We start from the raw sequence: 51,847 nt of genomic DNA on the forward strand, positions 1-51,847 counted from the left end.
CGGCCAGGCCGTACTCGGTGTCGTTGGCCAGGGCCACGGCCTCGTCCTCGGTGCGGAAGGTCTCCACCGTCACAACCGGTCCGAAGACCTCCTCGCGCACCACGCGCATCGTGCGGTCGCAGCGGTCCAGGACGGTCGGCCGGTAGAAGTAGCCGGTGGCCGGGAGGGTGTCGGAGGGCCCCGGGCGCTCTCCGCCGCAGCGCACGACGGCGCCCTCGGCGACCGCGGAGGCGACGTACTCCTCGGCCTTGTCGAGTTGCCGCTGGGAGACGAGCGGGCCGCACTCGACGCCGGGCTCGGTGCCGCGGCCGAGCCGGATGCGGCGGGCGCGGCGGGCGAGTTCGGTGACGAAGCGGTCGTGGACGGACTCCTCCAGGATGAGGCGCCCGCCGGCCGAGCAGACCTGGCCGCTGTGAATGAAGGCGGCGTTGAGGGCCTGGTCGACGGCGGTGTCGAAGCCCTCCTCGGTGGCGCAGGCGTCGGCGAAGACGACGTTGGGGTTCTTGCCGCCGAGCTCCAGGGCGACCTTCTTGACCGTCGCGGCCGCGGCGGCGGCCACCTTGGTGCCGCTGGCCAGGCCGCCGGTGAAGGAGACCAGGTCCACGCCGGGGTGCTCCGACAGGCGGGCGCCGACGGGGTCGCCCGCGCCGGTGACCAGGCCCGCGACGCCCGCGGGCAGGCCCGCCTCGGTCAGCAGCCGGATCAGGTGGACGGTGGACAGCGGGGTGATCTCGCTGGGCTTGACGACGAAGGTGTTGCCCGCGGCCAGCGCCGGGGCGATCTTCCAGCTCGCCTGGAGCAGCGGGTAGTTCCAGGGGGTGATCAGCGCGCAGACGCCGACCGGTTCGTGGACGACGACGCTGTGCACGTCCGGGCTGCCCGCGTCCACCACGCGTCCGCCGGATGTGTTCACGGCCTGGTCGGCGAAGTAGCGGAAGGCGGCGGTGACGTCGTCGACGTCGACACGGCCCTCCTCGATGGTCTTGCCGGTGTCCATGGACTCGGTGAGCGCGATCTGCTCGCGGTCCCGCTGGAGGAGGTCGGCGGTGCGCCGCAGCAGCGCCGCCCGCTCGGCGACGGGGGTGCTCGGCCAGACGCCGGTGTCGAAGGCGCGGCGGGCGGCCTCGACGGCGGCGTCGACGTCCTCGGCGCCGCCCTCGGAGACGACCGCGAGCACCGTCGCGTCGGCGGGGTCGAGGACCTCCCTGGTTCTTCCGGAGAGGGCGGGGCGCCACTCCCCGCCGATGTGCATGGTCTCGATTGCCGCCACGTTCCGTACTGCCTTCCTCGCATGGTGCTCTTGCCGCCCGGCGGGCCGAGCGACCCGGTCCCATGCCCCGCACCGAGGAATTCAATCTTTTAATCCATGTCAAGTGGCATGGTTCACACAGGAAACCATGATCATCAAGGATCTATGTGAATCAATTTAAGGCGATGAACGGATATGGAGGACATTGCGGGCACTACGCGAAGCACCTGTCCGAGCACGGTGAGCGGCCCGGTGCCGGAACGCCGTAGGCCCCGGCTCGAAGGAGCCGGGGCCTACGGTGCGCGGGCACTCCGGAGCGGGGCCGGAGCGGGACCGGCGCGGGCCGGATCAGATGAGGCCGAGACCGCGGACGGCCTCGCGCTCCTCCTCCAGCTCCTTCACGGAGGCGTCGATGCGCGTGCGCGAGAACTCGTTGATCTCCAGGCCCTGGACGATCTCGTACTTCCCGCCGGAGCAGGTGACCGGGAAGGAGGAGATCAGGCCCTCGGGGACGCCGTAGGAGCCGTCCGAGGGGATGCCCATGGAGGTCCAGTCGCCCTCCGGGGTGCCGTTGACCCAGGTGTGGATGTGGTCGACGGCGGCGTTGGCTGCGGAGGCTGCCGAGGAGGCGCCCCGGGCCTCGATGATGGCGGCGCCGCGCTTGGCGACGGTCGGGATGAACTCCTCGGCCAGCCACTTCTCGTCGTTCACGGCCTCGGCGGCGTTCTTGCCCGCGACCTCGGCGTGGAAGACGTCCGGGTACTGGGTGGCCGAGTGGTTGCCCCAGATGGTGAGGCGGCGGATCTCCGACACCGGGGTGCCGGTCTTCTTCGCGAGCTGCGACAGGGCCCGGTTGTGGTCCAGGCGGGTCATGGCGGTGAAGCGCTCGGCCGGTACGTCCGGGGCGGCGGCCTGGGCGATCAGGGCGTTGGTGTTGGCCGGGTTGCCCACGACCAGGACCTTGACGTCGTCCGCGGCGTGGTCGTTGATGGCCTTGCCCTGCGGCTTGAAGATGCCGCCGTTGGCCTCCAGCAGGTCGCCGCGCTCCATGCCCTTGGTACGCGGGCGGGCGCCGACCAGGAGCGCGACGCTGGCGCCGTCGAACGCCTTGTTCGGGTCGTCGGTGATCTCGATGCCGCTGAGCAGCGGGAAGGCGCAGTCGTCCAGCTCCATCGCGGTGCCCTCGGCGGCCTTGAGACCCTGCGGGATCTCCAGGAGGCGCAGCGCGACCGGCACGTCCGGGCCCAGCAGCTGGCCGGAGGCGATGCGGAACAGCAGCGCGTAGCCGATCTGGCCGGCGGCGCCGGTGACGGTGACATTGACGGGAGTGCGGGTCATGGCGGTCTCCGTTTACCTGACAGTGGCGGCTGGGTCTCCAACGTATCTCTACATCAAGAGACCCGGCGTCAGGCTATCCGACGGCCCCTCCCCGGAGGCAGCCGCCCGCCGGAGGGGGGGACGGCGGGCGGCTGCGGGGGGACGTACCGCACCCGTGGGGGGTACGGGATTCGCCTGCCCCGGATTCCCGTCGTCATACCGTCCGGAATCGGCCAACTTCCGCCGTGCGCGGGCGTCCGTGTCCGTGTCCGTGTCCGCGTCCGGAGACGGCGCCGTAGCGGCGAGGCGGCGGTTCCGGCCCGGTCAGCGGATCGTGAAGTGGACGATGTCCTCCAGGAAGGGGATCTCCAGCACGGGTGCGGGCTGCGCCATCAGCGCCAGCAGCACGATCGCCGTGCCCAGCACCCCGTAGGTCACCACGTCCGTGAAGCGGGAGCGCACCGCGAGCATCCCCACCGACGGCACGGTCCAGCGCAGCACGGCGCCGGTGAGCAGGGACAGGCCGACGGTCAGCGGGCCCGCGCGGAAGTGGCCGAGCGTCACCAGCAGGCCGGCGGCCGCACCGGCCAGCACGCACAGCAGCGGCCACTGCCGCGCGGGCGCGGGGGCGTCCCCGGGGGCCGCCCGCCCGCCGCCCTCGGGGCGGGCGGTGTCACGGGTGATCAGCGGGAACCGCCGGGACGGGCGCCGGCCGGTGCCGGCGCTCCCCCCGTCGTCCCCGGTCCCCCCGGCCTCTCCCGCCCCTCCGGTCGGCCCGTCCCCCGTCTCAGCCGACACGGTCCGCACCCGCGGCGCGCTCGGCCGCCTCCACCACGTTGGCCAGCAGCATCGCCCGCGTCATCGGGCCGACGCCGCCCGGGTTCGGCGAGAGCCACCCGGCGACCTCCGCGACGTCCGGGTGCACGTCGCCGGCGATCCTCCCCGTCGCCGCGTCCCGGCTGACGCCCACGTCCAGCACCGCCGCGCCCGGCTTGATGTACTCGGGGCGGACCAGGTGCGCCGCGCCGGCCGCCGCCACCACGATGTCCGCCCGGCGCAGGTGCTCGCCCAGGTCACGGGTGCCGGTGTGGCACAGGGTCACCGTCGCGTTCTCCGAGCGGCGGGTCAGCAGCAGTCCGATGGAGCGGCCGACGGTGATGCCGCGGCCGACGACGGCCACGTCCGCCCCGTCGATCTCCACCTTGTGGCGGCGCAGCAGCTCGACGATGCCGTTGGGGGTGCACGGCAGCGGGGCCCGCTCGTTGAGCACCAGGCGGCCGAGGTTCGTCGGGTGGAGGCCGTCGGCGTCCTTGGCCGGGTCCATCAGCTCCAGGACGCGGTTGGTGTCGATCCCGCGCGGCAGCGGGAGCTGCACGATGTAGCCGGTGCAGGCCGGGTCCTCGTTGAGTTCGCGGACGACCGCCTCGATGTCCTCCTGGGAGGCGGTAACGGGCAGCTCGCGCTGGATGGAGGCGATGCCCACCTGGGCGCAGTCGCGGTGCTTGCCCGCCACGTACTTCTGGCTGCCGACGTCGTCGCCGACCAGGAGCGTGCCCAGGCCGGGCTGGATGCCGCGCGCCTTCAGGGCTTCTACGCGGGTGGCGAGTTCTGTCTTGATCGCGGCTGCGGTGGCCTTGCCGTCGAGAATCTGGGCGGTCATGGGGCCATCCTCCCGGATACGGGGGCCCGGTCTCCAATCGCGTCCGCACCGGGCGGCGCCTTCGGCACGGAGAGTGAGAGGGGCGTCGCGGAACGCCTAGCCTCCCCGGCCGGCCGGCCGGACCGGTGCGTTGCGGATTCGCCACAGCTCACCGTCTTGTCTGGACAGCATCACCCTCCCCCACCAGCATGGTCGCGGTGCCGTGCCCGCGGGGGCCGACGGGTGCGGCGCACGGGGGAGGCACGTTCTCGTACGAACCGTTCCTCGCGCAGCGGAGCTGCGGGGGCGCCTCGGTGTTCCTCCGGACGTCCCCCTGGACACTCCCTCGGCCCCGGCAGTCCCCGTTTCCCGTCCGCTCCGTAAGGAAGAGTTCATGAGCCACCCGCAGGACCCGTACGGCCAGCCGCCGCAGTCCGGTTACGGCCACCCGCAGCAGGGGGTCCCGCCGCAGGGCGCGTATCCCCAGCACCCGCAGTACCCCCAGCAGCCCCAGCAGCCCGGCGGGGCGTACGCCTCCTACTACCCCCAGCAGCCCCACGGCGGCGGCATGCCGCCGTACGCGGGCTGGGGCGCCCGGGTCGGCGCGACCCTGCTGGACGGCCTGATCATCGGCCTGATCCCCGGGATCCTGATGGCCGTCGGATACGGGCAGTTCCTCGGCGCGATCATCGACGCGGCCGAGAACTGCCCGATCGGTGACACGATCTGCGCGCAGAACGCGGCCGATGTGCCCGGCAGCGCCTGGCCGCTGATCGCCGTCGGCGCCCTGCTCTCCCTGGCCGGCCATCTGTGGCTGATCCACCAGGAGGGCAAGACCGGGCAGACCCCGGGCAAGAAGGCCCTGAAGATCAGCGTGCTGCGGGAGGCCGACGGGCAGCCGCTCGGCTTCGGCATGGCCTTCGTACGCAAGCTGGCGCACTTCCTGGACGGCGCGGCCTGCTACATCGGCTATCTGTGGCCGCTGTGGGACGACAAGAAGCAGACCTTCGCCGACAAGGTGATCAAGAGCGTCGTCGTGAAGCAGCGGTCGTGAAGCAGTAGTCCCGTCCGCCGGTTCCTCCCCCGTTCCGGCGCGTCCCCGCATCCGCCGGGGATGCGCGGGCCGGTACTGGGAAGGGTGCTCCCTGAGGGAGTGGCGCGGCCCGCCCGGCGGGCGCCGCGCAAGGGCGCGGACATCGGGGGCCGTACCGCGGGGGACCGGGGTACGGCCCCCCGGCGTCCGGTCACCGCACAGACCGCCCGGACGAACCGGAGGAACCGGAGGAGAACGCCATGAGCAGCTCCGACCCGAACACCCCGAACGACCCCTACCGGAAGAACCCGTACGACCGGCCTCCCGGAGGGCAGCCGCCGCCCGCAGGACAGCCGGGCGGGTATCAGGGCCCCTACGGCGGCCCCGGGGACCAGCCGCTGGCTCCGCCGCCCGGCCCGATGGGCTCCCCGGGCGGACCTCCCGGCGGGCCGCCCGGGGCGATGCCGGGCAAGGTCAACTCGTCCCGGATGATCTTCTTCATCACCGGCGGGCTCCAGGCCCTCTTCTCACTGCTGGCGATCGTCACCTTCGCCGCGGCCGAGGACGACCTGGAGGAGGCTTACGGCGACCTGGGCGTGGGCACCGGGATCTACTACACGCTGTTCGTCCTCTTCCTGCTCCACGCGATCGCCGGCATCGTGCTGGCCGCGAAGTTCCCGCAGGGGGGCAACGGGCTGCGGATCGCGGGCGTCGCCTGGTCGGCCGTCCTGGTACTGATCGGCCTGGCCACGCTGCCGCTCGGGCTGCTGTGGCTGGTGCTCGGCATCGTCTGCATCGTGCTGCTGTCCTCCGCCGAGTCGGCGGCCTGGTTCAACCGCCCGCGGGCCTGAAGCCCCGCGGGCCCGGGGCCGCTACGGCGGCCCGGGCACACCGCAGGCCGCGCCCCCGCCGGGGCGCGGCCTGACCTGCGTCCACCTCAGTGGAAGAAGTGCCGGGTGCCCGTGAGGTACATCGTCACACCCGCCGCCTTCGCCGCCTCGACCACCTGCTCGTCGCGGACCGAGCCGCCCGGCTGGACGACCGCCCGCACGCCCGCGTCCGCCAGGACCTGGAAGCCGTCGGGGAAGGGGAAGAAGGCGTCGGAGGCCGCGTAGGAGCCGCGGGCGCGCTCCTCGCCGGCGCGCTGGACGGCGAGCTTGGCGGAGTCCACCCGGTTGACCTGGCCCATGCCGACGCCGACGGTGGCACCGCCCTTGGCCAGCAGGATCGCGTTGGACTTCACCGCCCGGCAGGCGCGCCAGGCGAAGGCCAGCTCCGCCAGCTCCGCCTCGCCCAGCGCCTCGCCGGTGGCGAGCGTCCAGGCGGCGGGGTCGTCGCCGTCGGCCTGGAGGCGGTCGGCGACCTGGAGCAGCGCGCCGCCGTCGACCGGTTTGTGCTCCAGGCGTGCGGCCGGGGCCTGGAGGCAGCGCAGCACGCGGATGTTCTTCTTGCGGGCCAGCACCTCGACGGCGCCGTCCTCGTAGTCCGGGGCCACGATGACCTCGGTGAAGATCTCGGCGACCTGCTCGGCCATGGCCACGGAGACCGGGCGGTTGACGGCGATCACACCGCCGAAGGCGGACAGCGGGTCGCAGGCGTGGGCCTTGCGGTGGGCCTCGGCGACGTCCGCGCCGACGGCGATGCCGCAGGGGTTGGCGTGCTTGATGATCGCCACGCACGGCTCGGCGTGGTCGTGTGCGGCCCGGCGCGCGGCCTCGGTGTCCGTATAGTTGTTGTAGGACATCTCCTTGCCGTGCAGCTGCTCGGCACCGGCCAGGCCGCCGGTGCCGTCGCTGTAGAGGGCGGCGGCCTGGTGCGGGTTCTCGCCGTAGCGCAGCACGTTCGAGCGCTGGTAGGCGGTGCCCAGGAACTCGGGGAAGCCGGAGTCGTCGGCCGGGGCGTGGTCGGTCGCGAACCAGGAGGCGACGGCCACGTCGTAGGCCGCGGTGTGCGCGAACGCCTCGGCGGCCAGCCGCCTGCGGGTGGCGAGGTCGAAGCCGCCGCCCGTGACGGCCTCCAGCACCTCGCCGTAGCGGCCGGGGTTGACGACGACCGCGACGGACGGGTGGTTCTTGGCCGCGGCGCGGACCATCGACGGACCGCCGATGTCGATCTGCTCCACGCACTCGTCCGGGGAGGCGCCGGAGGCGACGGTCTCCCGGAAGGGGTAGAGGTTGACGACGACGAGGTCGAAGGGCTCCACGTCCAACTCGTCGAGCTGCCGGCGGTGGTCCTCCAGGCGCAGGTCGGCCAGGATGCCGGCGTGCACGCGCGGGTGGAGGGTCTTCACCCGGCCGTCCAGGCACTCGGGGAAGCCGGTCAGCTCCTCGACCCGGGTGACCTCCACGCCCGCGGCGGCGATCCGCGCGGCCGTCGAGCCGGTCGAGACGAGCTTGACGCCCGCCGCGTCCAGGCCGCGGGCCAGCTCCTCCAGGCCCGTCTTGTCGTAGACGCTGACCAGCGCGCGGCGGACGGGCCGCCTGGTGGCCTCGGGGGCCTCGGTGGTGGTCTCGGAGCCTTCAGTCATGACCGAGAATGACCTTTCTTGCCTCGATGCGGTAGCCGTGGCGGGCGATGCGTCGCACCGTGTCGACGAGCAGCCGCCGCTCGACTTCCTTGATCCGCTCGTGGAGCGTGGATTCGTCGTCCTCCTCCCGCACCTCGACCACGCCCTGGGCGATGATCGGGCCGGTGTCGACGCCGTCGTCGACGAAGTGGACGGTGCACCCGGTGACCTTCACGCCGTACGCGAGCGCGTCGCGCACGCCGTGGGCGCCGGGAAAGCTGGGGAGCAGGGCGGGGTGGGTGTTGATCAAGCGTCCGCCGAACCGGGCGAGGAACTCCTTGCCCACGATCCTCATGAAGCCGGCGGAGACCACCAGATCGGGCTCGTGGACCGCCACCGCCTCGGCCAGGGCTCGGTCCCAGGCGTCCCGGCCGGCGTGGTCGCGCACGCGGCAGACGAAGGTGGGCAGCCCGGCGCGCTCGGCGCGCTCCAGTCCGGCGATGCCGTCGCGATCGGCCCCGACGGCGACGATCTCGGCGCCGAAGGCGTCCGGCCGCTCCTCGGCGATGGCGTCGAGGAGTGCCTGGAGGTTCGTGCCCGAACCCGATACGAGGACCACGACGCGGGCCGGGGAGTGGGAGGCGAAGGAACGGGAAGCGGAAGCCACGACGAGGCTCTTCTCGGATCTCTCGGTGGGACGGTGCGGCTTTGTACGGTCGTACGAATCCGTGGGGCGGACGAATCCGGGGAACCCTACGAAGCGGCCGACCGTCAGCAACGATACCGGCACACCGGAAGGCCCCCTCGGCACGGGGGGACGGCCGCCCGGTAGCGTCAGGGCCACACATCGGCGAACGGCCCGGGGCCGGGACGACATCTAGGGGAAGACACAGAGCACATGACGGACCGACGACGCCGCGCGGCCCCTGAGACCTCGACCGGGATCCCGACCGGTACCGCCCCGGGCCCGCTCCGGCCGCGGTGCCCCGCCGGCCCGTCCCCGTCCGGTCCGCCTCTCCCCGGCCTGCCTCTCCCCGGCTCGCTCCCCGGCGGCCGGCTCGTCCGCGACCGGGAGGACGACAACCCCTTCGCCGCACCGCCCGAGGGCCGCCCCGAGCAGCCCTGGCGCCCGCGCGGGTCCCGGGGGTCCGACGCGTCCGGCTCCTCCGGCTCGCCGGACTCCCCGCGAGGCGACGGCGACAGGGGCGGCGACGGTGACGGGGACGGTGACGGGGACGGCCGGAGCGGCGACCGGCCGGAGGGCTCCTCTCCCGACTGGGGCAGCAGGTGGAGCAGCCGCCAGCCGGGCCGCCAGAGCGGCGGCTTCGGCAGTGGCGGCCGGCCGGAGCGGAGCGGCGGGCAGGGCGGTGCTCCCGGCGGTATGCGCTGGGATCCGACCGACCCCGTCCAGCGCCGGGCCCGTTACGCCCTGGTCATCGGCGGCTGGGGACTGATCTTCGCCTTCTTCGGCTTCCCCTGGCTGGCGGTTCCGCTGGGCGCGCTGGCCGTGTACTGGGGCGTCGGCGCCGTCCGCGGCAAGCCGGGCACGGACGGCGGTACGGACGGCGGCGCCGGGGGCACCGGTTCCGGCGCGGAGACCGGCCGGGCGGCCGCCCGGCCCGAGGACGTGGCCGGCACCGACCGCTCCGCCGCGCCGGAGCCCGGCGCGGACCGGGCGCCCGCCCCCGCCGGCCCGGAGGCCGGCCGCTCGGGCCGGCCGCAGCTGGCGGCGGCGGTGACCGGGCTGGTCACCGGGATCCTCGCGCTGATGGTCATCGCCGCGCAGTTCACCGTCCAGCTCGTCTACCGCGACTACTTCGTCTGTGTCGAGGACGCGCTCACCAACTCCTCGCGCCAGGCGTGCGAGCGGCATCTGCCCGAGCAACTGCGCCCGCTGTTCGGTGATCCCGAACGCGAGGAGTGAGGCCGGGCGCGGTCACGGACGCCGCGGCGTCCGCGGGGGGCCTCCGGGGGCCTCGCGGCCGCCGGGCGTCAGCGCCCGCGGGCCGGGCGCAGCCGCCAGGCCCGTATGGCCAGGGCCGCAGGCGTCCCCAGGCCGGCCGTCCAGCCCAGCGCCGCGGCCCCGGTGAGCCGCCAGTCCGGGCCGAGACGGGCCAGCGCCCCCGTGCCCAGCGGGCCGCCCGCACAGGCGGCCAGCACCGCCATCGCCGCGCCGCAGCCGCAGGCGGCCAGCGCGACCGCACAGGCGGTCGCCCGTCCGTCCAGTGCCGCGGGGCCTCCCGCGGCGGGCACGGCCGCGCGCGCCACGCACCACGCCGCGAACCCTCCGCCCGCCAGCGGGACCACGAGCGCCGCGGCCCAGGTCACGGGGGCGCCCGGTCCTTCGGCCGGTACGGCCGCCAGCAGCGGGAAGTCCGGCAGCGGCGGCAGGCCGGTCACGGCCGCGGGGCGCACCGCGCTGCCTCCCCCGAGCGTGAACCCGGGGCCGAGGCCGTACGCCGCGCCCCAGACGGCCGCGTTGGGTGTCAGGGCCAGGGCCAACAGCAGGACCGCGACCAGGCCCGGCCATGTCGGGGCCCACTGTTCCGGTGCGGGAAAAGCGGCCCGCCGGTCTGTGGCCACATGCCAGAGCAGGGCGCCCGCCGCCAGCAGTGCGCCCCCGGCGCACAGTGCCGCGGCCGACGCGGCGGCGCCGCGCAGGGCGGCCGACGCGGCGGCACGGGTGAGCACCGGCCGCTCCGTCCGCCGCATACGGCGCATACAGCGCATACGGTGCGGGAGCCGCGGCGGGGCCTCGGGCAGCGGGCGCCCCAGGCCCGTCCACGTCCCCGCCGCCGCGGCCGCGGCCACCACCGCGGGCAGGCGCAGCGCGGCACCCAGCGGATCGACCCGGATGGGGCCGGACGCCGCGTAGACGGTGACGGCCGCCGCGACCAGCAGGTATCCGGTGACGATCCAGCACGTGGCACGCCATGTCGCGCCCGTGTCCCCCGCACCGGAACCCGCACCGGCTCCCCGGCCGGGGGCACAGCCGGGAACACCGCCGGGGACAGCTCCGGGGACTCGTGCGGAGGCAGGCACCCGGACCGCGCCCCGGGCCGTGCGGTGGAGCAGCCACACCGGCACGGCGCACAGCATCAGGGGCACCAGCCCGACCGGCGCGGGGGAACCGCTGAGGGTTTCGGTACGCACGAGGGGGGCACCGTGTGCCACCAGCCAGAGGTCGGCGGCGACGCGCAGCGCACCGCCGGGGCCGTCGTCGGGGTGGGGTGAGGTGATCCACAGCAGCATGACGAGGACCGCGATTCCGCCCAGACCCAGGCCCGCGGCCATCACACCGTCCAGAAGACGGTCGCGGGGAGGGACCGGCGCATGAGGGACGAGCGCGAGGGCATGCGGGGGCGGTGGGGAGGGCGACGCGTCGCGGCGGGTCATGGGATACACGCCGACATGCTGCCAACAACGCCCGATTCGCCCGGGCAACAGGGAAAAAGTCGATGTGTCGCACACAGTACGCTATGAAGTTTTTTCATACAGTGCGGCGGTATGGCGTCCATACCGCCGCAATCATGACGACCCGTAGGGGGCGGCCAGCATGACCGAGACACTCTCCCTCCCCGCGCCCGCCGAGGAGGCGGCCCCGGAGGCCGCCGAGCACGAGGAGCCCGCCGCCGGGCCGTCGTCCGGGCTCGCGGAGACCGCGGACCTCCCCCACCCGAAGGCGGCGGACGGACCGGCCGAGGCGTTCGATCTGCTGTACGCGCGCCTGGCCCGGCCGCTGCTGCGCCAGACGTATCTGCTCACCGGCGACAGGGAACCGGCCGTACGGGCCGTAGGCCATGCCTTCCGGCAGGCGTGGGAGCGGTGGCCCGAGGTCGCCGTGGACCGGGATCCGGCCGGCTGGGTGCGGACGGCCGCCTACGACCACGCCCTCTCGCCCTGGCACCGGCTGGACCCCCGCCGCCGCGCGGCCCGGAGGGACGGGGCGGGGAACGAGCCGGGGAGCGGAAGTCTGCCACCGGAGGCGCTGCTGGACCTGCCGCCCTCCTACCGCCGCACGCTGCTGCTGCACGACGGCCTGGGGCTCGGCCTGTCGGAGACGGCCGCCGAGAGCGAGGCGAGCACCGCCGCCACGGCCGCACGGCTGATGCACGCGCGCGAGGCGCTGGCCGAGTACGTGCCCGGCCTGCGCCGTGTCGCACCGGACCGGCGCAGGGAGATCATCCGCTCGATGCTGGAGGATCTGGCGGACGCCGGCTCCCTGCCCGGACTCCCGTCCGCCCGTACGGCGCGCACCGGCAGCGAGCGGACGGTGCGGCTGCGGACGGGCGCCTCGTTCGGGGCGACCGCGCTGGTGGCCGCGGCCGCGGTGCTGGCGTCCCTGGCCGGGCCGCAGGCGCACGACTCCGCCCGGCAGGCGCCGCGGGAGGCAAAGGCCCCGTCCGCCTCCGAGCCGTCCCCGGGCGGGCAGCGGGACCGGGCGGCCGGCTGAGTGCGGACTTCAGGGCCTTCGCGGGACCGCCCGAGGCCCCGCGAAGGCCTCGCGAAGGCCCTGGGAAGGCCCCGGGAACGGCGCGGGCCCGCACCCCCTGAGGGGGTGCGGGCCCGCGCCGTGCTGGGCACGGCCGTGCCGGCCGTGTCAGCCGGCGAGCAGCTCGCGCGCCAGGCGGGCGGTCTCGGACGGCGTCTTGCCGACCTTCACACCCGCGGCCTCCAGGGCCTCCTTCTTCGCCTGGGCGGTGCCGGAGGAGCCGGAGACGATGGCGCCGGCGTGGCCCATGGTCTTGCCCTCGGGGGCGGTGAAGCCCGCGACGTAGCCGACGACCGGCTTGGTGACGTTGGCCTTGATGAAGTCCGCGGCCCGCTCCTCGGCGTCGCCGCCGATCTCGCCGATCATCACGATCAGGTCGGTGTCGGGGTCGGCCTCGAACGCCTTGAGGGCGTCGATGTGGGTGGTGCCGATGATCGGGTCGCCGCCGATGCCGACGCAGGTCGAGAAGCCGAGGTCGCGCAGCTCGTACATCATCTGGTACGTCAGCGTGCCGGACTTCGAGACCAGACCGATGCGGCCCGGCTTGGTGATGTCGGCCGGGATGATGCCCGCGTTGGACTGGCCGGGGGTGATCAGACCGGGGCAGTTCGGGCCGACGATGCGGGTCTTGTCGCCCTTGGAGCCCGCGTAGGCCCAGAACTCGGCGGTGTCGTGGACGGCGATGCCCTCGGTGATCACCACGGCGAGCGGGATCTCGGCGTCGATGGCCTCGATGACCGCGCTCTTGGTGAACTTCTCCGGGACGAAGACGACGGTGACGTCGGCGCCGGTGGCCTCCATGGCCTCCTTGACCGTGCCGAAGACGGGCACCTCGGTCCCGTCGAAGTCGACGGTCGTGCCCGCCTTGCGCGGGTTGACGCCGCCGACGATGTTGGTGCCGGAGGCCAGCATGCGCCGGGTGTGCTTCTGGCCCTCGGAGCCGGTCATCCCCTGGACGATGACCTTGCTTTCCTTGGTGAGGAAGATAGCCATTGTTGTCGGTGTCCTCGTCCTTCGTTACTTCGCGGCCAGCTCGGCGGCACGCTCGGCCGCGCCGTCCATGGTGTCCACCTGCTGCACCAGCGGGTGGTCGGCGTCGTTCAGGATCTTGCGGCCCAGCTCCGCGTTGTTGCCGTCGAGGCGCACCACCAGCGGCTTGGAGACGTCCTCGCCCTTGGACTTCAGCAGCTCCAGGGCCTGCACGATGCCGTTTGCGACGGCGTCGCAGGCGGTGATGCCGCCGAAGACGTTGACGAAGACGGACTTGACGTCCGGGTCGCCGAGGATGATCTCCAGGCCGTTGGCCATGACCTCGGCGGAGGCGCCGCCGCCGATGTCGAGGAAGTTGGCGGGCTTGACGCCGCCGTGGTTCTCACCGGCGTAGGCCACGACGTCCAGGGTGCTCATGACCAGGCCCGCGCCGTTGCCGATGATGCCGACCTGGCCGTCGAGCTTGACGTAGTTCAGGCCCTTGGCCTTGGCTGCGGCCTCCAGCGGGTTGGCCGCGGCCTTGTCCTCCAGGGCGGCGTGGTCCGGCTGGCGGAACTCGGCGCCTGCGTCCAGGGACACCTTGCCGTCCAGCGCGATGATCCGGCCGTCGCCGGTCTTGACCAGCGGGTTCACCTCGACGAGGAGGGCGTCCTCCTTGACGAAGACGGTCCACAGCTTCCGCACGGCGTCGACGATTCCGTCGGCGACGTCGGCCGGGAACTTCGCGGCCTCGACGATCTCGCGGGCCTTGGCCTCGGTGACGCCCTCGACGGCGTCCACCGGGATCTTGGCCAGGGCCTCGGGCTTGGTGGCCGCGACCTCCTCGATGTCCATGCCGCCCTCGACGGACGCCATCGCGAGGAAGGTGCGGTTGGCGCGGTCCAGCAGGAAGGAGACGTAGTACTCCTCCGCGATGTCCGCGGTCTGGGCCAGCATCACCTTGTGAACGGTGTGGCCCTTGATGTCCATGCCCAGGATCTGGCCGGCCTTCTCGACGGCGTCGTCCGGGTCGGAGGCCAGCTTCACACCGCCGGCCTTGCCCCGGCCGCCGGTCTTGACCTGCGCCTTGACGACCGCGCGACCGCCGAGTCGCTCGGTCACCTCGCGCGCCGCCTCGGGCGTGTCGATGACTTCACCGGCCAGCACCGGTACGTCATGCTTGGCGAAGAGATCCCTCGCCTGGTACTCGAACAGGTCCACGCGCGTCCGTCCCTAGTTGTGGTGTCGCGGTTCGTTGTCAGCGTGGGCGTGCCGCGTGGCCGCGGCGTCTGCGGAGCGCGCGGCATGTCCGCCTTGCAGGTTAGTCCTGTCGGTGTGCCCGGCATAAATCGCAGCTCACACCCGTGCGGTGACAACCGTCACAGACACCGCCCTCCCGACCTGGGTATGAGGCGCCGCGGCGGTACGGGATCCGGCCGGCCGCCGGGGCCGTCCGGACGGGTTTCCGGACGGGTTTCCGGACGGATCCCCCGGCAGGGGCCGACCCGGGGACCGGCACGGTGGCCGGTCAGCCGAGCTGGCGGCGGACCAGCTCGTGGAAGAGGCCGCCGGTGTCGGCGAGCAGGTCCGCGGGAGCCCCCTGCCGCACCACCCGGCCGTCCGACATGACGATCACCCGGTCGGCGTCCATGACGGTCGACAGCCGGTGGGCGATGACGACGCGGGTGCAGCGCAGGGCGCGGGTGGAGGCCATGACCACGCTCTGGGCCTCGTTGTCCAGCGCGCTGGTGGCCTCGTCCAGGAAGAGGATGCGCGGTCTGCGGATCAGCGCCTGGGCGATCATCAGCCGCTGGCGCTGGCCGCCGGAGACGGTGCCGCCACCGTCCGACAGCATGGTGTGCATGCCCATGGGCATGGCCTTGATGTCCTCGGCCAGACCGGCCATCGCGGCCGCCTCCCACGCCTCCTCGGGGGAGAACGGCTCGGCGCCGCGGATGCACTCCAGGATCGAGCCGGTCAGCGGCTGGGCGTTCTGCAGGACGACGCCGCACTGGCGGCGCACGGCCGTCCGGTCCAGGGCCGCCAGGTCCTGGCCGTCGTAGAGCACGCTGCCGGAGACCGGCCGGTCGAAGCCGATGAGCAGCCGCAGCAGCGTCGACTTGCCGCAGCCGCTGGCCCCGACGATCGCGACGAACTCGCCCGGTCCGATCCTCAGGTCCACGCCGTCCAGGGCCGGCGGGCCGTCGTCGCCGTAGCGGTAGGTCAGCCGCCGGGCCTCGACGGCGCCGCTCAGCTCGCCCGGCGGCACACTGCCGCCGTCCACCTCGGGCAGCTCGTTCAGGATCGGCCTGACCTGCTCGAACATCGGCAGCACCGCGGCGGCCGAGATCAGCGCGCCGGTCAGCTGGGTGGCCGAGGACAGCATCAGCGTCACGGCGGTGTTGAAGGTGAGGAACTCGGCGGCGGACATGCTGCCGCGGGCCGGTCCGGCCAGCAGCATGAACATCGCCAGTGTGCACAGCGGCAGGTAGACCGCGTTGAGGACGGAGACGGCGTTCCTGACCCGGCCGATGCGCCGCTGGAGCCCTCGGGTGCGGGCGAACTCCCGCGCCCAGGCGGCGTAGGCGAAGCTCTCGGCCGCGGCGACGCGCAGCTTGGGCAGTCCGCGCAGGGTCTGGAAGGCGCGGTTGTCCAGCTTGAGCCCGAGCCCGACCAGCTGCCGCTGGTAGCGCAGCTGCCACAGCCCCAGCACCAGGAAGACCGCGGCGACGGCCAGCAGCAGGGCGATCGCCGCCAGCGCCAGCGGCACGCTGTGGACCAGCAGCAGGACGAGGTTGACCGCGCCCACGGTGGTCGCCTGGAGGGCCACCGTGCTGATGCCGGAGAGCACCCGGCGGATGGCGCCGACGCCCATGGCCGCGCCGGCCAGCTCGCCGGTGGAGCGGCCCGCGAAGAACGTCGTCGGTAGCCGCAGCAGCCGGTCCCACACGGCGGGCTGGAGCGTCGCCTCGATACGGCCCTCCAGGCGCAGGACGGCGGTGTTCTGCATCAGCATGAAGGCGGCCGAGACGGCGCCGGCGGCGATGAGCGCCAGGGCCGTCTGCACGATGAGCCCGGTCTCGCCGCCGGGCACGTACTCGCCGAGCACCTTGCCGGTGGCGATGGGCACCAGCGCGCCCAGGCCGACGGCGACCAGGCCGCTCAGGGCCAGGCCGCGCAGCTCGGCGCGGGTGCCGCGCAGGCCGAAGCGCAGCAGTCCGGGCAGGCCCAGCGGACGGTCGGGCAGCGGGCGGTAGAACATCACGGCGCGCGGCTCGAAGCGGGCCGCGCCAAAGGCGCCGACGCGTTCGCGTTCGCCGGTGGCCGGGTCCACCGCCTCGTAGCCGCCGCGCCGCCACAGCAGCGCCACGGGCGCGCCCTCCCCGGCCTCCGGCCCGGCCGGGCCCCGGGTGCGGCGGCCGACCGGGGGGCCGCTGTCCTCGCGCCACCAGCGTCCGGTGAGCCTGACGGTGCGGGTGCGCACGCCGGAGGCGATCGCGATGCGCTCGACCGGGTCCGTGCGCTCGGGGACCGTGCCCCCGCCGCCCGCGCCGCCCGGCTCGGTCAGGGTGATGCCGGCCCGCCCGGCCACCAGTCGGCAGACGGCGAGGACCGCGTCGTCGCCCGCGCCGCGCCGGGGGGCGCGGGCGGGGCGGCCGATGGAGGCCAGCAACACCCGGTCCGCCTGGGTGCGGGCGGCCTCGCCGGCCTCGATGCCGGCCGCGGTGCGGTCCTCGTGGGTGCGTTCCAGCTCCTCGATCCAGCGGTCCAGGGCGTACAGCAGCCGGTACTGCTGGTCGACCATGCCCTGCCACATCGCCGTGTCGACCAGCAGCGTGCCCGCGGCCTCAGCCCGGTAGGCGGCGCCGTACAGCACGCTGCCGGGGACGACGTGCATCCACAGCACGTCGTCGTCGGCCGGGCTCCCGTGCCCGTCGGCGGGGGCGGGCCCGGGCGGGGTGGGGCATCTCCCGCAGCTCGACACGGTGCAGCCGGCAGCCCTCCAGGGGGCGGCCGGCCAGGGTGTGCTCGGGGCCCTCGACCGGGCCCAGCAACAGCGTGCCGGCCTCCAGCCGGCCCAGGAAGTGCCAGTGACCCGAGCTCGCCGAGCCGACGGCGAACAGGTCCAGGGCCCCGTCCACCACGAGCCACAGCACATGCGGGCCCTCCAGGGACAGGCTGCGCGCCCCGGCGCAGTCGACCGCCGTACCCAGCCCGCCCAGGGCCGCGACGACGGGATCGGTGTGCCGGACGTGGGGGGCGTGGGGGGCGTACGGGACGTGGGGGATCGTCAACTCAGCGCTCCCTGACCAGTTCGGCGTACGGCCCGCGAGCCGCGACCAGGTCCTCGTGGCGTCCGCGCTCCACGACCGCGCCCCGGTCGAGCACCATGATCTCGTCGCTGTCGCGCACCGTGCTCAGGCGGTGGGCGATCACCACGCAGGCGCAGCCGCGCCGCCGCAGGTTGTCGATGATGGTCTGCTCGGTCACCGCGTCCAGCGCGCTGGTCACCTCGTCCAGGACCAGGACGCTGGGGCGGCGCACCAGTGCCCGGGCGATCTCCAGCCGCTGGCGCTGACCGCCGGAGAGGTTGCGGCCGCCCTGCTCTACCCGGCTGTGGATACCGCCGGGGCGGCGGGCGACCACGTCGTACACGGCGGCGTCCCTCAGTGCCGCGACGACGGCCTCGTCCGGAATGGAGGGGTCCCACAGCGCGACGTTGTCGCGGACGGTGCCCTCGAAGAGGAAGACATCCTGGTCGACGAAGGACACCGACGCCGCCAGCGCGCCGCGCGGGATGTCCTCCAGCCGCATCCCGTCGATGCGGACGGCCCCCTCCCAGGGGGTGTGCAGGCCGGAGATCAGCCGGGAGACGGTGGACTTGCCGCTGCCGGAGCCGCCGACGAGCGCGACCTGGCGGCCGGGGCCGACGGTGAGCGAGAAGCCCTTCAGCAGCGGCGGATCCAGGGGGCTGTAGCCGAAGGTGATGTCCTCCAGCTCCACATGGCCCGTCAGGCGCCGGGTGCTGGGGACCGGCTCGCGCCGCGTGTAGAGCGGGTCGACCGGGAAGTTCTCCACGTCCCGCAGGCGGGCGACGTCGGCCGCGAAGTCCTGGATCCGGCCCGCCACCCCGTTGAGGCGGGTGATCGGCGCGGTGAAGCTGGTCATCAGGGTCTGGAAGGCGACGAGCAGACCGACCGTCAGATGCCCCTCGACCGCCCGCAGACCGCCGATCATCAGGATCAGCGCGCTGTTGAGCGTGGCCAGCACGGGTGCGGCGACCGCCAGCCACGCGCTGGGCACGCCCAGCCGCTGCTGCACGTCGAGGGTGACCGCGTGCTGACCGGCCCAGCGGCGGAAGAAGCCCTGCTCACCGCCGGTGGCCTTCATGGTCTCGATGAGCTGGAGGCCGCTGTAGGAGGTGTTGGTCAGCCGGGCGAGGTCGGCGCGCAGCTTCTGGGTGCCGGTGGAGCGCAGATGGAGCACGACGCGCATGGCCACCACGTTGAGCAGTGCCACGCCGACCCCGACGACGGTCAGCTGCGGATCGTAGGCCCACAGCAGCGCCGCGTAGAGCACGACCACCACGGCGTCCACGCCCGCGGCGGCCAGGTCGCGGGCGAGGGTCTCGGCGACCGTGTCGTTGGACTGCAGCCGCTGGACGAGGTCGGCCGGGTTCCGCTGGGTGAAGAAGGAGACCGGCAGGCGCAGCAGGTGCCGGAAGAAGCGGGCACTGGCCAGGGTGGAGGAGATGATGTGCCCGCGCAGCAGATTGGCCTGCTGGACCCCGGTGAGGACGGCGGTGAGCACCAGGGCGGCCGCCATCGACGCGAAGAGCACGCCCAGCAGCGAGGACTGCCCCCCGATGAGGAACATGTCGATGTAGGTGCGGCTCAGCGCGGTCACCGTCGCGCCGACGGCCACCAGCAGCAGGCTGGCGAGCACGGCCGCCAGCAGGGTGCCGCGGGTGCCGCGCAGCCGGGCGGGCATGGCGCCCAGGACTCCGGGCCTGCGGCCGCCGCCGCGGAAGCCCGCCTCGGGCTCGAAGGTGAGGACGACGCCGGTGAAGCTGGTGTCGAACTCCTCCAGGGGGACGAACCGCCGCCCCTTGCCGGGGTCGTTGACGTACACGCCGCGGCGGCCCAGGCGGCGGCCCATGCCGTCGTAGACGACGTAGTGGTTGAACTCCCAGAACAGGATGGCCGGTCCGCGCAGTTCGGCGAGTGCCGCGAGGTCCATCTGCATGCCCTTGGCCCGCAGCCCGTAGCCGCGGGCGGCCTTGAGGATGTTGCCGGCCCGGGAGCCGTCGCGGGAGACGCCGCAGGCGATGCGCAGCTCCTCCAGGGGGACGAAGCGGCCGTGGTGGCCGAGCACCATGGCCAGCGCGGCGGCGCCGCACTCGACCGCCTCCATCTGGAGCACGGTGGGGGTGCGTACGGCCCTGGGGGTCCTGCCGCGTACGGCCGCCCCCGGCGAGGCGGCCCGGCCGCGCGGGGCACGGCGGGAGCCGCCCCTGCCGCGGGCGTTCCCGCCGCCACGGCCGTTGCCCCGGCGGCCGCCGCTTCCGCGGCGGTGGCCGGGAGGCGGGAGCCGGCCGGGCTGCCGTGCCAGCCGGGCGAGGTGATCCCGGCTCCGTAGCCGCTGCGCCGTGCCAGCCGCTCGTTGGTCCACGGCACCCAGGTGATCTCCGTCCGAACCTTCGGCAGGCCCTTCAGCAGTCGCCGGTCGGCGGTGGCGGTCGTCCCGGCGGTGAGGGCCGGTACGTGCCAGGCGCCGCAGACCACGGCGACCCGGTCGTCGCCGAACCGGCCGCACGCCTCCCGCAGCCGCAGCCGCATATGGGCCTCGCGCACCGCCTCGCGCCGGTGGCCCGCGCCTCCTCCGGAGGAGGCGCCCGCGGCAGTGCCGGAGGCGCCCTCGTGCGCCTCGCGCAGGGCGGTCATGGCGTCGGCGAGAGCGGTGAAGGGCGCGTACGGATCGGCGGGTCGGGCCCCGGCGGTACGGGCCGGCGGCACTCCGCGGTGCTCGACGACGTCCTCCCACCAGTGCTCGGGGTCGTCGTGGCCGGCCGTCTCGGCGAGCACCCGCAGCGGATCCAGGCGCAGCTCCCCGGCCGGCCCCTTCTCCTCCCCGCCCTCGTCCCCCAGGGCCAGGGTGTGGGCCGCGGGCAGGTCGAAGAACCGAACCGGCACCCCGTGCTCCAGCGCCCAGCGGAGGGCGACCCACTCCGGGGAGAATCCGGCCATCGGCCAGAACGCGGCGCGGCCCGGGTCGTCCGCCGCATGGGCCAGCAGCGCGACCGGCGGGCGCATCCCCTGGTGCGCCGCGAGCCCCACCACCGCGTCGGCCTCCGGCGGTCCCTCCACCAGCAGCACCGCCGGCCGGTGGGCGTCCAGCGCCGCCAGGACGGCCCGCGCCGAGCCGGGGCCGTGGTGGCGCACACCCAGCAGCAGCGGCCCCGGCGGCGCGGCACCCGTGGCGCCCGTGCTTCCGCCGGGGGCGGCGACCGCCGCCCCCGTACCGGGCACGCTCATGCGCCCGCCTCCCGGCAGGCCCGGTAGAAGTCCTTCCAGTCCTCCCTCTCCCGGACGACCGTCTCCAGGTACTCCTGCCACACCACCCGGTCGGCGGCCGGGTCGCGGGCGACCGCGCCGAGGACACCCGCGGCCACGTCGTCCGCGCGCAGCACCCCGTCGCCGAAGTGGGCGGCCAGGGCCAGTCCTCCGGTGACCACCGAGATGGCCTCGGCCGTCGACAGCGTGCCCGACGGCGACTTGACCCTGGTGCGGCCGTCGAGGGTGACGCCGTCGCGCAGCTCGCGGAAGACGGTGACCACCCGCCGGATCTCGTCGGCGCCGTCGAGGACGACCGGCAGGTCCAGGGAGCGGCCGATCTGCTCCACGCGCCGGGCCACGATGTCCACCTCCTCCTCGGACGTCCCGGGCAGCGGCAGGACGACGGTGTTGAAGCGGCGGCGCAGCGCGCTGGACAGCTCGTTGACGCCCCTGTCACGGTCGTTGGCCGTGGCGATCAGGTTGAAGCCGCGGACGGCCTGGACCTCCTCGCCCAGCTCCGGTATCGGCAGCGTCTTCTCCGACAGGATCGTGATCAGGGTGTCCTGCACATCGGCCGGCATACGGGTCAGCTCCTCGACCCGCGCGACCGCGCCGCCGGACATGGCCCGCATGACGGGGCTGGGCACCAGGGCCCCGCGGCTGGGCCCCTCGGCCAGCAGCCGCGCGTAGTTCCAGCCGTAGCGGACCGCCTCCTCGGCGGTGCCCGCCGTGCCCTGGACCAGCAGCGTGGAGTCGCCGCTGACGGCCGCCGCCAGGTGCTCCGACATCCAGGTCTTGGCGGTGCCGGGCACCCCGAGCAGCAGCAGGGCCCGGTCGGTGGCGAGCGTGGCGACGGCCACCTCCACTATCCGGCGCGGGCCGACGTACTTGGGGCTGATGACCGTGCCGTCCGGCAGGGTGCCGCCGAGCAGGTAGGTGGCGACGGCCCACGGCGACAGCCTCCACCGCTCGGGGCGCGGCCGGTCGTCCGCCTCGGCCAGGGCGCCCAGCTCCTCGGCGAAGGCCTCCTCGGCGTGGGGCCGCAGAGCGGCCGGTGCGCTGGTGGCGGTCACGTTTCCCCCTCGCATGCGGCTTTCGCGTGTCGGTCCCACGATGCACGGGCCCACTGACAATCCCGGCGGCGATCCGGCGGCCGCCCCCCGGCGGGCCCGGACGCCGTTCGGGGACGGGCGGAAACGGCCGGAAACGGTCGGAGGCGGATTGTCAGTGGCGGCTCGTACGGTCGTCCACATGGTTCACCGCACAGAGAGCGATCTTGTGTTTCCGGTCGGTGAGGAATGCGGCATCGGTGGCGACGACAATCACGCGTCCGTACGGGGAGAGCGAGGGGCACATGAGCACAGGGGGATCGCGGCGGCCTGCGGAGCGGGCGCAGGCGCAGGCGCCTGACTCCGCTCCCGCGGGGGAGGGGGCAGGCCGGCCTTGTGCCGGAGAGCCCGAAGGAGCCGGGGGGAGGAGGGAGGCCGCCGCCCGCGCCGGGGAGCGGGCGGCGGCCCCCGCCGGCCGGGAGGCGGCGCGGCGGCGCACCGAGCGGCGGGCCGGGCGGATCGCGGCGGGCGCCACCGAGCTGGAGCACCGGCTGGCTGACCTGCTGCGCGGCGGTCTGGCGGACATGGAGCGGTCGGCGGGGGAGGCGGGCCGCGGCGTCTGGGAGGAGACGGCCGCCCGCATGGTGGACGCCCAGGCGCCCGGGCTGGCCGCCCGGGTGCGGGAGCTGGCGGGCGTCCCCGGCTCGGGCCCCGGCTGGCCGTCCCGGATGCTGGAGGAGTGCGCCCTGCTGCACCTGCTGGGCCAGGGGTTCGTGAACATCGGCGGGCTGCCGGAGCCGCTGGCCGCGACCGTGCGGTCACGGGTGGGGATCACCACCCGGGCGGCCGAGGTGCTGGCCGACCGCGACGCGGTGGTGCGCGACCACTGGCTGGTCCTGGGCCGGCACGACACCGAGGAGGGGAGGGTCGCGGCACGCCGGGTCTGGCTGTACGGGCGGCGGACCGGGCGCACGGCACTGGTGCTGTCGTTCGCCGCCGGCGGGCTGCCGGAGCCGCCGCTGCCGGTGGGGGGCTCGGTGGACGCCGATCTCGCCTACTACCCCGGCGCCCCGGCGCTGCGTGCCGCTCTCGGCGAGCGGCACGCGGCCCCCGGGCCCGGGGGCCGGCCCCCGGGGGCCGGCGTGCACGACGCGCTGGACTCCTACGGCGCCGCGCTGTGCGGCGACCCCTGGCTGGAGGGCTGGCCGGCGGTCCTGGCCGGCGTGGTGCCCGCGCCGGCCGGGGAGGGCTGGCAACTGGCCGACGAGGGCGGCTCCGCGCTGCCGGTGGCGGAGGCGGCGGGGGTGCGCTCCCGGATGTGGCGGCTCGCCGCCGTCTCGGGCGGCGAGCCGGTCACGGTGTTCGGCGAGTGCGGCCACCGGGGTTTCGTTCCGTACACCGTCTGGCCGGGGGCGGGGTCGGCGCCGGAAGCGGTGCCGGGATCGGAGTCGGCGGCCGCCGTGCCGCTCACCTCACCGGACGTGCCGGGCGGTCCGCGGTGAGCTGGGGGGAGCTGGTCGGCGCCGCGCTGCTGGGCGCGGAGCGGCGCACACCGCCCGGCGGCTCGGTCGAGGCGCTGCTGGATGCCGCCGCGGTGGAGACGGTGCGGCGGCGGGCCGGGCTGCGGCCCGCCCCCGCCGCGCCCCGGCCGGAGCCGGCGCCGCGGGACCCGCGCCCGCCGCTGCCGCCGGCCGCCGCCCGGCGGCTGTCCCTGCTGCTCGCCGACCGCCCCGGCGCGGGCGGCGGGCGCCGGGGCACCGCGCCCGACCTCGCCGAACTGCTGCCGCAGTGGCTGGCCGCCGCCTGCGCCCACGGCTACCGCGCCCCGGCCGGGCAGCTTCCCGCGCTGCTGGACGCGGCCCGCGCGCGCACGGACCTGCGCGCGGGCGCGCTCGCCCTGGGAGGGCCGCGGGCCCTGTGGCTGGCGCGGCTCAACCCGGACTGGCGGTTCGCGCTGCGGGGCCGCCACGGGCGCGGCCCCGCTCCGCCCCCGGACGGCGCGCAGGGCCCGCAGGGCCCACAGGACGCGGACACCTCGGACGGCGCCGCCGTACGGCGGCTGTGGGAGGAGGGCCTGTTCGCCGAGCGGTCGGCGCTGCTGCTGTCCCTGCGGCGCCGTGATCCGGCGGCGGCCCGCGAGCTGCTGGCCGGTACCTGGGCCGAGGAGCGGGCCGAGGACCGGCTGATGTTCCTGGACTCGCTGCGCGAGGGCCTGTCGCCGGGGGACGAGGAGTTCCTGGAGCGCGCGCTGGCGGACCGCAGCCGCAACGTCCGGAGCACCGCCGCCGGGCTGCTGTCGGCACTGCCATCCTCCGCGCTCGCGGCGCGGATGGCGGCCCGGGCCCGCTCCTGCGTCGCGCTGGACCGCACCGGCCGGCCGGACCGGCTGATGGTCGAGGCGCCCTACGAGTGCGACCCGGGCATGCGGCGCGACGGCGTGGTGCCCGGGGCGCCGCCGGGCCGCGGCGAGAGGTCGTGGTGGCTGGTGCAGGTGGTGGAGGCCGCACCGCTGGACATCTGGCCGGAGCATCTGGGCGGCCGTACGCCCGACCGGATCACGGCGCTGCCGGCCGCCGACGGCTGGGAGGCGGAACTGCACGCCGCCTGGGCGCGGGCCGCCGTGCGTCTGCGGGACACCACCTGGGCGCGGGCGCTGCTGCGCAGACCGTCCGCCCCGATGGCGGAGGCCCCGGGCGACCCGGCGAAGCTGCTGGCGCTGCTGCCGGCCCCGGAGCGGGCGCGGTGGGCGGCGGAGTTCATAGCCGCCCACGGCCTGTCCGAGGCCTTCCGGGTGCTGGGCGTCTGCGCGGTCCCCTGGGCCGAGCCGCTGGGGCGGGCCGTGGTGGACGCACTGGAGATCGCCCGGGACGCGGGCAGCTATCCGTGGAGCTTCAGCGGGGTGCTGGGCCTGGCCGAACGCTGCCTGGACCCGGGCGAGGCCGGCCGCCTCGCCCTGCTGGCCGCGGTCCCGGACGAGCCCGAGGACGGCTCACCGGGCGCGGGCGGCTACTGGGCCGAGGCGTTCCAGCGGCTGGTGGCCACGCTCCGTCTGCGCGCCACGATGCTCGCGGAGCTCGAGCCGCCGGGGGACGGCGGCCCCGCGCGGGGGCCGGCCGCCGGGGACCGCGTATGAGCCGCGTCCGCTCCACCGCGCTCTCCCGGAGAGCGGCCCGGTGCGCCGGGCCGTACGCCCGCGCGCGCTCCGGCCGGGCTCAGGCGGCCACGGAACGCACGTGGGAGCGCACCCACTCAACCACCTCGCCGGTGGGCGCACCGGGGGTGAAGATCTCGGCGACCCCCTGCTCCTTGAGCGGCGGGATGTCGCCCTCGGGGATGATGCCGCCGCCGAAGACCTTGATGTCCGCCGCGTCGCGCTCCCGCAGCAGCTCCAGGACCTTGGCGAAGAGCGTGTTGTGGGCGCCGGAGAGGATGGACAGGCCGATCGCGTCGGCGTCCTCCTGGATCGCGGTGTCCACGATCTGCTCGGGCGTCTGGTGCAGGCCGGTGTAGATGACCTCCATACCGGCATCGCGCAGCGCCCGTGCGATCACCTTGGCGCCGCGGTCGTGGCCGTCGAGCCCCGGTTTGGCGACCACCACGCGGATCGGACCCGACACACCCATCACTGCCTCCCATAACGACTGCGGCCCGGCCGTCCCACCCGACCTTCTGTCAGTGGGCGGTCACCCGGTGAACGAACGTTATCGCCAGCATCCCCCACCCGGCAGTTCCGCGGTAAGGAGGGAGGGGGAAATCACACGGGACTCCGGCCGTCACGGCCGGTTCCCCGCGGGGGCTCACGGCGGGTTCCGGGGCGGTCCGCGGCGCCGCGCTCCCGCGATCCGCGTCCGCCCTGCATCAGCCCCCCTCCAAAGGGGCATACGACCATATATACCCGGCGCGTGCCACCGGGAGGAGGTCGACGGCATGAGGGTCACCAGGGCGCTGCCCTTCCAGTCCGCCTCGTTCCTCGGCGCCCTGCCGCTGTCCCTGATCCCCTTCGCCCCGCGCGAACTGCGGGCCGCCGCGCTGGAGGCCGCCTCCCTGGCGAGCCGCACCCTGCTCTACCCCGCGGGCATGGCACAGGAACGGTGCGCACCGGCTCCGCCGGCGGGTGCGGGCGAGGAGGACGAGCGGGTGTGCCCGGGGTCCCCGCCCGGGGGGAGGCGGGGGAAGGAGAGCGCGGGCGGCTCGGGAAGCCGTGAGGGGGAGGGCTGCCCTCCCGTTCTGCTGCTGCACGGCTTCATCGACAACCGCTCGGTGTTCACCCTGCTGCGCCGCTCACTGGTGCGCAACGGCTGGCGCGACATCCGCGCCTTCAACTACTCCCCCCTCACCTGCGACGTGCGCTGCGCCGCGGAACGCCTGGCGGAGTACGTCGAGGAGGTCTGCGAGAGCACCGGCAGCCGCCGCATCGACGTGGTCGGGCACAGTCTGGGCGGCCTGATCGCCCGCCACTACGCCCAGCGGATGGGCGGCGACGCCCGCGTCCGCACCCTGGTGACCCTCGGCACCCCGCACTCCGGTACCCGGGTGGCGCCGCTGATGTCGGCCCACCCGATCGTGCGCCAGCTCCGGCCGGACTCCGATGTGATCGGGGAACTGGCCGCTCCCGCGCCGGGCTGCCGCACCCGCTTCGTGGCCTTCTGGAGCGATCTGGACCAGCTCATGGTCCCCGTGGAGACCGCCCGGCTCGACCACCCCGACCTGGATTCCCGCAGTGTGCGCGTGAGCGGTCTGGGGCATCTGACGCTTCCGGCGCACTGGGAGGTCGCCGCCGGGGTCCGGCGGGAACTGGCCGCGGGGGCGCCGCACCGCGGGGAGCGGGCGGGGCGAACGGAGAGGGGATCCTCCGGGGCCGCCTGACCGGCCCCCGGCCGGCCTTTCTGCGCCGCCGCTTCCCGGGGCGCCCTCCCGCCGGTTTTCGCCGTGTATCCGTATCTCCGTGTCCACGCACGGGAATTTCCGGCTCCCCGGCGCCGATTCGGCGTCTTCCGGAACCCAATTTATTCGAACTTATTTCGAACGCGCGGCCAAGTACTGATCCGTAGTCCACCGAAAGGCGACCGAATGCCCGTTTCCCGGCCGCCCGAAACCTGCCGAAGATTGTCGCCGTCGCATACCGCCGGGTACAGTCGCCGCACTGCTCCGCCCCTGTCGTCGAGGCGAAAGAGAAGTTGGTGGTGAACGACCGTCACCTGTCGGGAGTCTCGACCCCCGCCGATTCCCCCGCCGACTCCTCGTACGGCCCCTACGGCTCCCCGTACGACCAGTCCGCGTACGGCCACCAGGGCTCGCAGGACACCCCGTACGGCTACGTCACCGGCACCTCCGACACCCTCGGCACCGCGTACGGCGACGGCGACCCCCTCTTCGGGGCGATGCCGGGCGACACCTCCCAGGCCCCCGCCGACCAGCGGTTCCCCTCGGGCGACGGCTGGACCGGGGACACCGGGCAGCAGGCCGCCCACGACGGCTACCCCACCGGCTCCTGGACGCACGTCCCGGCGCAGCCCGCCGAGTCCCCGGACGGCAGCGGCCACGGCTGGGCGGAGACCGGCTACGGCACGGGGGGCGTCCACACCGGCCCGGCGGTCCCGCCCGAGACCTCCTGGTCCGGGGACACCGGGCAGCACGCCCTCCACGACGGCTACCCCACCGGCTCCTGGGACGACTCCGGCTCCTACCCCGCGGTGGAGCCCGGGGCCGGCGACGGACGGCTCCACGGCGAAAACGGCGAGTACGACCGGTACGAGTACGGCGAGCACACCGGATACGGCGAATACACCGGGTACGGCGAATACACCGGGTACGGTGCCCTCTCCTCCGCCGACACGGACGGAACCGGCGCCTTCCCCGAACCCGAACCCGAACCCGGTCACGGACCGGCCGAGTCCGCCGACCCCACCGACTCCACCGAGCGGCCCGGCGCCTCCGACCCTCTCGACCTCCCCTGCCCGGCCGGGCCGGAGGAGCACGAGGAGGATCGGCGGAGGTCCGGGCCGCCGGCACGTCCGGCTGGTTCGCGCCGCCGCCGCTCCGCACGGCCGAAGCGTTCGGCGCTGCTCACCGTCGCCGTGCCGTCCGTCTGCGTCATGGGCGTGACCGCCGTGGCCGCCGCCTCCGTCAGCGGCGCCGGCGACGAGGCCGAGGACACCACCGCCCAGGCCGCCCCCGACGCCGTCTCCGCGGTCAAGTCCAAGGCGGCCAACAGCAAGCTCGACACCCAGCTCGCCGGGCTCTCCGACGAGGCCGAGGGCTTCGCCGACCGCGCCAGCCGCACCCAGGAGCGCATCGACCTCAAGGAGCGTCAGGAGGCCGAGCGCAAGCGCAAGGCGGCCGAGGCGGCGCGCAAGGAGGCGATGCGCCCCAAGTTCGCGCTCCCGGTGGCCCAGCACGGGCTCAGCGCGTACTACGGGCAGGCCGGCATCAACTGGGTGTCGCTGCACACGGGCATCGACTTCCCCGTCGCCTACGGCACCCCGGTCATGGCCGCCACCGACGGCACGGTCAGGACCCAGTGGCACAGCGCCTACGGCAACATGGCGATAGTGACCGCGCCCGACGGGACCGAGACCTGGTACTGCCATCTGAGCAGCACCCGGATCCGCTCCGGCTACGTCAAGGCCGGCGACACCATCGCCTACGCGGGCAACTCCGGCAAGTCCACCGGCCCCCATCTGCACTTCGAGGTGCGGCCGGCCGGTGGCGCGGCCATCGACCCGCTGCCCTGGTTCCGCGCCCAGGGGCTCGACCCCACCTGATCCCACCCGCCCCGGCCGACGCGCCGTCGGCGCCACCGGCCGGGGCCCGCGGCTCCCTCAGAGCTTCTCCACCGGGGCGTACCGCAGCAGCAGCCGCTTCGGCTTGTCGCCGCCGAAGTCGATCGTCGCCTCCGCGTTGTCCCCGCTGCCCTTCACGGCCACGACCCTGCCCAGCCCGAAGCTGTCGTGCGTCACCCGGTCCCCCACCTCCAGCGCGACGGCCGGACGGTCCTTGGCCCGGCCCGTGGCGAAGCCGCTCGGACCGCGCCGCCGCGAGGCCGCCGGGCCGGACGGGAACGAGGCTGACAGCGACGACGACAGGGAGGACGCCGTCGACGACAGCCCCCCTGCTCCGCCCCTCGCCCCTGCGCCCGGCGCGGCCATCGGCCCCGTGCGCTTCCACTCCAGGTACTGCTCCGGGATCTCCTCCAGGAAGCGGGAGGGCGGGTTGTACGCGGGCTGCCCCCATGCGCTGCGCATCGCCGAGCGCGTGAGGTAGAGCCGCTCGCGCGCCCGCGTGATGCCGACGTACGCCAGGCGCCGCTCCTCCTCCAGCTCCTTGGTCTTGCCCAGGGTCCGCATGTGCGGGAAGACACCGTCCTCCATCCCCGTCAGGAAGACGACCGGGAACTCCAGGCCCTTGGCGGTGTGCAGCGTCATCAGCGTCACCACGCCCGAGCCCTCGGTGTCCTCGTCCGGGATCTGGTCGGAGTCGGCGACGAGGGCCACCTGCTCCAGGAACTCCGCGAGCGTGCCCGGGTTCTCGCCGCGCTCCTGCTCGAACTCCAGCGCCACGGCGGCCAGTTCCTGGAGGTTCTCCACCCGGGTCTCATCCTGCGGATCGGTGGACGCCTGGAGCTCCGCCAGGTATCCGGTGCGCTCCAGCACCGCCTCCACCACGGTCGCCGGCCCGGCGCCGGACTCCACGACCGTGCGCAGGTCCTCCATCAGCGCGTTGAAGCGCTTGACGGCGTTGGCCGAACGGGCCGCCATGCCGTAGGCCTCGTCGACCCGGCGCAGCGCCTGCGGGAAGGTGATCCTCTCGCGCAGCGCCAGCGCCTCGATCATCGCCTCGGCCCGGTCGCCGATGCCGCGCTTGGGGACGTTGAGGATGCGGCGCAGCGGCACCGCGTCCTCGGGGTTGGCCAGCACCCGCAGGTACGCCAGGACGTCGCGGACCTCCTTGCGCTCGTAGAAGCGCACCCCGCCGACGACCTTGTACGGCAGGCCGACCCGGATGAAGACCTCCTCGAAGACACGGGACTGGGCGTTGGTGCGGTAGAAGACGGCGACATCGCCCGCCTTCGCCTCGCCCGCGTCCGTCAGCCGGTCGATCTCCTCGGCGACGAACTGCGCCTCGTCGTGCTCGGTGTCGGCCACGTAGCCCGTGATGCGCGGGCCCGCCCCGGCGTCGGTCCACAGGTTCTTCGGGCGGCGGTTCTCGTTCCGCTCGATGACGGCGTTGGCGGCCGAGAGGATGGTCTGGGTGGAGCGGTAGTTCTGCTCCAGCAGGATGGTGGTCGCGTCCGGGTAGTCCTCCTCGAACTGGAGGATGTTGCGGATGGTGGCGCCGCGGAACGCGTAGATCGACTGGTCGGCGTCGCCGACCACGCACAGTTCGGCGCGCCCGCCTCCGGTCGCACCCCCTTCCGCGCCGGCCGTCTCCCCCGCGCCGCCGTCCACGCCCACCAGTTCCCTGATCAGGGTGTACTGGGCGTGGTTGGTGTCCTGGTACTCGTCGACCAGTACGTGGCGGAAGCGGCGGCGGTAGTGCTCGGCGACGTCGGGGAACGCCTGGAGCAGGTGGACGGTCGTCATGATGATGTCGTCGAAGTCCAGGGCGTTGGCCTCGCGCAGCCGCGCCTGGTACATCGTGTACGCCTCGGCCAGCGTCTTCTCAAAGCCGTCGGATGCCCTGGCCGCGAAGTCCTCCTCGTCGACCAGCTCGTTCTTCAGGTTCGACACCTGGGCGCTGAACGACTTGGGCGGGAAGCGCTTGGGGTCCAGCTCCAGGTCCCGGCAGACCAGCGCCATCAGACGGCGGGAGTCGGCGGCGTCGTAGATCGAGAAGCTGGAGGTGAAGCCGAGCTTCTTGCTCTCGCGCCGCAGGATGCGCACACAGGCGCTGTGGAACGTGGAGACCCACATCGACTGCGCGCGCGGGCCGACCAGCTCCGCCACGCGCTCCTTCATCTCGCCCGCGGCCTTGTTGGTGAAGGTGATCGCGAGGATCTCCCCGGGGTGGACGCCGCGCGCGCCCAGCAGGTGCGCGATGCGGTGGGTGAGCACCCGCGTCTTGCCGGATCCGGCGCCCGCGACGATCAGCAACGGCGAGCCGGTGTGCACCACGGCCGCGCGCTGCTGGTCGTTGAGCCCCTCCAGCAGGGCGGCCGGGTCGACGACGGGACGGGCCGCGCCGTTGCCGTAGTGGGCGTCGCGCGCCCCGCCGGTGCCGAAGGCGCCCGCGAAGAGGTCGTCGGGGACGCCTTCCTCCGGCGGCGCGGACGCCTCCTCCGGCGGGGGCGGCGGCTCCTCGTCCCCGGAGGGCTCGAGGTCGGCCAGGAAGCTGTCGTCGAAGAGGCTGCTCATCGCCGTCGAGTCTAGGACGCCGTGCCGCCGGGCGGGGCGGCGCTCCTAAGATGGCGGGCATGACCGACGTCCCCGCGCCCCGCCCCCGTCCCGGCTCGGAACTGCGCGCCGGGCACACCGACCGCGAGGCGGTGGCCGAGCGGCTGCGCGAGGCCGCCGGCGACGGCCGCATCGACCTGGAGGAGCTGGACGAGCGGCTGGAGAAGGCGTTCGCCGCCAAGACCTACGGCGATCTGGAGGCGCTGGTGGCCGATCTGCCCGGCCAGGACTCCGCGGGCCTGGCCCCGGGCGACCGGGAACCGCTGGCGCTCAGGACGGTCGCCGGGGACGTCCGGCAGGACGGCCACTGGGTGGTGCCGGAGCGGATCACCGCCAAGACCACGCTGGGGCGGATCGTGCTCGACTTCACGCGGGCTGAGTGCCGGCACCGCGAGGTCTTCGTGGAACTGGACGCGGGGATGGGTGAGATCAGGGTCGTCGTGCCGCGCGGCTGGACGGTGCGGGCCGAGGGGGTCACCTCCGGAATGGGCTCCGTGCGCAACCGGGCCACCGAACCGCCCGTGCCCGGCATGCCGGTGCTGCGGATCAGTGGCGGCTCCAAGGTGGGGACGATCGTCGTGCGCCACCCGTACCGCTGGCCCGGGCGCCGCTCCCGCGACTGAGCGCCGCCGTCCCCGCCGCGGCCGGGCCTCCCGAAACGGACGATAACCGACCGATAACGAATCGGTTTCGGGATATACCGAGCACCAGTCTTCACAGGAGCCCCACCGGTGCTCTACGGTCCAGCGTCGGGCGGCCCGGACCCCTCGCCGGCGACAGCGTCGGCACGGGCGGCCTCCGCCGAGCCCGGCCGTGCGGCCGGGGCCGGGGACCCACTCCCCACGGGGTGAATCGGGCCCGCGGGCCCGTAGGGCGGACTTCCGACGCCCGAACCCGTCAGCTAACCCGGTAGGCGGTGTTCCACGGAAGGAGCGCTCGCCTTGGCGTCGCACCGCAGACCGCGTACTCCCCTGCTGTCCCACTCCTCCCGGCGCGGAGCGGTCGGACTCACCACCGCGGCCATCGCCTCCGCGACCCTCCTGTCCCAGGGCCCGGCCCATGCCTCGCCCGGGGACGACAGGCCCTCGATCGAGGAGGTCCGCGAGCGGGTGGACGCGCTGTACCGGGAGGCGGGCAGCGCGACGCAGAAGTACAACGCGGCCAAGGAGAAGACGGACGGGCAGCGCGAGAAGGTCGACCGGCTCCTCGACGAGGCCGCCGAGCGCGCGGACAAGCTCAACGACGCCCGCCGGAAGCTGGGCGGCTACGCCACCGCGCAGTACCGCACCGGAGGGGTCTCCGGCACCGCGGTACTGCTCCTGTCCGACAACCCCCAGGACTTCTTCGGCCAGAAGCACCTGATGGACCGGATCACCGACCGCCAGCGGCAGGCCGTCGACGACTACAAGGACGAGCAGCGCGCCGCCCGGAAGAAGCGCTCGGAGGCCTCGGCGAGCCTGGCCGAGCTCACCGACGCCCAGAAGGAGCTGGCGGACACCAAGAAGACCGTCCAGGGCAAGCTGGCCCAGGCCCGCGAGCTGCTGTCCGAGCTGACCGCCGAGGAGAAGGCGCGCCTGGCCGCCGCCGAGCGCAAGCGGCAGGAGGAGGCCCGCCGCAAGGCGGCCGCAGCCGCCGCCGAACGCGAGCGCCAGGAGGAGGAGGCCCGCCGCGAGGCCGCCGCCGGGAGCGAGGAGCAGGCCGAGGCTCCGGCGGACGGCGGCACGGACACGGGGACCGGCGGCACGGACACCGGCACCGGCGGCACCGTGGACGGCTCGTACACCGCGAAGGCCGACAAGGTGCTCGCCTTCGCCGAGGCCCAGCTCGGCAAGCCGTACGTCTGGGGCGCCACCGGCCCCAACTCCTACGACTGCTCGGGGCTGACCCAGGCCGCCTGGCTCAGCGCCGGCGTCTCACTGCCGCGCACCACCTACGACCAGGTGGAGGCGGGCACCCGGATCGCCAGGGCCGACATGCGGCCGGGCGACCTGGTCTTCTTCTACGACGACATCAGCCACGTCGGCGTCTACGCGGGCGGCGGCCAGATGATCCACGCGCCGAAGCCGGGCGCCGAGGTGCGCTACGAGTCCGTCGACCACATGCCCTTCCACAGCGCGGTCCGGCCGGCCTGAGACGAACGGACCGGGACGAACCGTCCCGAGACGTACGGAGGGCGGCGGTGCCTCGCACCGCCGCCCTCCGCCCTCCGCCCGCCGTACGCGCGCCGGCTACACCCACATGACGGCGATGAATATGTTGGCGAGGGTGAGCAGGCCGATGGTGCCGAACAGCGGCGCGGGCAGCCGCTCCTCGTCCCGCTTGACGTAGACCAGGCCGAGTATCACCACCAGCAGGGTGAGCTTCACGCCGATCTTCACGTGGTCGACGGCCTGGCCGTCCGCCTCGTTCAGGCCGACCAGGGCGATGCCCGTGACCAGCATGGTGAGGGCTCCGTGCAGCATCGCCGGGACGATACGCGCCTCGCCGGCCCCCATCGCCTTCATCTGGGTCATGAAGCCGCCGAGCAGGGCGCCGATGCCGACGATGTGCAGGCCGACGAAGAAGTGTGTGAGTGCCTCCATGGCACGCGAGCGTATCCGGGGGTCCCCGCTCCCCCGTCGGCCAGGGCGGGCTTCGGTCCCCGCCCGGCCCCACGGCATCCGCATGTCTCCCGGCTCGCTGTTGCCCGAGCACTCAGGAATGTAGTACTTCTTATACATGGGCGAGCAGGTGCACAACAGGCTGGCCATGGTGCGGGCGGAGCGGAAGGTCTCCCGCCGACACCTGGCGGAAGCGGTCGGCGCCCATTACCAGACCATCGGCTACATCGAACGCGGCGACTACAACCCGAGCCTCGACCTGGCTCTGCGGATCGCCGCCTTCTTCGAGCTGCCCGTCGAGGCGCTGTTCTCCCTGGAGCCCTTCCGCCCGCTCACCGACGAGGTCTACGGGAGGAAACCGGTATGAAGACCATCACGCGCCACGACCGGCGCATGCTGCGGCTGATGAACGCCCCGCGCCACCGGCGCCTCCACGCCACCCGTGCGCGCCGGCGCGGCCTCGTCGCCGCGCACGTCACCCTGACCGCCGCCGCGCTCGCCGTCCTGGCGCCGGTGACGGCCCCGTCGGCGGACGCGGGCCCCGGTGGGGCGCGCTCGCCGCTCTCCTCCTGCTGACGGTGGCGTGGTGCTTCGTCACCGGAGCGCTCAACCTCGCCACCCATGGCCTGCTGGAGCTGCGCGCCCGGGTGCTGGACGAGCGCCAGCACGCCGAGCGCGGGCGGGCCTTCGTCCTGGCCCACCGGACCTCCCTCGCCCTGCACCTGGCCGCGCTGCTGTGGCTGCTCCCGGCCTTCGGCGACGAGGAGGCGATCTCCGTCCGGACCCTGGCCGGGACCGTGCTCGTCCTGCTGGTCGCACACTGGCTGCTGCCGCTGTGGGCGGCCGCGCTGTCCGCACTCGACGAACCGGCCGAGGAGTTGACCGAGGAACCGGCCGAGCGGTCGGCCGGGGAGGGCTGAACGCACTGCCTCACCCTCGGGAGGCACACCGTCCGCCGGGGAGGCTCACTCGTCCGGGTGGTGGACGCGCGGCGCTCCCGCAGGCGCCTCCCCTCCCCGCCGCCCCCGCGAACCGGCCTCCGCGCCCGGGGAGACAAGGCCGGAACGAGCCGGGGCGGGCCGGGAACGGACCGCAGAACAGCCGGGGACAGCCGGGAACACCACCCCGGCCCCCTTCCCCGTAGGGCACAATTCCCTCCCGTTGCCGAAGAGTCGGCGGCTCGGGGAGAGCCGGGGAGAGGTGGGTCGACAGTGGCCGTGGACACGGCGCGGGGCGGCGGTACGGCGAGCGCGCCCCCGAAGGGGACGGCGAGGCCGTCCGGCGCGGCGGGCGGCACTTCGCCGGCCGGGGACGGCGGCTGCGCCTGCACGGACTGCCCGCACGGGGTGCGGGAGGGCCGCCGACGCGCACTGGCCGATTTCCGGCGGCGGCGCGACGAACTCGCGGCCGGTGTCGGAGTGCCCGCGGCCCTCGCCCACTCGCCCGGCGCCTCCCGCCAGTGGGTCTCCGACGAGCTGACCCAGGCGGCCCGCACCGTCGCCGAACACACCCGCGCGGAGGCCGCCTTCCGGCTGGGCGGGCTCTGGCGGCGCACCGCCGCCGCCGTCTGGGGCGCGGTCGTGCTGCTGCTGGCCGGCCAGGCCGTCACCGCGGTGCTCGGCGCGGGCTGGACGACCGGGCGCACCGCCGGGCTGGCCGCCGCGCTGGTCTGCGCCACCGCGCTGACCGCCGCCGCGCTGCTGCACCGGGCGCGCGGCGGGGTGCTGGCGCCGGTGACCGGCGAGGACGGGCGGCTGTCCACCTCGCGCACGGTCGCCGCCGTCTGGGTGCTGCTGGCCTCGTACTCCGTGCTGGTCGTCGCCGTCGGACTGGCCCTCGCGCCCGGCGCGGACGCGCCCGCCCGGCTGCTCGCCGGCCTGGATCTGGGGCGCGGCGCCGGACTGCTGGCCGTCCTCGCCCTGTGCTGCGCGGTCGCCGTCACCGTGCACCGGGCCGTCGCGCTGCGGGTGCGGGCGCAGCGCCTGCAGAAGGTGCGCGCCGACCGGCCGCGCGCCGCCGATCTGCTCACCGACGACGGCGGGCGCGGCTCCTTCACGGACGTGCAGTACGTGGCGGTGTGCTCGGTGGCGGCGGTCCTCGCGGCGGTACGGCTGGCCCGCCGGCCCGGCGAACTGCCGGATCTGCCCTGGGGGCTGGCGCTGCTGGTGGCGATCTCGGCGCTGACGTACCTGGCCGGGAAGTACTCCGAGGGCGGCCGGCCCGTCATCCTGTCCGTCGTCCGCTCCCGCGAGGTGGGCGACCTGGACTCGCCGATCCGCACCGGCGACGACATCGAGATCCGCGGCTCGGGCCTCGTGCCGCCCGGCGCGGAGGCGCCGGACCGGCTGGCCCGGACGACGGTGCGCATCGGCGCCGTCCACGTCCACGTCCCCCTGGTCCCGGTGGCCGGGGGCTTCGCCAACCCGGCCGACACCGTGCTGACCGTCCCGGTGCCGGTGGACGTCGAGCCCGGCCGGGTGGAGGTGCAGGTGATCACCGCGGCGGGCGTGGAGACCAACCGCTACTCCATCGACGTCCTGGACTGACGGACCTCCGGAAAGCCGCGCCCGTACGCGAGCGGCGCCGCATGGCGCTGTCCCGCCTCCACCGCCCCGAGCGGGTGGATGATCCGGACGTGGCGGCCGTCGTGGACGTGCGGACGGCCCTGGCGGGGCTGTCCTTCGGCAAGCGCGCCTGCGTGGTGCTCCGCTACGCCCTGGACCTCTCCGAGAAGGAGACCGCGCTCGCCCTCGGCGTGTCGGTGGGTACCGTCAAGAGCCAGACGTCCAAGGGCATGGCGGAGCTGCGCCGGCTGCTGGGCACCCGGGCCGCCGGCGAACTGGTGGGAAGAGAGCACTGAATCGATGGACCCCCTGCACGAGCTGCTGCGGGAAGAGGCCGGCTCCTACCGGCCGGACCGGGCGCGCATGTACGCACGGGTGAGCCGGGCCGTCTCCGCCGGGCCGGGAGGCGGCTCGGGCCGGTGCCGCCTCCGGGCGCGGTGCGTGCCGTGGCCCCGCGTCGCCCTCGTGGCCGTGGCCTCGACCGCGGCACTCCTCGCCGGCGCCCACGCCCTCACCTCCCCGGTGCGCGAGGACGGCCCGGCGCGGGAGGTGGCCACCGGCCCGCTCCCGGCGGCGCCCGGCCCGGACTCCGCACGGTCCTCCCCCGCCGGCCGGGCCCCTGACGCACCGAGCAGCGGGCCGCTGCGCTCCGAGGGCGCCGTCGACCCCCACAGCGACGCCTACTGGGCGCAGAGCAACGTCACACTCACCACCTGCGAGCCCCTCACCTCTCTCGTGCTGGAGGTGCGGATTGCCCGGACCGGCGGCGTACGGCACACCGGGAGCTGGCGGACCCTGCCCGAGGACGACTTCACCGTCACCGCGCGCGAGAGCGGCGGCGCGCTGGTCTACCGCTGGACGCTGAAGGAGGGCCGGACCGTCCCCGCCGGACGGCACGTCTTCGCGGCCCAGTACGACCACGCGGCCGGTGCGCGGGAGACGGCGGGCGACGGCTACACCGCGACCGCCTCGGCGGCGGACGGCGAGCACACCGTCCGGGGCTCCTTCACCGACCCGCCCGGCTGACGGCCGTCCGGCGGCCGGGCGCACACCGCACCGCCGCCCGCGATCCCCACCGGCTCCTTCACCGGCCCCTCCTCCGGCCTACCGGGGCCGTCCCCCTCCTCCGCCACCCCGTCCGGCAGGTGCTGCACGATCACGGCCTCGCCCACCCCGACGCGGACGGTCAGCCGCAGCGTGCCTCCCGGACCGCCGTCCTCGGCCGGGGGCAGTGTGCGCCGCTCGGCGATCCCGATGCCGCCTCCCTGCGCGGTCCCCCAGCCGCCGTCCCCGGGCGGTCCGGCGAGCCGGTAGCCGCCGACGCCCACGTCGACGGTCAGCTTCACCTCGACGTCGTGGGGGACGGTGATCCGCGCCTCGCCCGCGCCCAGGTCGAGCACCGTGCTCAGCGTCCGGCCCTCGCCCGGACTCGCTCCCGAGAGGTCGAGCAGGGCCGAGCCGGTGCCCAGTTCGTACCGCTCCTGGACCGCCGCCGCGCTCGCCGGGCTCCACGCCCGGTCCGCCCAGTCGGTGGTGATGTCCCTCGGCAGCAGCATCGAACCCGCCAGCAGCAGACCGGTGCACATGATCGCGAAGAACGTCCCCCCGCCGATCCGCCCGTAGAAGACGCTGACCAGCGCGCCCAGGACGAAGACGCCCAGCGCCGAGCCGAGGCCGACGGAGAGCGCGACGCCCAGCGGCTGCGTGTGCCAGACGGCGGCGGCGCCGATCACCGCCGCGGTCAGGGCCAGCAGGAGGAGCGGGCCGCCGATGGGCCGGCGCCGGCGCGGCGCGCCGGGCCGACCGGTGCCGCACTTGTGCCCGCCCGGCGCCTCCTCCCCGTGCGGGGACGCTCCCGCGTACGGGGGCGCGCTCGCGTACGGGGACGCTCCCGCGTACGGGCCGACGGACGGCTCGTCCTCCGGCCCCCACAGGTACCCGGTGTCCGCCGGAGTCTGCGGCGGCCCGTCCTTCGTGAGCGGCTCGCGCCACCACGACGGCCCGGCAGGCGCGGGCGGGGCCTGGGCCTCGGGGGGCGCGTCGGCGACGGCGTGCGCCGTCATCGGGTCCGCCGGGCTCCCCTGCTCCTCCGCGGCCGCGGTGCGGCGCCGGTGCCGGGACCAGTAGGCCGCCCCGGCGACGGCCCCGGCCAGCAGTACGGAGAACGTCTGCGTACCGCCGTCGCCGCTGCCCAGCGAGTTCAGCAGCAGTCCGCTGCCGACGAGCGCGCACAGCACCGCGCCCAGTGTGGTGCCCTCCACCCGGCCCGTCAGCAGCCGCCGCCCCTCGTTCTCGTCCTCGCCCTCCAGCGGGACGAGCAGCCAGGCGAAGCCGTAGAAGAGCAGGCCGAGACCGCCGACGACCGACAGCACGGCCAGCGTCACACGGAAGATCACCGGATCGAGGTCGTAGTGGCGGCCCAGACCGCCGCACACCCCGGCGACGACCTTGTGCCGGCGGCTGCGGGTGAGCCGCGCCCCGGCGTCCGGGGCCTGAGGGGTTTCCGGGGCTTCCGGCGCGTCCGGCCGGGGCTCGCCGGAGGGCGGCTGGGCGTCTGTCATGGGGACCATGGTGGCGTGCCGCCCGCCCCCGGACATCAGGGGGCGTCCCGGAGGCGACCCTGAGTTCTCCGGGCCGGATCAGGGACCGACCCTGATGCCCCGCGCCACCCGTCCGTGTGACGATCGTGCCGTGACCACCACCGCCCCGCCGCCCGCCGCCGAGTCCCCACCCCTGCGCAGGCTCTACCGCAGCTCCGAGGGGCGGCTGCTCGGCGGTGTCGCACGCGGGCTGGCCGGGCATCTGGGCGTGCCGGTCTCCTGGGTGCGGATCGTCTTCCTCGTGCTGTTCATGACCAACGGGCTGGGCGCCCTGCTGTACGCCGCCTTCTGGTTCTTCGTGCCGCTGGGCGCGGGCGGCGTCGGGGGCGCGCCGAGGAAGGCGGACGGACCGCGGCAGGTCCGCAGGCCCGACAAGGGCCAGCTCCTGGCGGTCCTGGTGCTGGTCGTGGCGCTGGCCTCGCTGGGTTCCAACCTCCAGTTCGGCGAGGCGAACGCCTATGTCTGGCCGCTGCTGCTGGCCGGGGTCGGCGTGGCCGTCGTCTGGCGGCAGGCGGACAACTCCCGGCGGGCCCACTGGGCGGAGGTCAGCCGCCGCAGGCGGCTGCTGCCCATCGCCCGCAGCGCGGCGGGCGCCCTCCTGGTCGGTGTGGGCATCACCGGTTTCGCCGTCACCCGGGGCCTGGGCCCGCACCTGGGCACGGTGCTCCAGGCGTCGCTGGCGCTGCTGGTCGGCACGGCGCTGCTGGCCGGACCGTATCTGGTCCGCCTCACCCAGGACCTGTCCGAGGAGCGGCTGATGCGCATCCGGGCGCAGGAGCGGGCCGAGGTCGCCGCCCACGTCCACGACTCCGTCCTGCACACCCTCACCCTGATCCAGCGCAACGCGGACAACCCCCGCGAGGTGGCCCGTCTCGCCCGCGCCCAGGAGCGCGAGCTGCGAGCCTGGCTCTACAGGCCGAGCGGCACGGGCAGGGACGAGGAGGAGGGGCCGGACACCCTGGCCGACGCGGTGCGGGCGGCCGCGGCCGGGGTGGAGGACCACCACGGGGTGCCGGTGGAGGTGGTCTGCGTCGGCGACTGCCCGCTGGACGAGAGGCTGAACGCGCAGCTCCAGGCCGCCAGGGAGGCGATGGTCAACGCCGCCAAGTACGGTGGCGAGGGCGGCCCGGTGCAGGTCTTCGCCGAGGTCGAGGGGCGTACGGTCTTCGTCTCCGTGCGCGACCACGGCCCCGGCTTCGACCTGGAGTCGGTGCCGCAGGACCGGATGGGCGTACGGGAGTCGATCATCGGCCGGATGCGGCGCAACGGCGGTACGGCGGTGCTGCGTTCCGCCCCCGAGGGCGGCACGGTGGTGGAGCTGGAGATGGAGAGGGCGGACACATGAGGACGGAAGCATGAACGAGGAGCAGCGCCGGGAGCGGCCGCAGGAGCAGCACCGGGCCCGGGTGGTCCTGGTGGACGACCACCGAATGTTCCGCACGGGCGTCCAGGCGGAGATCGGGAACACCGCCGAGACCGGGGTCGAGGTCGTCGGCGAGGCCGCCGACGTGGACCAGGCGGTCACCGTCATCACCGCGACCCGCCCCGACGTCGTCCTGCTCGACGTCCATCTGCCCGGCGGCGGCGGCGTGGAGGTGCTGCGCCGCAGCGCCACGCTGATGGCCGACCCCGAACGCCCGGTGCGCTTCCTGGCCCTGTCGGTCTCGGACGCGGCCGAGGACGTCATCGGCGTCATCCGCGGCGGCGCCCGCGGCTACGTCACCAAGACGATCACCGGCGCGGACCTGGTCCGGGCCGTCTTCCGGGTCGCCGAGGGCGACGCGGTGTTCTCCCCGCGCCTGGCGGGCTTCGTCCTGGACGCCTTCGCCTCCACCGACGCCCCGCCGGTGGACGAGGACCTGGACCGCCTCACCCAGCGCGAGCGCGAGGTGCTGCGCCTGATCGCGCGCGGCTACGCCTACAAGGAGATCGCCAAGCAGCTGTTCATCTCGGTCAAGACCGTCGAGAGCCACGTCTCGGCGGTGCTGCGCAAGCTCCAGCTCTCCAACCGCCACGAGCTCACCCGCTGGGCCACCGCCCGCCGCCTGGTGTGAGGGACCCTCCCGTTTACACGATTGACCGGCATGGGCATGCGATAAAATCGCATCATGCCTGAGAAGAAGCCCAAGAAGCCGATCTCCGTCACTCTCGACTCGGACGTCCTCGAAGGGCTTCAACACCTCATCCACCAGGGCGAGGCCTCCTCCATCTCCTCCGTGGTCAACGAAACCCTGCGCCACCGGCTGGAGCGCCGGCGGCAGGCGGAACGCGCTCGCGCCTACATCGAGGAGAATTTCCTCGGCGGACAGGAGTTCACCGAGGAGGAGCTCGTCGAGGCCCGCGGCATGCTGGCGGCCAGCAAGGCCAGGACGGCCGCCCGGCGCGGCTCCGGAGCGTCCGCGGCGTGAACGAGGGCATCGTCTTCGACCACCATGCGCTGCTCGCCGCCGGAGGCGGCAACCGCCGGCTTTCGGGGTTCATCGTGGCAGCGCACGAGGACCCGCTCTACAGCGTCAGCGTGCCCGCGCTCTGTCTGGCGGAGGCCACACGGCAGCGCCCGGGGATCTCCGCACACTTCGCGCAGCTTCCCGCGGTGGAGGTCGCGAGTGTCGACAGACTCTCCGCCGATGTGATGGGCCGTATCGCCGCAACGCTCTTTCCCGAGCAGGGATGGCCCGTGCTCCACGCGGTCGCCACCGGCATCACCACCGGCTGGGAGATCGCGACCACGGAGCCGGAGGAGTACAAGGGGTTCGGCGTTCCACTCCTTGCCGTACCCCGCTGACGCCCCGGCGGAAGTGCGCCGGGGCGCGTCCCGCCGTCAATCACTCCGCGTCCGCCCCAGACCGATCTCGGCCCAGACCGTCTTGCCGACCGTACGCGGGGTGACGCCCCAGCGTGCGGCGAGGGCGTCCACGATCAGCAGGCCCCGGCCGAACTGCTCGTCGCCGGCCGGGCTCCTGGGCTCGGGGCACTGCTCCCCGCGTGCGTCGCTGACCTCGATGCGCACCACCGACGCCGTCAGCATCAAGTGGACCCGGAACAGCCGTCCCAGCACGCGGCCGTGCAGCAGTGCGTTGCCGGCCAGTTCGCTGACGATCAGCGATGCGTCCCCGGCCGCGCCGGGGTGCCCCCACTCACCCACCAGCCGTGCGGTCCGGCGCCGGGCCAGGCTCACGCTGCTGGGGAACGGGGTGTAGTCGAGCTTGTCCTCCTTGAGGACAGCCGCCGAGGAGGGGTGGAACACGGCCATGGTGATCACGCCTTCGTGAGGGAGAACGCCGCCTCGAACGGCGGGGGTCAGATCCGGAGAGTGACCGGCTACACACTGAAGGTACCGCTCAATTACTAGGCGCATCAAGTTAGATCTGCAGAAATATTTCTCGTGATTGACTTCGGCTTGCAGGCGCCTCGGTTGTGCGTGCGCTCAACCGCCCTGTAGGAAGGCAGACATGACGGACAGACGTGCAAACCGTGGGGCTACCGTCTCCACGGTGCTGGGCCGGAGGCTCGGTGGTGAGCTGCTGCGCATGCGCGAGACATGCGGACTCCGGCAGCCACACGCGGCGGAGGCTCTCACCAGCTCGGTGGCGAAGGTCGCCAAGATGGAGCGCGGTTTGGTGCCGATACGGGACCCCGACGTCCGTGCGCTGTGCCATCTCTACCGCGTGGACGATGAAGCCGTCGTCGACCGGCTCCTCAAGCTGGCCAAGGCCGACCGGGACCGCCGCAAGGCGAAGGGCTGGTGGGACCAGTACCCACAGCTTGAAGCCATGGCCGAGTACTTCGCGCTGGAGGAGATGGCCGACCAGGTACGCGCCTGGGAGCTGTCCTTCGTACCGGGCCTGTTGCAGACGCCGGACTACGCCCGCGCTCTGGCTGTCGGCAACCACGACTGGGCCGACATCGAAGAGGTCGAACCCTTCGTGGAAGCCCGCATGAAGCGACAGGACCGACTCACGGGGAAGCGTCCCCTACAGCTCTGGGCGATCATGCATGAGGCCGTCCTGCACCAACTGGTGGGCGGTCGCAGCGTCATGCGTGCCCAGCTCGGCCGTCTGATGGAGATGGCGGAGCTCCCTCATGTCCGCGTCCAGGTGTTGCCCTATCGAGTGGGCGCCCACCCTGGTATGACCAGCGCCTTCACCGTACTGTCCTTCTCGGAGGCCGGAGCGCTGGACGTAGTGCGCACCGATACGCTCGCCGTCAAGCTGTGGTTGGAGAGTGAAGCGGATGCCCGGCATCACAGCTCCGTCTTCGACCGCATTGCCCGGTTGAGCCTGGCGCAACGCGACTCCAGCAAGCTGATCGACAGCGTCCGTAAGGAGATGTAGCGGTGTCCGAGTTCGTGTTCCGCAAGTCCAGTCACAGCGGTGGCCAGCCGGATTCGCAGTGCGTCGAGGTGGCCGACAACGTCGCCACCACCGTGGCCGTACGCGACTCCAAGGAGCCCGCAGGCCCCTGCATACGCCTGTCCCCCACCGCCTGGGCCGCGTTCCTCTCCACGCTGCGCGGCGGGGAGGAACGGGCCGCGTAACCCCGTCGCCCCCTTGCGCAGGGCGGTGCGACAACACCGGCGGCGCGAGGTGAGCGCACGGACGGCGGCGCGGGCGGACGACACCGCACCGGACGGTCCTCCTGCTCCCCGAAACCGCCGCCGGAAGGGCTGAGCGTGTACGCCGCGCGGACCCCGCCCCACCCCCCAGAGGTGGGGCGGGGTCCGCACCGGTCAGGAACGCTTCGGCTCGTAGTGCAGCGCGGTGATCCCGCAGTCGAACGGCCGGACGGCGACGAGGCCGAGCCGGTGGTGGGAGCCGGTGTCGGGGAAGACGGGCATCCCGGCGCCGAGCGCGGTCGGGTTGACGAACAGGTGGAGTTCGTCGAGCAGACCCCGGGCGATCAGGTCCCGCACGAGGGTGCCGCCCCCGTAGGTGATGATGTCCCCGCCCGGCCGCGCCTTCAGCCGCTCGATCGTCTCGGTGAGATCGCCGCCGGCGACCTCGACGTTCTCCCAGGGCGACTCGGCCAGGGAGTCGGAGATCACGGTCTTGGGCGTGCCGTTCATCCAGGCGATGGACTCCTCGGTCTCGCCCTCGGGACCGGCCGCCCATGTGGGGATGAATCCCTCGGCGAGGCGGCGGCCCAGCACGATGTGGTCGACCGACTTGGTGAGCGCGTCGATGTGGGCGCCGATGTCGTCGGTCCAGGGGAACGTCATCCAGTCCATCTCGCCGTTCGGCCCGGCCATGTAGCCGTCGACGCTGACCTGGACCTGGAGCTTGAACCTGCGCATGACTGCTTCCCTTCGGATCCACTCGGATTGATTCCGTGTCAGGGAAGAGGTTAGAGGCCGCCACTGACAACGCCTCCGAAAACGGCTCACGGACAGGCCGCGGGACTACACGCGGCCGATCGCGCCGAGGCCGATGTCGATGCGGAACGGCTCGGAGAGCGTCAGCCGCCCCTCGTGGACGCCGGTGAGGGCGTACGCCCCCGCCCCCGGGTCGAGCCGGTGGACGTGGACCACCGGACGGCGGCCCGTACCCTCCTCCACCAGCCAGAAGTGCGGGATGCCCGCCCGCGCGTAGAGCTGGGGTTTGCGTTCGCGGTCGCGGATCGCCGAGTCGGGGGCGACGGTCTCGACGGCCAGCACGACGTCCCGGGCGTCGTAGCGGTTGGCCTCCAGCCCCTGCACGGCCTCGGCGCGGATCACGCACACGTCCGGCTCGGGCGCCTGCCCGGGACCGAGTGCCACCACCATCTCCCGTCGCACCCGCAGATGCGCCGGACAGGTGCGGCGCAGGCCTTCCAGCAGCAGGGAGTTGGTCAGCGAGTGGTACGGGCTCTGCCGGGCGGGGAAGACCAGGGCGCCGTCGACGAGCTGGGTGTGGGACGGGAGGTCGGTCAGGCGGAAGAGGTCGTCGACGGTGAAGCCCCGGTGCGGGGGGCGCAGCCACTCGGGGAACGGCTCGTCGTCGACTCCGTTTGCGGTCGCCACATCGTCCATGCCGCCATGGTGATCACGCCTCCGGTACGACTTGCCGCAAACCCCGTCCCGCCGCTCGAAGGGGTGAGTAGTAGCACCGGAATTGACGGGCCCGCGTACTAGCGTCGGGGCTGAAGGCGACCACATGGGAACAGGGGGCGACGTGGAGGGTCCGGAGAACACGGAGCGCGTACGGCAGGCGGCCGGGGAACGGGCCGCAGGGGCGGTCCGGGCGGGGGACGAGGCGGCGTTCGCCGAACTCGCCGAGTCCTGCCGCCACGAGTTGCGGGTGCACTGCTACCGGATGCTCGGCTCCTTCACCGACGCCGAGGACATGGTCCAGGAGACGCTGCTGCGTGCCTGGCGCCATCGGGAGACCTTCCGGGGCCGGGCCCCGTTCCGCGCCTGGCTCTACCGGATCGCCACCAACGCCTGCCTCGACGCCCTGGACGGACCGGCCCGCAGGCGGGAGATCACGGCGGCGGTGGACAGCGCGGGAGGGTCCGCTCGTTCCGCGACGGCGGAGGTCACCTGGCTGCAGCCGTACCCGGACCGGCTGCTGGACCTCGCCGGGCCGGCCGGCGGCGATCCGGAGGCGGCGGCGATCGCCCGGGAGACGGTCGAACTGGCCTTCCTCGCCGCGATCCAGCACCTCCCGCCCCGGCAGCGGGCGGTACTGATCCTGCGGGACGTGGCCGGCTGGTCCGCGCCGGAGACCGGCGAGGTCCTGGAGATGAGCACCGCCTCGGTCAAGAGCGCCCTCCAGCGCGCCCGCGCCACCTTGCGGGAGAAGCTGCCCGAGCGGCGTACGCAGTGGCGGGCCGCCATGGCTCCCGGTGAGTCCGAACGTGCCCTGCTCCGGCGATACGTCACCGCGTCCCGCCGGGGCGACATGCGGGAACTGGCCGCGCTGCTGCGCGAGGACGCCCGCCAGACCATGCCGCCCGCCCACCTGGTGTTCGACGGACGCGCCGCGATCCTCGACATGTGGCGGCCGGTCCTGGAGGGCGACCGGACGTGGGGCGACTGGCACTGCGTCCCGCTGGCGGTCAACCGGCAGCCCGCGGTGGCGAACTACGTACGGCGCCCCGGCGAGGACGTGTACACGGCGGTCAACATCGACGTCCTGTGCGTCGAGGACGGCCTGATCGCCGAGATCACCACCTTCGGCCCGGAGGCGCTGCCCGCCGCCGGGCTCGGCCTGACCGCCCGCCCTGCGGAGACAACTGCGTGACCCGCATCACTTTCGCGGACCGATTCCTTTCTCTCTCACCCTCCGTCATACGGGCGGCATCGCGGAGACGCGGACACCCCGTGACACAACGGTGGAAAGGAACGAGCATGACGGAGAACGCCGAGCACACGGAGAGCGCCGGCGGCGCCCCGGCCCCCCGGCCCGACAAGGAGCTCAGGGCGCTGGACCGGCTGACCGGCTCCTGGCGGGTGACCGGCGGCGCCGAGGGCGCCGTCGTCTACCGGTGGATGGAGGGCGGCTTCTTCCTCCTCCAGGAGGTCGAGCTGGAGCAGTACGGGCAGCGCGTCACCGGGCTGGAGGTGATCGGCCGGGAGAAGCCCTTCGGCGCGGAGGAGCCGGGCGAGGACATCCGCTCCCGTTTCCACGACAGCCAGGGCAACACCTTCGACTACGTCTACGAGCTCGACGGGGACACCCTGACCATCTGGGCCGGTGAGAAGGGCTCACCCGCGTACTTCCGGGGCACCTTCGACTCCTCGGGCGACACCCTGACCGGCGCCTGGGTCTACCCCGGCGGCGGTGGCTACGACTCGGTGATGACCAGGGCCGGATGACCGGCCGGTCCGCGGCCGACCGGTCTACAGCCGGTCGATCGCGGTGAGGTCGATGTCGATGTCGAAGGGGACGGTGAGCTTCAGCCGGTCGTGGTGGATGCCGGTGGGCACATAGCCGCGCGTCGCGGGCTCCAGCTCGAAGACGTAGACGACCGGGCGGCGTCCCGTCCCCTTCTCGATCCGCCAGAAGTGCGGGATACCCGCCTCCGCGTAGAGCTGCGGCTTGCGCTTGCGGTCGCGCTCCTCCGAGTCCGGCGAGACGACCTCCGCGGCGAGTACGACGTCCTCGGCCCGGAAGCCGGTCTCCTCGGTGACGCCTTCCGCCCTCAGCACCGAGAGGTCCGGTTCGACGCGGTTGCGCCTGCCCAGTACGACGGCCATCTCCCGGCACACCCGCAGCTCGCCGGGAACGGTCTCGTGGAGTCCCCTCTCCAGCAGGAACATCACCAGCGAGTGGAAGTACTTCTGCGGGCTCACGAAGACCAGGCTCCCGTCGATCAGCTCCGTGTGGGGCGGGAGGTCCGGGATGCGGTCGAGATCGTCCGCTGTCCAGCCGTCCGGCGGCGGCACGGGCCACGAAGAGGCGGGCAGCGGCTCGGCGGTCATGGTTCCTCCCATGGGCGGGATTCTCGGCCTCACCCCAGCGTATCGACCCGAAAACGCCCGCGCCGCCGCTCGAAGGGGTGAGCGGCGGCGCGGGCGTTGGCGTTCGGGGACGTTCAGGAGGGCGCGGAGGGCGTCACTCCCACTCGATGGTCCCCGGCGGCTTGCTGGTGACGTCCAGCACCACGCGGTTGACCTCGGCGACCTCGTTGGTGATGCGGGTCGAGATACGGGCCAGCGTCTCGTAGGGCAGGCGCGTCCAGTCGGCCGTCATCGCGTCCTCCGAGGAGACCGGGCGCAGCACGATCGGGTGTCCGTAGGTGCGGCCGTCGCCCTGGACGCCGACGGAGCGGATGTCGGCGAGCAGCACCACCGGGCACTGCCAGATGTCGCGGTCCAGCCCGGCCGCCGTCAGCTCCTCGCGGGCGATGGCGTCGGCCTCGCGCAGCAGGTCCAGGCGCTCCCTGGTGACCTCGCCGACGATGCGGATGCCCAGACCGGGGCCGGGGAACGGCTGGCGGTGGACGATCTCCTCGGGCAGGCCCAGTTCCTGGCCGACCATCCGGACCTCGTCCTTGAACAGCTTGCGCAGCGGCTCCACGAGCTGGAACTGGAGGTCCTCGGGCAGTCCGCCGACGTTGTGGTGGGACTTGATGTTGGCGGTGCCGGTGCCGCCGCCGGACTCCACCACGTCCGGGTAGAGGGTGCCCTGCACCAGGAACTCCACGGCCTCCTCACCGGAGCCGGCCTCGGCGACGATCTCGCTCGCGGCCTGCTCGAAGACGCGGATGAACTCCCGGCCGATGACCTTGCGCTTCTCCTCCGGGTCGGAGACGCCGGCCAGTGCGTCCAGGAAGCGCTTCTCGGCGTCCACCACCTTGAGCTGGACACCGGTGGCGGCCACGAAGTCCTTCTCGACCTGCTCGGACTCGCCCTTGCGCATCAGCCCGTGGTCCACGTACACGCAGGTCAGACGCTCGCCGATGGCCTTGTTGACCAGGGCGGCGGCCACCGCGGAGTCCACGCCGCCGGACAGGCCGCAGATGGCGCGCTTGGTGCCGACCTGGGCGCGGATGGCCGCGACCTGCTCCTCGACGACGTTCGCGGCCGTCCAGGTCGGCTTCAGGCCCGCGCCCCGGTAGAGGAAGTGCTCCAGCACCTGCTGGCCGTACGTGGAGTGCATCACCTCGGGGTGGTACTGCACGCCGTACAGCCTGCGCTCGTCGTCCTCGAAGGCCGCGACGGGGACGCCGCCGGTGGAGGCGGTGACGGTGAAGCCCTCGGGGGCGGCCGAGCAGGCGTCGCCGTGCGACATCCACACCGACTGCTCGGCGGGGGTGCCCTCGAAGAGGGTGGAGCCGGGCCGGGCGACGGTCAGGGCCGTGCCGCCGTACTCGCGGCGGCCGGTGTTGTCGACGGTGCCGCCCAGCGTCTGGGCCATCAGCTGGAAGCCGTAGCACATGCCGAAGACGGGCACCCCGGCCTCGAACAGCGCGCGGTCGATGCCGGGCGCGTCCTCGGCGTACACGGACGAGGGGCCGCCGGAGAGGATGATCGCCTTCGGGTTCCTGGCGAGCATCTCCGCCACCGGCATGGTGGAGGGGACGACCTCGCTGTAGACCCGGGCCTCGCGTACGCGGCGGGCGATGAGCTGGGCGTACTGCGCGCCGAAGTCGACGACGAGGACGGTGTCCGGTGCGTCGGGCGCGGTGGGCTCGGTGGGCTCTGATGCCACGGGGCTGGCTGCCTTTCGGCGTGGATCTGGGCTGGGAAAGCCCAGTCTACCGGGGGTGTGCACCCGATCGGCCGTCTCACCGTCCGGCCCTCCGCCCGTCCCGCTCCGTCTCCGGGTGCATACTGGACCGCATGTTCGCGCGGACCTTCTGGTTTACCTATGGCACCGGCCCGGCCGGCTGCCATGGGATGCCGCACGCTGCGTGAACTACTGACGAGCGACTTCCCCAGGCGCCCCGGGCCGGTCAAGGCCCGGGGCGCCTGGCGTGTCCCCGGGCACGGCCGGCACCGGGCGCGACGACCCCAGGAGGGACGTACGGCCATGGCCACCACCACCCCTGCCCCGACCGAAGCCGGTACCGCATCCGCGGCCGACGAGCGGATCGCGCAGGACCGCGAGCGGATCGACGAACTGGACCGCCGGATCATCGATCTGGTGCAAGAGCGCATGGAGGTCTCCGCCCGCATCCAGCGGGCCCGGATCGGCGCGGGCGGGCGCCGGGTGAACCTCTCGCGCGAGATGGGGATCCTCACCCGCTACCGCGAACGGCTGGGCCGGCCGGGCACCTCGCTGGCCATGACCCTGCTGGAGCTGTGCCGCGGACGCGTCTGAGCCCGCCGGACACCCCCGCACCCGCCGGGCACCTCACCCGGAAACGACCACCCGTACGGCGCATTACCACGGCGGGGCGCGGTCGTTGGACCTGACGACCCCAGAGCCGGCCGGGCGCCCGGAGGCGTGGGGGAGCGCATCGGAGCGATGAGACGCCGTCCTCCCTCGGGAGGTGAGGACGGGCGTCGTGGGACCTCGCTCCGGTGCAGTGGCCGGACGGCAGGGGACAGCGGTCCGGCCACGACCCAGCGGTCGGTCCCCGGGACGCCGGGGACCGACCGCTGCGTGGTTCCGACTCCGCCGCCCCCTCCACCTCCGCCGGCTTTACCGCGTCCACCTGCGGGAAGTGCCCGGACGAATGAGGACCCCGAAGGGTTGCGCGGCTTTCCGTCACGAATTCGCCACACGGACAACACGGCCGGCTGTGACATGCGGCACACCGAAACCTGGGTGAGAGTGGGCAACTGCCCGCTTCCGTCCCCTATGCGGCGCCGGTCCGCACGCGGCGCCGGCCACGGGCTCGAAAACGCATCCGCGCAAGCTCCCGCTCCGCCCGTACTCTGCTGCCGGTCCGACGCGCCGACTGCGCGAGGGCTCCCTTCACCTTCCCTTTCGCCTCAAAGCAGATGAGGTATCCATGAAGCTTCGCCGTGCCCTCGCGGCCGCCGCCGCCACGGCCGTCATCGCGCCCGTCGCGCTGCTCGCGGCGCCCGCCGCGTACGCCGACGACCACGAGACCACCTCCGTGGAGAACACGGAGACCCCCGCCCCGGAGAAGACTGACGGCGGGGAGGCCGACTCCCCCGCGACGGGCGACGAGGACGGGACCGGGGAAGACGGGACCGACGCCCCCGCGACGGGTGGCGACGAGACCGAGGAGAACGGGACCGAGCCCCCGGCCACGGGTGACGGCGACGGCCGGGACGAGGACTCCGACACCCCGGACGAGGGCGAGGAGACCCCCTCTCCCTCCCCCAGCCCCTCCGAGAGCGGGGGCCGGGACGAGGACGAGGCCGGCGAGGACGAGCCCTGGTCGCCCTACGAGTGCGAGAAGATCGACCTCGACGAGAACCTCAGCGCCGTCATCAACGGTCTGCCCAACAGGATCGTGGCGGGCTCCGGCTGGCACGACTTCACGTTCTCGGTGAGGAACAGCTCCGACAGGACGCTGAAGAACGTCTACGTCGACGCCTTCGCCGAATACTCGGACGAGGTCGAGGAGTCGCTGTACGTGGATCTGGCGCAGATCCAGTACAAGAACCCGCAGAACGGGAAGTGGACCGACTCCTACCAGGAGTACTACGAGGACGAGGACGGCAAGTTCGTCTTCAGCGGTTCCTTCGTGGGCATCATCGGCCAGCTCGACCCGAAGGCATCCGTCGACATGGAGCTGCGGGTCCGTATCGACGCCGCCGCGCCCGCCGGTTCCTCCTTCGCCATCAGCAACGCCGTCTACGCCGGTGAGGACCGGGGGGACTGCCGCGGCAACGGCGACTTCTACGAGTTCACCGTCCTCAAGGCCGGCAGCGACCCGGGGAAGGTCGGCGACGCCGCCCCGAACGGCAAGAAGCCGCAGGGCGGCGGGAAGCCCCTGGGCGGCGGAAAGGCCCTGAGCGGCGAGAAGGCCGGTGAGAGCCGGACCCTGCCGGTCGACGGCAAGCTCGCCGAGACCGGTTCGTCCTCCGCGCTGCCGATGTTCGGTCTCGCGGGTGCCGCGGCCGTGGCGCTGGGCGCCGGTGCGATGTACGTCGTGCGCCGCCGGAGCGGCGCCGGGGCGGACACCTCCGCCGCAGCGTGACGGCGTGAACGCCGCGACGGCGTGAGCGTGCGGCCACGCCGTACGCGTATGTGGGAGGGGGGAGCGGCCGGGCCGCTCCCCCCTCCCACGCGTCCGCTCAGACCTCGGCGGCCCCGGCGGACTCCGCCGTCTCCGTCGTCTCCGCCGTCTCGGCCTCCGGCGCCGTCCGCTTCGGCGGAACGGCCGGGACCGGCAGCACCACCGGCAGCCTCAGCGCCGCGAACGCGTCCTCGGGCACCGCCGGGGCCCGGGGTGGCACCACGGGCACGCGCACGTAGTCGGCGCCCTGCTCGGGGCGGGGGTCGGCCTCGCCCTTGTTGGGCCACAGGGACATCGCT

The 51,847-nt window shown here is 73.9% G+C and carries 45 protein-coding genes, 4 pseudogenes and 1 riboswitch (1 of these 50 only partly in view); of the genes and pseudogenes, 26 read left to right on the forward strand and 23 right to left on the reverse strand.

What is annotated here, in order from left to right; genetic code table 11:
• The 4 genes from IQ279_RS16060 to IQ279_RS16075 form a co-directional block, all read right to left on the reverse strand.
• A protein-coding gene (locus IQ279_RS16060; protein ID WP_241028227.1) for an aldehyde dehydrogenase family protein crosses the window boundary here: on the reverse strand, positions 1–1,252 show its 5' portion. It extends 233 nt beyond the left edge of the window; only the first 1,252 of its 1,485 coding nucleotides appear in the window; the start codon lies at positions 1,250–1,252; its stop codon lies off the left edge, out of view.
• A 345-nt stretch (positions 1,253–1,597) separates the two neighbouring features.
• Entirely contained in the window at positions 1,598–2,587 is a 990-nt protein-coding gene (locus IQ279_RS16065; RefSeq protein ID WP_206349214.1) for a malate dehydrogenase, read from the reverse strand.
• 303 nt (positions 2,588–2,890) lie between these two features.
• Entirely contained in the window at positions 2,891–3,364 is a 474-nt protein-coding gene (locus tag IQ279_RS16070; protein ID WP_307792379.1) for a DUF3017 domain-containing protein, read from the reverse strand.
• On the reverse strand, positions 3,354–4,226 hold the full coding sequence (locus tag IQ279_RS16075) for a bifunctional methylenetetrahydrofolate dehydrogenase/methenyltetrahydrofolate cyclohydrolase (RefSeq protein ID WP_206349216.1): 873 nt from the start codon (positions 4,224–4,226) through the stop codon (positions 3,354–3,356). Before IQ279_RS16075 ends, IQ279_RS16070 begins: the two co-directional genes overlap by 11 nt.
• Positions 4,227–4,599: 373 nt before the next feature.
• Here IQ279_RS16075 and IQ279_RS16080 point away from each other — a divergent pair, with 373 nt between their 5' ends.
• Together IQ279_RS16080 and IQ279_RS16085 are read left to right on the forward strand one after the other, a co-directional pair.
• Complete coding sequence (locus tag IQ279_RS16080; RefSeq protein ID WP_206349217.1) at positions 4,600–5,259, forward strand: RDD family protein; 660 nt, start codon at positions 4,600–4,602, stop codon at positions 5,257–5,259.
• Positions 5,260–5,498: 239 nt separating this feature from the next.
• Positions 5,499–6,089: a hypothetical protein gene (locus IQ279_RS16085; RefSeq protein WP_206349218.1), complete on the forward strand. Its 591-nt coding sequence runs from the start codon at positions 5,499–5,501 to the stop codon at positions 6,087–6,089.
• A gap of 86 nt (positions 6,090–6,175) precedes the next feature.
• Here IQ279_RS16085 and purH read toward each other — a convergent pair whose 3' ends face one another.
• Positions 6,176–7,765 carry a bifunctional phosphoribosylaminoimidazolecarboxamide formyltransferase/IMP cyclohydrolase gene (gene purH, locus IQ279_RS16090; protein WP_206349219.1) on the reverse strand — a complete coding sequence of 530 codons (1,590 nt, stop codon included), beginning with the start codon at positions 7,763–7,765 and terminating at the stop codon, positions 6,176–6,178.
• Positions 7,758–8,411 carry a phosphoribosylglycinamide formyltransferase gene (gene purN / locus IQ279_RS16095; RefSeq protein ID WP_206349220.1) on the reverse strand — a complete coding sequence of 218 codons (654 nt, stop codon included), beginning with the start codon at positions 8,409–8,411 and terminating at the stop codon, positions 7,758–7,760. The genes purH and purN overlap by 8 nt, the downstream gene beginning before the upstream one ends.
• Before the next feature lie 231 nt (positions 8,412–8,642).
• Between purN and IQ279_RS16100 the strand changes: the two genes are divergently transcribed.
• Positions 8,643–9,668: a hypothetical protein gene (locus IQ279_RS16100; protein WP_206349221.1), complete on the forward strand. Its 1,026-nt coding sequence runs from the start codon at positions 8,643–8,645 to the stop codon at positions 9,666–9,668.
• Positions 9,669–9,736: 68 nt separating this feature from the next.
• Here the strand turns inward: IQ279_RS16100 and IQ279_RS16105 are convergent, their stop codons facing one another.
• Positions 9,737–11,038 (reverse strand): cell division protein PerM, encoded by a 1,302-nt coding sequence (locus IQ279_RS16105; RefSeq protein WP_206349222.1) that lies wholly within the window; start codon positions 11,036–11,038, stop codon positions 9,737–9,739.
• A gap of 262 nt (positions 11,039–11,300) precedes the next feature.
• On the opposite strand from IQ279_RS16105, the gene IQ279_RS16110 reads away from it, so the two are divergent.
• Positions 11,301–12,197, forward strand: coding sequence for a SigE family RNA polymerase sigma factor (locus IQ279_RS16110; protein ID WP_206349223.1), 897 nt, complete (start codon positions 11,301–11,303; stop codon positions 12,195–12,197).
• 147 nt (positions 12,198–12,344) lie between these two features.
• On the opposite strand, the gene sucD is transcribed toward IQ279_RS16110, so the two are convergent.
• The 6 genes and pseudogenes from sucD to IQ279_RS16140 all read right to left on the reverse strand — a co-directional run bounded on the left by sucD (position 12,345) and on the right by IQ279_RS16140 (position 21,849).
• Positions 12,345–13,229 carry a succinate--CoA ligase subunit alpha gene (gene sucD, locus IQ279_RS16115; protein ID WP_101255157.1) on the reverse strand — a complete coding sequence of 295 codons (885 nt, stop codon included), beginning with the start codon at positions 13,227–13,229 and terminating at the stop codon, positions 12,345–12,347.
• A gap of 24 nt (positions 13,230–13,253) precedes the next feature.
• On the reverse strand, positions 13,254–14,426 hold the full coding sequence (sucC, locus tag IQ279_RS16120) for an ADP-forming succinate--CoA ligase subunit beta (protein WP_206349224.1): 1,173 nt from the start codon (positions 14,424–14,426) through the stop codon (positions 13,254–13,256).
• A gap of 307 nt (positions 14,427–14,733) precedes the next feature.
• Positions 14,734–17,500, reverse strand: a pseudogene (locus IQ279_RS16125) (NHLP bacteriocin export ABC transporter permease/ATPase subunit).
• Position 17,501: 1 nt separating this feature from the next.
• On the reverse strand, positions 17,502–19,619 hold the full coding sequence (locus IQ279_RS16130; RefSeq protein ID WP_241028193.1) for an NHLP family bacteriocin export ABC transporter peptidase/permease/ATPase subunit: 2,118 nt from the start codon (positions 19,617–19,619) through the stop codon (positions 17,502–17,504).
• Positions 19,620–19,867: 248 nt separating this feature from the next.
• Positions 19,868–20,740 (reverse strand): annotated as a pseudogene (locus tag IQ279_RS28030) (DUF5682 family protein); the annotation flags it as partial.
• Positions 20,737–21,849: an ATP-binding protein gene (locus tag IQ279_RS16140; RefSeq protein WP_372445156.1), complete on the reverse strand. Its 1,113-nt coding sequence runs from the start codon at positions 21,847–21,849 to the stop codon at positions 20,737–20,739. The gene IQ279_RS16140 and the pseudogene IQ279_RS28030, both read right to left, overlap by 4 nt.
• A 221-nt stretch (positions 21,850–22,070) precedes the next feature.
• Here IQ279_RS16140 and IQ279_RS16145 point away from each other — a divergent pair, with 221 nt between their 5' ends.
• Together IQ279_RS16145 and IQ279_RS16150 are read left to right on the forward strand one after the other, a co-directional pair.
• On the forward strand, positions 22,071–23,312 hold the full coding sequence (locus tag IQ279_RS16145) for an SWIM zinc finger family protein (RefSeq protein ID WP_206349226.1): 1,242 nt from the start codon (positions 22,071–22,073) through the stop codon (positions 23,310–23,312).
• Entirely contained in the window at positions 23,309–24,943 is a 1,635-nt protein-coding gene (locus IQ279_RS16150; RefSeq protein WP_206349227.1) for a DUF5691 domain-containing protein, read from the forward strand. Before IQ279_RS16145 ends, IQ279_RS16150 begins: the two co-directional genes overlap by 4 nt.
• A gap of 79 nt (positions 24,944–25,022) precedes the next feature.
• Here IQ279_RS16150 and icmB read toward each other — a convergent pair whose 3' ends face one another.
• A complete protein-coding gene (icmB, locus tag IQ279_RS16155; RefSeq protein ID WP_206349228.1) occupies positions 25,023–25,433 on the reverse strand; it encodes a coenzyme B12-dependent isobutyryl CoA mutase small subunit in 411 nt (136 codons plus the stop codon).
• Between the two features lie 304 nt (positions 25,434–25,737).
• Here icmB and IQ279_RS16160 point away from each other — a divergent pair, with 304 nt between their 5' ends.
• Together IQ279_RS16160 and IQ279_RS16165 are read left to right on the forward strand one after the other, a co-directional pair.
• Complete coding sequence (locus IQ279_RS16160; RefSeq protein ID WP_206349229.1) at positions 25,738–26,676, forward strand: esterase/lipase family protein; 939 nt, start codon at positions 25,738–25,740, stop codon at positions 26,674–26,676.
• Between the two features lie 317 nt (positions 26,677–26,993).
• Positions 26,994–28,574 carry a M23 family metallopeptidase gene (locus IQ279_RS16165; RefSeq protein WP_206349230.1) on the forward strand — a complete coding sequence of 527 codons (1,581 nt, stop codon included), beginning with the start codon at positions 26,994–26,996 and terminating at the stop codon, positions 28,572–28,574.
• 57 nt (positions 28,575–28,631) lie between these two features.
• Here IQ279_RS16165 and pcrA read toward each other — a convergent pair whose 3' ends face one another.
• Entirely contained in the window at positions 28,632–31,163 is a 2,532-nt protein-coding gene (pcrA, locus tag IQ279_RS16170; protein ID WP_206349231.1) for a DNA helicase PcrA, read from the reverse strand.
• 59 nt (positions 31,164–31,222) lie between these two features.
• On the opposite strand from pcrA, the gene IQ279_RS16175 reads away from it, so the two are divergent.
• On the forward strand, positions 31,223–31,825 hold the full coding sequence (locus IQ279_RS16175; protein ID WP_241028195.1) for a DUF1707 SHOCT-like domain-containing protein: 603 nt from the start codon (positions 31,223–31,225) through the stop codon (positions 31,823–31,825).
• Positions 31,826–31,991: 166 nt separating this feature from the next.
• Positions 31,992–32,133: riboswitch (cyclic di-AMP (ydaO/yuaA leader) on the forward strand.
• Between the two features lie 10 nt (positions 32,134–32,143).
• Positions 32,144–33,334: a C40 family peptidase gene (locus IQ279_RS16180; protein ID WP_206349233.1), complete on the forward strand. Its 1,191-nt coding sequence runs from the start codon at positions 32,144–32,146 to the stop codon at positions 33,332–33,334.
• A gap of 96 nt (positions 33,335–33,430) precedes the next feature.
• On the opposite strand, the gene IQ279_RS16185 is transcribed toward IQ279_RS16180, so the two are convergent.
• Positions 33,431–33,784 (reverse strand): hypothetical protein, encoded by a 354-nt coding sequence (locus IQ279_RS16185; protein WP_206349234.1) that lies wholly within the window; start codon positions 33,782–33,784, stop codon positions 33,431–33,433.
• A gap of 136 nt (positions 33,785–33,920) precedes the next feature.
• Between IQ279_RS16185 and IQ279_RS16190 the strand changes: the two genes are divergently transcribed.
• From IQ279_RS16190 to IQ279_RS16215, 6 genes and pseudogenes are all read left to right on the forward strand, one after another.
• Positions 33,921–34,169: a helix-turn-helix transcriptional regulator gene (locus IQ279_RS16190; RefSeq protein ID WP_206349235.1), complete on the forward strand. Its 249-nt coding sequence runs from the start codon at positions 33,921–33,923 to the stop codon at positions 34,167–34,169.
• Positions 34,166–34,378, forward strand: coding sequence for a hypothetical protein (locus tag IQ279_RS16195; protein WP_206349236.1), 213 nt, complete (start codon positions 34,166–34,168; stop codon positions 34,376–34,378). The genes IQ279_RS16190 and IQ279_RS16195 overlap by 4 nt, the downstream gene beginning before the upstream one ends.
• A 2-nt stretch (positions 34,379–34,380) precedes the next feature.
• Entirely contained in the window at positions 34,381–34,722 is a 342-nt protein-coding gene (locus IQ279_RS16200) for a hypothetical protein (protein WP_206349237.1), read from the forward strand.
• A gap of 291 nt (positions 34,723–35,013) precedes the next feature.
• Positions 35,014–36,348 carry a hypothetical protein gene (locus IQ279_RS16205; protein ID WP_206349238.1) on the forward strand — a complete coding sequence of 445 codons (1,335 nt, stop codon included), beginning with the start codon at positions 35,014–35,016 and terminating at the stop codon, positions 36,346–36,348.
• Positions 36,297–36,662: pseudogene (locus IQ279_RS16210) on the forward strand (sigma factor-like helix-turn-helix DNA-binding protein); the annotation flags it as partial. The gene IQ279_RS16205 and the pseudogene IQ279_RS16210, both read left to right, overlap by 52 nt.
• Positions 36,663–36,666: 4 nt before the next feature.
• Complete coding sequence (locus tag IQ279_RS16215) at positions 36,667–37,392, forward strand: hypothetical protein (RefSeq protein WP_206349240.1); 726 nt, start codon at positions 36,667–36,669, stop codon at positions 37,390–37,392.
• Here the strand turns inward: IQ279_RS16215 and IQ279_RS16220 are convergent.
• A complete protein-coding gene (locus IQ279_RS16220; protein WP_206349241.1) occupies positions 37,320–38,927 on the reverse strand; it encodes a PspC domain-containing protein in 1,608 nt (535 codons plus the stop codon). The genes IQ279_RS16215 and IQ279_RS16220 overlap by 73 nt on opposite strands.
• Before the next feature lie 94 nt (positions 38,928–39,021).
• Here IQ279_RS16220 and IQ279_RS16225 point away from each other — a divergent pair, with 94 nt between their 5' ends.
• Genes IQ279_RS16225 through IQ279_RS16240 form a run of 4 tightly spaced genes read left to right on the forward strand, consistent with a single transcriptional unit; the run spans position 39,022 to position 41,751 of the window.
• Positions 39,022–40,311, forward strand: coding sequence for an ATP-binding protein (locus IQ279_RS16225; protein ID WP_206349242.1), 1,290 nt, complete (start codon positions 39,022–39,024; stop codon positions 40,309–40,311).
• Positions 40,312–40,321: 10 nt separating this feature from the next.
• Positions 40,322–41,020 carry a LuxR C-terminal-related transcriptional regulator gene (locus IQ279_RS16230; protein WP_206349243.1) on the forward strand — a complete coding sequence of 233 codons (699 nt, stop codon included), beginning with the start codon at positions 40,322–40,324 and terminating at the stop codon, positions 41,018–41,020.
• A gap of 54 nt (positions 41,021–41,074) precedes the next feature.
• Positions 41,075–41,374, forward strand: a complete 300-nt coding sequence (locus tag IQ279_RS16235; RefSeq protein WP_206349244.1) for a ribbon-helix-helix protein, CopG family — start codon at positions 41,075–41,077, stop codon at positions 41,372–41,374.
• Positions 41,371–41,751: a PIN domain-containing protein gene (locus tag IQ279_RS16240; RefSeq protein ID WP_206349245.1), complete on the forward strand. Its 381-nt coding sequence runs from the start codon at positions 41,371–41,373 to the stop codon at positions 41,749–41,751. The genes IQ279_RS16235 and IQ279_RS16240 overlap by 4 nt, the downstream gene beginning before the upstream one ends.
• A 36-nt stretch (positions 41,752–41,787) precedes the next feature.
• Here IQ279_RS16240 and IQ279_RS16245 read toward each other — a convergent pair whose 3' ends face one another.
• Positions 41,788–42,219, reverse strand: coding sequence for an ATP-binding protein (locus tag IQ279_RS16245; RefSeq protein WP_206349246.1), 432 nt, complete (start codon positions 42,217–42,219; stop codon positions 41,788–41,790).
• 199 nt (positions 42,220–42,418) lie between these two features.
• Here IQ279_RS16245 and IQ279_RS16250 point away from each other — a divergent pair, with 199 nt between their 5' ends.
• Both IQ279_RS16250 and IQ279_RS16255 read left to right on the forward strand, forming a co-directional pair.
• The gene (locus IQ279_RS16250) at positions 42,419–43,300 is read left to right on the forward strand and encodes a helix-turn-helix domain-containing protein (protein WP_206349247.1); all 882 of its coding nucleotides are present in this window, start codon (positions 42,419–42,421) and stop codon (positions 43,298–43,300) included.
• Between the two features lie 2 nt (positions 43,301–43,302).
• The gene (locus IQ279_RS16255; RefSeq protein WP_206349248.1) at positions 43,303–43,503 is read left to right on the forward strand and encodes a DUF397 domain-containing protein; all 201 of its coding nucleotides are present in this window, start codon (positions 43,303–43,305) and stop codon (positions 43,501–43,503) included.
• Between the two features lie 192 nt (positions 43,504–43,695).
• On the opposite strand, the gene IQ279_RS16260 is transcribed toward IQ279_RS16255, so the two are convergent.
• Entirely contained in the window at positions 43,696–44,259 is a 564-nt protein-coding gene (locus IQ279_RS16260) for a dihydrofolate reductase family protein (RefSeq protein WP_206349249.1), read from the reverse strand.
• A gap of 105 nt (positions 44,260–44,364) precedes the next feature.
• Entirely contained in the window at positions 44,365–44,973 is a 609-nt protein-coding gene (locus IQ279_RS16265) for a Uma2 family endonuclease (protein ID WP_206349250.1), read from the reverse strand.
• 124 nt (positions 44,974–45,097) lie between these two features.
• On the opposite strand from IQ279_RS16265, the gene IQ279_RS16270 reads away from it, so the two are divergent.
• Together IQ279_RS16270 and IQ279_RS16275 are read left to right on the forward strand one after the other, a co-directional pair.
• Positions 45,098–46,186: an RNA polymerase subunit sigma-70 gene (locus IQ279_RS16270; protein ID WP_206349251.1), complete on the forward strand. Its 1,089-nt coding sequence runs from the start codon at positions 45,098–45,100 to the stop codon at positions 46,184–46,186.
• 107 nt (positions 46,187–46,293) lie between these two features.
• Positions 46,294–46,761 carry a hypothetical protein gene (locus IQ279_RS16275; RefSeq protein ID WP_206349252.1) on the forward strand — a complete coding sequence of 156 codons (468 nt, stop codon included), beginning with the start codon at positions 46,294–46,296 and terminating at the stop codon, positions 46,759–46,761.
• Positions 46,762–46,785: 24 nt separating this feature from the next.
• Here the strand turns inward: IQ279_RS16275 and IQ279_RS16280 are convergent, their stop codons facing one another.
• Positions 46,786–47,367 carry a Uma2 family endonuclease gene (locus tag IQ279_RS16280; RefSeq protein ID WP_206349267.1) on the reverse strand — a complete coding sequence of 194 codons (582 nt, stop codon included), beginning with the start codon at positions 47,365–47,367 and terminating at the stop codon, positions 46,786–46,788.
• A gap of 133 nt (positions 47,368–47,500) precedes the next feature.
• Complete coding sequence (gene guaA / locus IQ279_RS16285) at positions 47,501–49,099, reverse strand: glutamine-hydrolyzing GMP synthase (RefSeq protein ID WP_206349253.1); 1,599 nt, start codon at positions 49,097–49,099, stop codon at positions 47,501–47,503.
• A gap of 321 nt (positions 49,100–49,420) precedes the next feature.
• Between guaA and IQ279_RS16290 the strand changes: the two genes are divergently transcribed.
• Positions 49,421–49,711 carry a chorismate mutase gene (locus IQ279_RS16290; RefSeq protein WP_206349254.1) on the forward strand — a complete coding sequence of 97 codons (291 nt, stop codon included), beginning with the start codon at positions 49,421–49,423 and terminating at the stop codon, positions 49,709–49,711.
• Between the two features lie 637 nt (positions 49,712–50,348).
• On the forward strand, positions 50,349–51,509 hold the full coding sequence (locus IQ279_RS16295; RefSeq protein WP_206349255.1) for an LAETG motif-containing sortase-dependent surface protein: 1,161 nt from the start codon (positions 50,349–50,351) through the stop codon (positions 51,507–51,509).
• 97 nt (positions 51,510–51,606) lie between these two features.
• Here the strand turns inward: IQ279_RS16295 and IQ279_RS16300 are convergent.
• A pseudogene (locus IQ279_RS16300) lies at positions 51,607–51,847 on the reverse strand (cholesterol oxidase); the annotation flags it as partial.

Source organism: Streptomyces verrucosisporus (genome assembly GCF_017114865.1).
Classification (GTDB): domain Bacteria; phylum Actinomycetota; class Actinomycetes; order Streptomycetales; family Streptomycetaceae; genus Streptomyces; species Streptomyces fenghuangensis.

Bases quoted from the DNA above. Each gene is read 5' to 3' on its own strand.
- IQ279_RS16065 (WP_206349214.1), bottom strand. From the start codon at position 2,587: ATGACCCGCACTCCCGTCAATGTCACCGTCACCGGCGCCGCCGGCCAG.
- IQ279_RS16075 (WP_206349216.1), bottom strand. From the start codon at position 4,226: ATGACCGCCCAGATTCTCGACGGCAAGGCCACCGCAGCCGCGATCAAG.
- IQ279_RS16080 (WP_206349217.1), top strand. From the start codon at position 4,600: ATGAGCCACCCGCAGGACCCGTACGGCCAGCCGCCGCAGTCCGGTTAC.
- IQ279_RS16085 (WP_206349218.1), top strand. From the start codon at position 5,499: ATGAGCAGCTCCGACCCGAACACCCCGAACGACCCCTACCGGAAGAAC.
- purH (WP_206349219.1), bottom strand. From the start codon at position 7,765: ATGACTGAAGGCTCCGAGACCACCACCGAGGCCCCCGAGGCCACCAGG.
- IQ279_RS16100 (WP_206349221.1), top strand. From the start codon at position 8,643: ATGACGGACCGACGACGCCGCGCGGCCCCTGAGACCTCGACCGGGATC.
- IQ279_RS16105 (WP_206349222.1), bottom strand. From the start codon at position 11,038: ATGGCCGCGGGCCTGGGTCTGGGCGGAATCGCGGTCCTCGTCATGCTG.
- IQ279_RS16110 (WP_206349223.1), top strand. From the start codon at position 11,301: ATGACCGAGACACTCTCCCTCCCCGCGCCCGCCGAGGAGGCGGCCCCG.
- sucD (WP_101255157.1), bottom strand. From the start codon at position 13,229: ATGGCTATCTTCCTCACCAAGGAAAGCAAGGTCATCGTCCAGGGGATG.
- IQ279_RS16130 (WP_241028193.1), bottom strand. From the start codon at position 19,619: ATGGAGGCGGTCGAGTGCGGCGCCGCCGCGCTGGCCATGGTGCTCGGC.
- IQ279_RS16140 (WP_372445156.1), bottom strand. From the start codon at position 21,849: ATGCGAGGGGGAAACGTGACCGCCACCAGCGCACCGGCCGCTCTGCGG.
- icmB (WP_206349228.1), bottom strand. From the start codon at position 25,433: ATGGGTGTGTCGGGTCCGATCCGCGTGGTGGTCGCCAAACCGGGGCTC.
- IQ279_RS16160 (WP_206349229.1), top strand. From the start codon at position 25,738: ATGAGGGTCACCAGGGCGCTGCCCTTCCAGTCCGCCTCGTTCCTCGGC.
- pcrA (WP_206349231.1), bottom strand. From the start codon at position 31,163: ATGAGCAGCCTCTTCGACGACAGCTTCCTGGCCGACCTCGAGCCCTCC.
- IQ279_RS16175 (WP_241028195.1), top strand. From the start codon at position 31,223: ATGACCGACGTCCCCGCGCCCCGCCCCCGTCCCGGCTCGGAACTGCGC.
- IQ279_RS16185 (WP_206349234.1), bottom strand. From the start codon at position 33,784: ATGGAGGCACTCACACACTTCTTCGTCGGCCTGCACATCGTCGGCATC.
- IQ279_RS16190 (WP_206349235.1), top strand. From the start codon at position 33,921: ATGGGCGAGCAGGTGCACAACAGGCTGGCCATGGTGCGGGCGGAGCGG.
- IQ279_RS16195 (WP_206349236.1), top strand. From the start codon at position 34,166: ATGAAGACCATCACGCGCCACGACCGGCGCATGCTGCGGCTGATGAAC.
- IQ279_RS16215 (WP_206349240.1), top strand. From the start codon at position 36,667: ATGGACCCCCTGCACGAGCTGCTGCGGGAAGAGGCCGGCTCCTACCGG.
- IQ279_RS16220 (WP_206349241.1), bottom strand. From the start codon at position 38,927: ATGACAGACGCCCAGCCGCCCTCCGGCGAGCCCCGGCCGGACGCGCCG.
- IQ279_RS16225 (WP_206349242.1), top strand. From the start codon at position 39,022: ATGCCCCGCGCCACCCGTCCGTGTGACGATCGTGCCGTGACCACCACC.
- IQ279_RS16230 (WP_206349243.1), top strand. From the start codon at position 40,322: ATGAACGAGGAGCAGCGCCGGGAGCGGCCGCAGGAGCAGCACCGGGCC.
- IQ279_RS16235 (WP_206349244.1), top strand. From the start codon at position 41,075: ATGCCTGAGAAGAAGCCCAAGAAGCCGATCTCCGTCACTCTCGACTCG.
- IQ279_RS16245 (WP_206349246.1), bottom strand. From the start codon at position 42,219: ATGGCCGTGTTCCACCCCTCCTCGGCGGCTGTCCTCAAGGAGGACAAG.
- IQ279_RS16250 (WP_206349247.1), top strand. From the start codon at position 42,419: ATGACGGACAGACGTGCAAACCGTGGGGCTACCGTCTCCACGGTGCTG.
- IQ279_RS16260 (WP_206349249.1), bottom strand. From the start codon at position 44,259: ATGCGCAGGTTCAAGCTCCAGGTCCAGGTCAGCGTCGACGGCTACATG.
- IQ279_RS16265 (WP_206349250.1), bottom strand. From the start codon at position 44,973: ATGGACGATGTGGCGACCGCAAACGGAGTCGACGACGAGCCGTTCCCC.
- IQ279_RS16270 (WP_206349251.1), top strand. From the start codon at position 45,098: ATGGGAACAGGGGGCGACGTGGAGGGTCCGGAGAACACGGAGCGCGTA.
- IQ279_RS16275 (WP_206349252.1), top strand. From the start codon at position 46,294: ATGACGGAGAACGCCGAGCACACGGAGAGCGCCGGCGGCGCCCCGGCC.
- IQ279_RS16280 (WP_206349267.1), bottom strand. From the start codon at position 47,367: ATGACCGCCGAGCCGCTGCCCGCCTCTTCGTGGCCCGTGCCGCCGCCG.
- IQ279_RS16290 (WP_206349254.1), top strand. From the start codon at position 49,421: ATGGCCACCACCACCCCTGCCCCGACCGAAGCCGGTACCGCATCCGCG.
- IQ279_RS16295 (WP_206349255.1), top strand. From the start codon at position 50,349: ATGAAGCTTCGCCGTGCCCTCGCGGCCGCCGCCGCCACGGCCGTCATC.